Below are 57,671 nucleotides of genomic sequence, written 5' to 3'. Positions count from 1 at the left end.
GTCGTCCTGGGAGTTGGTCATCTCCTGGAAGTTCTGCTGCTCGACCTCCTCGGCCGTGCTGGTCGGCGGGAAGATCGTCTCCTCGGGCACGACGGCGACCGTGGGGTCGATCCACCCCCTGAGCGCCCTGAACAGATCGATCCTGTTGCCCGGGCCACCCTGGTAGGCGACGGTCACCAGGCTCAGCTTCCCGTCTGTCGGGTAGGTCTCCCGGCCCTCGATGCTGATCACCGGCTTGCCCTTGACGTCACCGATGGTGTTCTCCGTGGGCCCCGGACTCAGCACGACGTACGGCACGGGCAGCAGGGCGCCGACAACGCCGAGCAGAAGCGTGAGGAAGCCTGCCACCATCAATGTCAGCGCTCGTCGGGACATGGGAGGAAGCCTATTCCGTGTGACCGGTCAGAAGGCCGCACCCCCGCGCCGTCACCTTCCAGATTGTAAGGATCGCTCCTCAGCCGCAGCTTCCGACCCATTCGGTCGAGCCGTCGGCGAAGGCCTGGTTCTTCCAGATGGGAACCTCGGCCTTGAGGTCGTCGATCAGGCGCCGGGAGGCCTCGAACGCCTCGCTCCTGTGGGGAGCAGCGACCGCGACGATGACGGCGATGTCGCCCAGGTCGAGGTCACCGACCCGGTGCACGGCGGCCAGCGCGGTGATCGGGAAGTCGGCCACGATCTTCTCCGCGACCCGGCGCAGCTCCTCCTGCGCACTGGGGTGCGCGGAGTAGGACAGGCGGGTCACGGACTTGCCGTGGTCGTGGTCACGCACGGTGCCCACGAAGATCGCCGTGCCGCCCGCGGCGTGGTCGCCGATCGCGGAGAACACCTCGTCCACCGAGAGCGGTGTGTCGCGGATGCCGAGCAGGCGGATGACATTCACGGCTCAAAGGCTACCCGGCGGGCGGGGAGCTCCCCCGCTTCGGGCACGGGAGGCACGGCCGGGACGGCGACGGCCGGGGGCGTGCTCGGGACACGCCCCCGGGAGGGCTTCAGACGCGCCGCTTCTTGCGGGCGGCGCGGACGATCGCCGCCGTGCCGAGGACCGCGACGGTCGCACCGGCCGCGGTGAGCGTGGCCTCCTTGCCGGACAGCCGACGACCGACCACCGCGTGCCTGCCCTCGCGGAGTTCGAGCAGCTGTGTGAGGGCCGCTTCGTTGCTCCAGGCCGGTTTCCACCCGGCGTCGCGGAGCCCGGCGCAGTCGACGACCCAGGGATAGACCACGTAGTGCAGGTCGGTCGCGGGAGCCGGGGTGATACCGAGGCGGTGCAGGCGCTGGGCCGTACCGAACGTCAGTCCTGCGGGCAGTTCGAACCTGCGCAGACCGGAGAGCTCCTCCACCTGCTCCTGTTCGAGCCAGCCCTCACTGCCGACCGCCACGACGCCGGAGACGGAGCCGAGCGCGGCCAGCTCAAGGGCCGAGATCAGGTCGTCCACGTGGCAGAACTGCCAGCGGGGGCTGCAGCCCTTGACGCTGAGCAGCCTGGGGGCCTCGAAGTGGCGGGTGACCACGCTGTCGACGCCTGGGCCGACGACGGCCGCCGGGCGCAGCACGGTCACCTCAAGGCCGGGATGGCTGCGCAGTGATCTCCTGACCAGCGCCTCGATCTCCAGATGGTCGCCGACGATGCCGGTGTCCGGCTCGGCCGCGACCGCGGAGTCCTCTGGCAGTGGGACGGGGTTGTCCTGGGCGGCGCCGTACACCATGGCGCTGGTGACCAGCACGACGCGGCGCACCCGGGCGGCGGCCGAGGCGGTGAGCACCGTCTGTGCCGCGCGCAGGTTGTAGGCGCGCCGCTCGGCCGGGTCGGCGTCGAGCGCGTAGTCGCCCGCCAGATGGACGAGCACGTCGATGTCGGAGACCCGGTTCGCCAAGAGCGGATCTCTGACGTCGAGCACCCTCCAGGTGACGTCGGGTACGTCGCCGCGCTGCTCGTCGATGGCCACGACTCTGCGGAAATCCGCAGACGAGGCGACCTTCGAGAGGAAGGCACGGCCGATCCCCGAGGCCGCGCCGGTTACGGCGACGACCGGGAGCCGGGGGCGTTTCGAGGTAGGCACCAGGTCCTCACTTTGCACTGACCCACCATGCGACGGATAACGTGGCGGTTGTGGACTCCTCCATCCTGCACGAGGTAGAGCGGTGACTGACTTGCCAGGTCGGGAAAACGACCCCAACGAGAATCCGTTCGCCATGTTCGGCGACCCGGAGCAGATCGCGGCGGCCATGCGTCAGTTCGCCGACATGCTGTCCGCCCCGCAGAGCTCCGGTCCCGTCAACTGGGACATGGCGAAGAATATCGCCCGGCACGTCGTGGCCGCCGAAGGCGATCCGAGTGTCATGGAAGGCGAGCGGCGCCAGATCGTGGACGCGCTCAACCTCGCCGACCTGTGGCTGAACGAGGCGACCACGCTGCCCAGCGGGGTGAACAACCCGCAGGCGTGGAGCCGGTCCGAGTGGATCGAGAAGACCGTCCCGGTGTGGCGGCAGCTGTGTGATCCGGTCGCCGCCCGCATGGTCGAGACCATGAGCGGCACGCTCGGCGCGACGGGTCTGCCCGCCGAGGCTCAGGCGATGGCCGGGCCGCTGATGGGCATGATGAAGCAGATGGGCAGCATGCTGGTCGGCCAGCAGATCGGCCAGGCCCTCGGCTCTCTGGCCCGTGAGGTCGTCGGCTCCACCGACATCGGCCTTCCGCTGTCGGAGAACGCCGCCCTGCTGCCCGGCGGCATCGCCGCGTTCGGTCAGGGGCTTGAGACTCCCGTCGAGGAGATCCGGATCTATCTGGCGCTGCGCGAGGCCGCGCACCACCGGCTGTTCCAGCACGTGCCGTGGCTGCGGGTGCACCTGTTCGGCGCGGTCGAGGAGTACGCCAGGGGCATCACGGTCGACGTGTCCGCGCTGGAGGAGCAGTTGCGCGGCCTCGACGTCAACAACCCCGAGCAGCTCCAGCAGGTGCTGAGCGGCGGCAACCTGCTCAAGCCCGAGGAGACCGAGCGGCAGAAGGCCGCTCTGGCGCGCCTTGAGACCATGCTCGCGCTGGTCGAGGGCTGGGTCGGCACGGTCGTCGACGGTGCCGCCGAAGGCAAACTGCCCTCCTCGGCCGCCCTGGCCGAGACCGTACGGCGTCGCAGGGCGACCGGCGGTCCCGCTGAGCAGACCTTCGCCACGCTCGTCGGCCTGGAGCTGCGTCCGCGCCGTCTGCGTGAGGCGGCCGCCCTGTGGCAGGCCATCGAGCGCGACCGGGGCATCGACGGGCGGGACGCGGTGTGGAGCCATCCCGACCTGATGCCGACCGCGGATGATCTGGACAATCCCGAGGGTTTCGTCAGGGGCGAGCCCGAGCTGGACCTGTCCTCCCTTGAGGCGTCGCTCGGCGAGGCCCCGAAGGAGCCGGAAAAGGGGAACGACGACCCCCAGGACGGCGCCGCGTGAGCCTGCACGCGCACGCGCAGGAGGTTCTCGCGGCCTGGAAGGCGCCCACGGCCGATGAGGAGAGCCTGCGCAGGGAGTTCCTCGATCATGTGCGGGCCCATGAGGACGCGATGTGGCGGGAGTGCGTACCCGGCCATCTGACGGCCACGACCGCGGTGATCTCCCACGACGGCGAGCGGGTGTTGCTGACGCTGCACCCCAAGGCCGGGATGTGGCTGCCCATGGGCGGGCACTGTGAGCGCGGGGACGTCTCACTCGACGGCGTCGCGCTGCGGGAGGCGACCGAGGAGTCGGGCATCGCCGGTCTGCGCCTGCTTCCCGGTCCGCTCGCCCTCGACCGCCACAAGGTCTGGTGTCACCCCCCGCACAGCCACCATCTCGACGTGGAGTACGGCGCGGTCGCCCCCGCCGACGTGGAGGCCGTGATCAGCGAAGAGTCCCTCGACCTGCGGTGGTTTCCGATCGAGGAGATCCCCGAGCTCTCCGACGAGGCGACCCGTAGGCTCGCCAGGCGTGCCCGTGAGGTGATGCGCCAGATCTGAACCGGTTTATGTTCGGCTCACACGACCATCGATAATGTCGTCACATTGGGTGACCGATGAATCGAGGCGTAGTGAGCACGGACACAGCCGGTGGCGCGATTCTGACTCCGGTACGACGACGACGTTCGCCCCGGATTCCCAGCGCTCTGGTCTGGGCGGCGCTCACTCCTTTCGCGGCCTGGGCTGCGGCCAGGGTCACCGGTCTCGAACGTGGCTCACTCACCGCTCAGCTGATGACGGCCACGCCGTACGCGGCGGCCGGGTCGCTGTTACCTCTGTTCCTGGCCGCGGCGACCCGCCGCCGTGCCGCCACGGCTGTGGCGTTGGTCACCACGGCGGCGCTCGGGCTCAGTGTCCTGCCCCGCGCGTTCGCCTCGGCGCAGCCTCCCTCCGGAGCGCCGTTGCGGGTGCTCACACTCAACATGTTGTTCGGTCACGCCGATCCGGGCGCGGTGATGGACCTGGTCAGACGGCTGCGGCCGGACGTGCTGAGCGCTCAGGAGCTGACACCGGGGATGGTCGAGGAGCTCGACGCGGCCGGGCTGAAGGACGTCATGTCGCACCGCGTGCTGCAGACGGCCTGGAGCGCCAGCGGCAGCGGCCTTTTCTCCCGCTATCCGCTGGCCCCGCTGGAGAACCTGTTCCAGCCCATCGGGCACAACATGCCGGCCGCGGTGCTCAGCGTCCCGGGGGTGGGGAACATCGAGTTCGTCGACGTGCACACCTTCCCGCCGCTGGGCAGCCAGGTGCACGAGTGGAGCGCGGCGTTCGCCGCATTCCCCGACGCCTCCCCGGATCGGCTGCGGATCTTCGCCGGTGACTTCAACGCCAGCCTCGACCACGCCGCGATGCGCCGTTTCGTCAGCCGGGGCTACGCCGACTCGGCTGATCGGACCGGCCAGGGGCTGGTTCCGACCTGGCCGGTCAACAGCAGGATTCCGCCGGTCATCACCATCGACCATGTCGTGGTCGACCAGCGGATCGGAGTGCGGGAGGTGAGCATCCACACCGTCCCCGGCACCGATCACAGGGCGGTCTTCGCCGACCTCAGCCTGCCTTCGATCTGAGCCCGGTCTTCTCAGACCGACAGCAACGCCCGGGTGTTGTCCCAGCCCTCAAGGCCGGGGTCGAGCCTGTGGACGTCGGCGGGAGCGCGCAGACGGTGCCAGCCGGGGCCGGTCGCGACCCGCCAGGAGGCAGGGGCCAGCGTGCGCAGGGTCCTGACCGGCTCGGGGTCGTCGAAGCCGATCTCGGCCCAGTCGGGCCACGGTGTCCGTGTGGCGATCGCGACGACCCCGCCCTCGACGGCCGGGCAGACGGCCAGCCCCGCGCTGCCAAGCGCGCGGAAGAGCTTGCCGATCAGCAGCGGCGGCAGGTCAGGGGCGTCCCCGCTCAGCAGAACCACCTGGCCCGCGTACGGCGCGGCGGCCGAGACCACCTCGAACGCGGCCCTGACCAGGGGTGCTCCGGAAAGCTCGGGGATCTCAAGGACCGGGGTGCCCGGCCAGACGACCTCTTCCATCCCGGGCACGCTCGTCACGAGGACCGGGGTGACGAAGTCGAGGGTGCTGACGAGTTCGTAGGTGTCCTCGACGACGGCCGTCAGGAAGCTCCCGGGGTCGATCCCCGGTGGTGCCCCGGCCGACATCGACGATGTGACGACGACCGCGACCAGGCGGTCCTCCGTACGCTCTGAGGTCAACACTCCTCCGCGACGCCCGCCGCCATGGAGAACCCCTCAAGGAAGCCGCGTGCCCGTTCGGCCTTGGGGTAGTGGTCGACCAGCGCCCAGAAACGAGGTCCGTGGCTGGGCACGAGCAGGTGGACCAGCTCATGCATGATCACGTAGTCGACCACCCACGACGGCATGCCCCGGAGCCGTGTGGAGATCCTGATGGTGCCGTGATCCGGGGTGCACGAGCCCCAGCGGTGCTGCTGGTTGTCGACCCAGCGCACGCTCGACGGTCTTGCCCGCCCGTCGAGATAACGTGCCGAGAGCTCGCTCGCCCGCTCGAAGAGGTCGTCGTCGGAGGGGCGTCTTCGCTGCTCCTTGGCCGCCAGCCGGTCGAGCATCCGGCGCACCCATTGCTCCTCGTCGGTACTGCTCAGCCCGGCGGGGAGCAGCACGATCGTTTTCTCGCCGTCGCGGTACGCGGATACGGTCCGCCGACGACGAGAACTTCGACGGACCTCGACTGTCTCGGGGGGCACATATGAACGGTAGCCGAGAATCACGAATTCACACCAGAGGGCCGAACACGTTCTGGCTGGTCAATCCCTGTTCGTCGATTGTTCAGCAAGACCGATCGGTTATGGCTGGAGCCCGTGGAATTAACCGGACCGCCGATCCCCTCAGGAGCCGCCGAATCTCGGGGACCGTCGTTCCCGCTGCGCCGCCAACCCTTCGAGCAGGTCGTCAGAGGCCATGGTGACGGGTTGGGCGAGAGACTCCCAGCGCAACGCGGCGTCGAGGTCCGCGTGCCCACCGCCCGCAAGGGCCACCTTGGTGAGCCGGGTGGCGACGGGGGCGTTCGCCGCGGTCCTCGAAGCGATCTCCAGCACCTGCGTCATCAGCGTCTCTCGGGGAAACGCCCTGGTCACCAGCCCCGATGCCGCCGCCTCCGCGCCCAGCATGGTGCGGCCGGTGAGCAGCATCTCCCTGGCGACCCCGACCCCGGCGACCCTGGGCAACAGGTAGGTGGCCGCCATTCCCGGGTGCAGGCCGAGCGAGGTGAAGGGGGCCAGCAGCTTGGCCTCCTCCGCCGCGTAGACCAGGTCGCAGGCAAGGGCCAGGCACAGCCCGGCTCCGACGGCGGCGCCGTTGACCGCGGCGATGGTCGGTACCTCCAGGTCCGCCACGGACAGCCAGGTCCGATAGAAGCCCAGCATCCTGTCACGCAGGACGGGCACGCTCTCCGCTCCCCGGTCGGCGAGCCAGGACAGGTCTCCTCCCGAGCAGAACGCGCTGCCCTCCCCGGTGACGACCACGCATCGCACATCCTTGTCGCGACGCAGGTCGGAGACCGCCAGCCGCCACTGCTCCGTCATGCCGTCCGTCATCGAGTTACGCCGGTCGGGGCGGTTCAGGGTGAGCACCACGACGCCGTCGTCGCGCCTGTCGATCAAGAGCTCGTCCATGGCGGGAGCGTAGTACACCGGAAGTTATCCACAGGCGGCGGGAAACGTCTTCGCGATCTTTTGAGGGCGTGGCACTCTGACTGCCCCGGGACCACCGGGTGACCGGAAACTCACGCTCCGCGTCCACCCGGGGTCCTCCCCTTCTGGCCTTCGGGCTCCCTGAGGAGAGGCGGTCACATGAGACCACGTCTGAAGCCCGTTCTGCGTCGGGTCGCGCGCGACGAGCACACCCTGCAGTTCGGTCTGCGCCCCAGGCACGCGGTGGTGCTGACCGACCTGGAGCCCGAGGTTCGCCGCTGGGTCGAGAGCCTCGACGGCGTGCGCGACGTCGAAGGGGTGCTCGCCGGGGCGGACGAGGCAGGGCTCGGCAGGGAGAACGGCCGCGCCCTGCTCGACCTGCTGATCGACCAGGGGGTGGTCGACGACGCGGCGGCGCCACCCGGTCCGCTCCGTCTGCTCACCCTCGCCGAGCGAGACCTGCTCCAGCCCGATCTGGAGGCGCTCTCCCTCACCCCCGGCACGACGGACGGCGGCCTTGCCGTGCTGGAACGCAGGCGGGACGTCCAGGTGCGGGTGTACGGCGCGGGTCGTGTCGGCGCGCAGATCGCCGCCCTCCTCGCCGCCTCCGGGGTAGGCGGCCTGTGCGTTGTCGACTCCGGTACGGCCCGCGGCCGGGACGTCACACCGGGCGGCCTGACCTGGACGCAGGTGGGCAGAAGCAGGCAGGAGGGCGCGGTCGAGCTGGTGAAGCGGCTCGCACCCTCCATCACCGCGTGGACCGGTGATCGGGCCGCCCGGCTGGCCGACGGTGCCAGGGCACCTGACCTGGTGGTGCTCTCACCGGTCGACCCCCTCGACGACCTGCTGATCGACGAGCTCATGTCCCGACGGATCCCCCACCTGCTCGTGACCGCCTACGAGGACCTGGGGTCCATCGGTCCTCTGGTGCTGCCTGGACAGAGCACCTGTCTACGGTGTCTAGATTTGACGCGACGCGATCGTGACCCGGGATGGCCGGTCGTCAGTGCCCGTCCTGGCGGCTTGCCCGCGGGGGAGATCGGGTGTGGCGTGGTCATGTCGTCTCTTGTCGCGGCGGTGGCGACTGGGCACGCGCTCGCTTTCCTCGACGGGGAGGAGTCCGCTGTGACCAACGGCACAACGGATGTATTGCCTGACTGGCGATGGAAACGGCGATCCTGGAGTATTCATCCTCGATGTCGTTGCTTCCGAAACGAGTTGGGTTCGCCAACAATGGTCGCGTCGGCTGCTGACCGCGGCTGACAGACACCACACCGAAGGGAGGGAGCGGTGTCTCACCACGGGGGAAACGCCGCGAGCCAAGGTGAGTGACCTTCCGCGCCGCGCTGTCGCGCGATCCGCCAAGCTGGCGGCCCTGCCGATCGGATTCGCCGGCCGTACCGCCCTCGGACTGGGGAAGCGGATCGGGGGCAAGTCCGCGGAGATCGTCGCCCAGGAGATACAGGAACGCACCGCCGAGCAGATCTTCAAGGTTCTGGGAGAACTCAAGGGCGGGGCGATGAAACTCGGCCAGGCTCTGTCCATCTTCGAGGCGGCACTTCCCGCCGAGGTCGTCGGCCCCTACCGAGCGACCCTCACCAAACTCCAGGACGCCGCGCCACCGCTACCCGCCGCGACGGTGCATAAGGTACTCGTCGAGCAGTTGGGCGACGACTGGCGGGAGAACTTCCAGTCGTTCGAGGACCGTCCGACCGCCGCCGCGTCGATCGGGCAGGTGCACAAGGCCGTTTGGCACGACGGCAGAACGGTCGCCGTCAAGGTTCAGTATCCCGGCGCGGGCAAGGCACTGCTGTCCGACTTCAATCAGATCGCCAGGCTCGGCAAGCTCTTCGGGGTGCTGCTTCCCGGGCTCGACATCAAGTCCGTCCTCAGTGAGCTACGTGAGCGGATCGCCGAAGAGCTCGACTACCTGCGGGAGGCAGAGGCTCAGCACGCCTTCGCCCTGGAGTTCAAGGACGACCCCGACTTCTTGATTCCGGATGTCGTGGCGGCCAACGAGCAGGTTCTCGTCTCCGAGTGGGTCGAGGGTGTCCCGCTGTCACGGATCATCAGCGACGGCACCAAGCAGGAACGTGACCGTGCCGGTCTCCAACTGGTCCGATTCCTGTTCTGCTCGCCCGCGCGGGTCGGCATGCTCCACGCCGATCCACATCCGGGAAACTTCCGTGTCGTCGAGGACGGGCGGCTGTGCGTGCTCGACTTCGGCGCGGTCAACCGGCTGCCCGACGGCTACCCCCCGGCCTTCGGAAAGCTCACCCGGATCTTCAACAACGGCGACATGGAGACCGTGATTCAGGGGCTGCGCGACGAAGGGTTCATCCTTCCCCACATCGAGGTGGACGCCGAGGCGCTGCGAGCCTTCCTCGCCCCCTATGTCGAGCCGACCGCGGTCGAGGAGTTCACCTTCAGCCGCGAGTGGCTGCGGGAGCAGGCCGCCACGGTGACGGACCTGCGTCCGGGAAACGTGGCACGCCAGCTCAACCTGCCGGTGTCGTACGTCCTCATCCACCGTGTGCACGCGGCGGGGTTGGGCGTGCTCTGCCAGCTCGGTGCCACGGCCCCCTTCCGCGAGGAGGTGATCCGCTGGGTTCCCGGTTTCGTCGAGGAGGACCCCGAAGAGCAGGCGATCGCCGCGAGCTGACAGCTCCCCCTATTCCGAGTCCATTTCGTTCTGAAGCAGATCCCCATTCTTTCCGAGATCCGTTTCGAAGCCACACGTCATCCACGATGCCATGACCTCCGCGACGCTCCGAGACCCATGGAGCCCACCTGATCCCGGTAGCTCCTGACCGGTCTCGGCTGTCCTGGTGCTCTTTTTCTTCCTTGCACCTCAGCACCGTTCCTTTTGGTCATTCTTCTCCTCACCTGAGCCTTGGGGGATTGGCCGTACGGCCCGGGGGCGACATGGCCCGTTCAAGAAAGACTCGCCTGGTCAGGGGCGGTTTGACCGTACCTATGGAAGGGTTCGGCGTGCCCTGAAGAGTACGGCTGCACGAAAAGGGACACGCATCCGAAAGGGCCGAATATTCGAAAGATCAAACTTCTCGGAAGCGTCGGCTGCCTGTGGGATATCACAGGTTCGAAAGGACCGTGTATCCGAAAGATCTGCGCTTCCAGAAAGGCCTCCGCTCAAGGGACCATGTGTTTGGGGGAATCACGCGCTCGGGGGGTCACACGTTTGGGAGAAACACACGTTCGGGGAAGCCACATGCTCGGGGTCACATGTTTGGAGCGCGTGTTGGGGCGCGTGTTCGGAGAGGCCACACGTCCAGGAGAGCCACCTGTTCGAGAGCGTCGCGCGTTTTCGGGGCCTCGGTCGGGGTCCCTGCTGGGGGAGAACATGCGAAAGGGGTGACCCGGGGAAGGAGTCACCCCTTGGAAGTGGTTCTTGCCTGGAAGTGGCGCTCAGCCGGCGGCCCGTTCCCGGCCCGAATTTCTGGGCCTGGAATGCCTGGGCCTGGAATGTTCGGGCCCGACTGCTCGTCGCTGTTCACCGCTGCTCGTCGCTGTTCGCGACTGTGTTGCCGTTGATCGTCGCCGCTTGCTGTTGATCAACGGCGAGCGGCGACGCGCGGCGTGGATCCGTGCCGCGTGTCGCTTACCAGAGCCGAACTGAGTGGTGTTCACCGGCGTTCATCACCGTTGACCGGCGCTCATCGCCGACGAGCGCCGTTGATCAATGGTGATCAACGGCGATCGACGGCGATCGACGGTGGCCGGTGGCGATCAGACGAGGTGCAGGAGTACGTGCCGCAGCCGGGCCGAGGCGCGTTCCGCGTTCCGGCGGGCGCGCCTCAGGCGCAGTATGCCTGTCACGATGCGCTGCTCCTCCGCCTCCCGGTGAAGGGTTCGTATTCGGTCCCTCACCAGTTCTTCTTGCATAGGCAGCATGTCGAAACCGGCGGTGGCGCTGTTGGGGTAGGTCATCGGAAGTGGTCCTTTCGGGACATACGGTCTTTTTGGTTGATCAGGTTCCGCGCCGGTCAGGCGGCGACGGGGGTCTTGCGGGGACGGCCACGCGGGCGCTTCCTCGGGACGATGGCGCCCCTCAGGATGAGCTCGCCGCCCCAGACACCCCACGGCTCCTCGCGCTCAAGCGCGCGGGCCAGGCAGGCCTGCTGGATCGGGCAGCCTCCGCAGAGTGCCTTGGCGAACTCCACGTCCTCCGGAGACTCCGCGAACCAGAGGTCGGGGTCGGTACGACAGGGGATTGCGGCTTCGTCGATCAGGTCCATGATCGTCTGGGCCCCCATCTGCTTCACCTCTCAGTTAGGTGTTGGTCTTCGATTACCTCTAGGTGGGGGGACAGGAACAACGCGGACAAACAAGAAGGCCGCGAATCCTGGGTGCGGATCCGCGGCCTGAAGGCTCTTCTTCGGTCAGGTTATGACCGGAGGTTGCCTCCAGGAATACGGACCACGCCGTCCACCATTGCCGGTGTGCTTGGTCAGTGCGTAGCTGCCGCCCTCAGGAGCCAGAACGGCGCCTGCGCCTGCCGCCTTAAAGGCGGCCGGAGTGGCCGGTCGGCTGCCGAGAACTTGGGTACGGACAGTCGTGTCCTGCCGGAGCTGGGCCTCCCGCTGGACCTGGATCTCCTGTCGGAGTCTGGCCGCGGCACCATCGGCGAGGATGGCGCTCGTGCCGAACGACAGGGTCATGGCAGGGGTCATGAAGGTAAGCCCAGACTGGGACGGCATCAGAATGTTCTTCACAGCGGACTCACCTCCATTCGTGGATCGTCGGACAGGAGCGTCCGACTTGCTTGAGCATGACCCTAAACCCCGGCGACAGGGAGGGGCAACATATTTTCTACCTGCAGTTTTACCACTAACTCACACGGATCATGGCTTCCTGGACCACCGACACGGCCAGTTCCCCGGACCGGGTGAACATCTCCCCCTTCGCCAGGCCCCGGGCGGAGCTCGACCAGGGCGACTCCTGGGCGTACAGCATCCACTCGTCGACGCGGAAGGGGCGGTGGAACCACATGGCGTGGTCCAGCGAGGCTCCGGAGACGTTCGGGGTTCCCCAGGCCTGGCCGTGGGCCAGCAGCACGGTGTCCACCAGGGTGAAGTCCGAGGTGTAGGCGGCCAGCACCACGTGCAGCAGCGGGTCGTCGGGCAGCTCCGACTCGTAGCGGAACCAGACGTTCGTCGTGGAACGGCTCAGCGAGGGGTCCCGCAGGGCCTCCCAGGTAAGAGGTGTGGCGTAGCGGGCGTCGAGCGGACGCGGCCTGGCCAGCAGTTCCCGCCAGGGGGAGTCCTCGGGCATGTCCGCCAGGGCCTGCCGCATCCGCTCCGGGAAGGGCGCCAGTTCCTCGGGGCCGGGCACCTCGGGCATCGTCGTCGCCTGGTGCGCGAGGCCCGGCTCGTCGATGTGGAAGGAGGCCGACATGGTGAATATCGCCTTGCCGTGCTGGATGGCCACGACTCTGCGGGTGGTGAAGGAACGGCCGTCCCGGACGCGTTCCACGTTGTAGACGATCGGCACCGCCGGGTCGCCCGGCCTGATGAAGTAGGCGTGCAGCGAGTGGACGTGACGCTCCGGGGGGACGGTCCTGCCCGCCGCGACCAGCGCCTGGGCGGCGACCTGGCCGCCGAAGACCCGTTGGACGTCCTCGGCGGGGCTGCGTCCCCGGAAGATGTCCAACTCGATCTGCTCCAGGTCCAGCAGGTCGAGCAACTCCTTGAGAGCCTGGTTCACACGTCCTCCGTCCGGTCTGCGGCGGCACGGCAGAGAGCCAGCACCGCCTCGCCGTACCGGTCCATTTTGACGCGTCCTATCCCGGTTATAGAGAGCAGGTCCCTTTCTGTGGCCGGGGCTCGCTCCGCGATGGCCTGGAGGGTGACGTCGGTGAAGACCACGTAGACCGGAACCTTGGCCTCCCTGGCGGCCGAGGCGCGCCAGGCCTTGAGGCTCTCCAGCAGGGCCTCGTCGTAGTCGGCCGGGCAGGTGGCGCACCTGCCGAGCTTCTGCTCGGCGGCCGCGGCGAGGGTCCTGCCGCAGACACGGCAGTTGATCGGCGCGGCCACCTCACGACGCCCGGCGGACCTTCTTGAAGCCGAACCCTGGGACGCCCCTCCGGACACGAACGCGGCGAAGGCCGACGTCGCACGGCCGGACCCTCCGGAACGTCCTGTGAGGCCGTCGAGGAAGCGGGAGGGCCTCCTGGAGCGGTGCCCGCCGGGTGAGCGGGCCAACGCCCACGACAGCGCCAGGTGCTCTCTGGCCCGGGTGACGCCGACGTACAGCAGGCGGCGCTCCTCCTCGATCTGCTCCGGTGTCTTGGCGTAGACGATGGGCATCATGCCCTCGGTCATACCGACCAGGAAGACGGCGTCCCATTCGAGGCCCTTGGCGGCGTGCAGGGAGGCCAGTGTCACGCCGTCGACCGGCGGCGCGTGCTGTTCGCCCGCCCTGCGCTCCAGCTCCGCCACGAAGGCGGTCAGGTCGGCTCCTTCGGCGGCCATGTCCTCGGCGAGGTCGGCGAGGGCCCTGAGCGACTCCCACTTCTCCCGGGCCCCACCTCCGCCCGGCGGCACGGGGGTCAGGCCGATCCCGGCGAGGATGTCGCTGACGGTCGGGGCCAGTTCGTCGTCCCGCGCGGCCGAGCGGGCGGCGCCGCGCAGCAGGACGACGGCGTGGCGCACCTCCGGGCGTTCGAAGAAGCGGTCGGCCCCGCGCAGCAGGTAGGGCACGCCGACCGTGGTGAGGGCCTGCTCGTAGGCCTCCGACTGGGCGTTGACCCGGAAGAGCACGGCGATCTCGCGGGACGGGACACCGCCGTCGACGAGGGCTCGGATCGCGCGTGCCACCCCCGCGGCCTCGGCCTGCTCGTCGTCGTACTCGGTGAAGCCGGGTTCCGGACCGTCGGGGCGCTGGGCGACCAGCGTGAGCCGGTGCGGGCTCTTCGACCGGTCGATCAGCCTGTTGGCCAGGGAGACGACCTGGGGGGTCGAGCGGTAGTCACGGACCAGCTTGATCACGGCCGCCTCCGGATGCTCGACGGAGAAGCCGGTCAGATATCTGGGGGTCGCGCCGGTGAAGGAGTAGATCGTCTGGTTGGGGTCGCCGACCACGCACAGGTCGTCGCGTCCGCCGAGCCAGGTGTCGAGCAGGAGTTTCTGCAGCGGGTTGACGTCCTGGTACTCGTCGACGACGAAGTAGCGGTACTGCTGGCGGATCTGTGCCGCCACCTCACGGTGCTCGGTCATCACGGCGGCGGTGAGTTCGAGGATGGTCTCGAAGTCGACCAGGTGCCGTTCGCGGCGGAGCCGTTCGTAGGCGTCGAAGAGCCGGAAGACCTCCTCCGCGGGCACCGGCGGCGTACGGCCCGCCTTTCGCGCGGCCTCGGCGTAGTCCTCGGGGCCGATCTGGGTGGCCTTGGCCCACTCGATCTCGCCCGCGACGTCGCGCAGCTCGGCCCGGTCCGGGGCCCTTCTGACGAGTCGGAAGGCGTCGGCCAGCAGCGGCAGCTTCGACTCGATCACCTTGGGCGGGTCTCCGCCGATGACGCGCGGCCAGAAGTAGGTGAGCTGGCGCAGCGCGGCGGCGTGGAAGGTGCGGGCCTGCACCCCCGGGGCGCCGAGCGCGCGCAGCCGCTGCCTGAGCTCACCGGCGGCGCGTGTGGTGAATGTCACGGCCAGCACGCTCTGGGCGTCGACCACTCCGCTGCGCACCGCGTGGGCGACACGGTGGGTGATCGCCCGGGTCTTGCCGGTCCCCGCTCCGGCGAGCACGCAGACCGGTCCGCGTACCGCCTCGGCCACCGCCCGCTGTTCCGGATCCAGTCCCGCCAGGACGTCGTCTGTGACCACGGGGACTCCTTACACGGGTTGTACAGGCCAGCTGTGAACATCCTGGCAGTCGGTGGCCAAGCTCCGCCCATTCTGGCAACATGCCGCCGTCAACCTACGTCGTTCCAGAAGATGCGTAAAAAGGGCAGTTCCTCCACAATGAGGGGGGATTTTGGGGTCCGAGGGAAGGAAGAAACCTGTGAGAACCGCGGCGACCGTGAGCGCTCTCGCCCTGGCGGCGTTGGTGATCGGCCCCGTGGCGCTACAGACATCCTCCGCGGCGCACGCCTCCCCCGCCACGCTGGCGCACTACGGCGGCGCGTCCATCACCGCCTCGAAGGCGACCACCACGCGCAAGGCCAGGACGAAGCACTCCACCAAGGCGAAGCACTCCGCCAGGAAGGCCGATCCGAGCCCCGAGCCGTCCACGACCACCTCGGCGTCGGCCACCGCGACCTCGACCGCCAAGCCGACGCCCAGCCCGACGGCGAAACCGTCCGCCGGCGCGACCGCCAAGCCGAAGAAGCCGTCGGCCACCGCGACCCCGAGGGTCGCCTCGACCGACAACCCGCTGCTCGACGGCACCGTCATCAACACCGTCGCGTACGGCCCGCACCCCCGTCAGCGGATGGACGTCTGGCACCAGACCGACGGCCTCAAGCGGCCCGGTGTCTTCCTGATCCACGGCGGCTGGTGGTCGAGCGGCGACAAGAAGTACATGACCGCGATCACCACCAGCTACGCCGAGCAGGGTTACACGGTCTTCAACATCAACTACCGCCTGTCCGGCGACGCGGCCTGGCCCGCGCAGCGCACCGACGCGCTGGACGCCATCGCCACCGCCCGCAGGCACGCCGCCCTGTGGTCCTTCGACCCCAACAACTACGTGGTCGTCGGCTTCTCCGCGGGAGGGCACCTGGCCTCCGCCGTCGGCACCTACGGGGACGGGCTGCCCGGCCTGCGCGGGGTCGTCGGCATCTCACCGGTGACCTCGCCGATGCTGGCCTACGAGGACGGCGCGACCGACGTCTTCGACCTGAACAAGCGCAAGCTGCGTGAGTCGGCCATCCAGCTCGCCGGAGGCTGCGAACCCGTCAAGTGCCCGAAGATCTGGGCCAGCATGGAGGTCCCGAGGCACGCCAGCAAGGGCGACGTGCCGGAGCTGGCCGTACATTCCCAGGACGAGTTCGTGCCCGCCGAGCACAGTCTGCGGCTCAAGGAGCGGCTCAAGGCCGTCGGTGTGAGCATGACGGTGCTGACCGAGCCGGGAAGCGAGCACAGCACGCCGATGTACCGGCTTCCCGGGGTCGCCGAGACGGTCCAGGACTGGATCGCGGGCAAGCTCCTCTGACCGACGGAAATCCAGGCGACGGGAAGATGAACGGCTCTCACTTTGTTGCCACTGAGCGCTGAACATCTCACGAGGGGAAATCTCACGAAATGGCGCTGACGGTTTACACCGCCACCTGGTGCGGCCCATGCAAGCGGCTGAAGTCCCAGCTCACCCGCGAGGGGATCTCCTACCGGGAGATCGACATCGAGCAGAACCCCGACGCCGCGCAGTTCGTCGAGAGTGTCAACAACGGCAACCAGACCGTGCCGACCGTGCTCTTCGAGGACGGCACGTCCCTCACCAATCCCTCGGTGATCGAGGTCAAGGCCCGGTTGAACGCCTGATCACCAGTTTCCGGCAAGAGGCTCGCCGTACCAGGTCTCGATCAGCCTCCTGGCGATCGAGACCTCGGGCGGCGGAAGCACCTCGCCGCTGTCCAGCGCGGCCCGCAGTTCGGCGCGGCTGAACCAGCGGGCCTCGGAGATCTCTTCCTGGTCGACCGTGAACTCCGTCGTGACCGCCCGCGCGATGAAGCCGAGCATCAGGCTGCGCGGGAAGGGCCACGGCTGGCTGCCCAGGTAGCGGGGCTCGACGACGCGCACGCCGACCTCCTCGGCGACCTCCCTGGCCACCGCGTGCTCCAGTGACTCCCCCGGCTCGACGAAGCCCGCGAGCACCGAGAAACGGCCCTGGGGCCACTGCGGCCCCCTGGCCAGCAGGCACCGGTCCGCCTCGTCGTGCACGAGCATGATCACCGCGGGGTCGACCCGGGGGAAGTGCTGGCTGCCGTCCTCGGGACAGACCCGCACGTGCCCGCCGGAGCGCGTCTCGGTACGGCTCCCGCAGCGCGGGCAGAAGGCGTGGGTGGCGTGCCAGGCCTCAAGCGCGACCGCGTAGACCAGCAGCCCGGCGTCCAGGTCCCCCAGCAGCGAGCCGACCTGCCGCAGCCCGGCGACGACGTCCGCCCCCTCCTCGATGGCCGAGAGCGCGACGGCGGAGACGATCCGCCCGGGAAGCGCGGCGGGCCCGTCGGCCGGGAGCGATCCCGAGACGGCGAAGTAGGCGATCCCCTCGGCGTCCAGGCCGAGCAGGTAGCGCTCCCCCTGCGGCGCCTCGTCCGTGGGCAGCAGGACGAGATCGACCCCGTCTCCGTGCCGCCTGACCAGCGCCCGCCCGTCGTCGACCACGACGACCCGGGTCGCGCCGTCGGCCCACGCGCGTTCGAGCCACTCGGCGTCACCGCGTAGCGCGGCGGAGCGGTCGATCGCGCTGCGCGCGAGAAGCAGCGGCCCCAGCAGTCCTTCTTGGGTGGTGATGTCCACGTTCTTCCCCGTCTCCCAGATCGACTGGCATCCTACGACGCTCGCCGTGGACGGCTTTCCGGGGAGCGGCAAGCCGGGCATATGCGGTGAATATCCAGTCAGCCGAGCGACATGATCTCTGTACGGCTAGGATGCGGCGAGTTAGGTTAGGCTTACCTGATTCCGGGGGTCCCATGCGGCTGTACCTCACCGCGCTCAAGCCGACCGACTCGGTCACCGACGGATTCCTGCCCGCGGCACGCGCGCTGGGCTGCGACGTCACCGTTCTGACCGACAGACCGGAGCACCATCGGGACTCGGGGACCGAGGTGCTCGGCTGCGACGTCCGTGACGCCCGCGCGGTGATCGACACCGTCTCCGGCCACCACACGCCCGGCGCGATCTTCTCCAACTCCGACCACCTGCAGGCCGAGACGGCCCTGGCCGCGGCCTACTTCGGCCTGCCCGGCAAGGACTGGCGGGCCTGCGTCACCGCGAAGAACAAGGCCCTCACCCGCGCGCGCCTGGCGGAGGCGGGCGTCGAGACCGTCCGTTCGGTACGGCTCGCCCCCGGCGACCCCGTACCCCGGGACGTGCCGTTTCCCGCGGTCGTCAAACCGCGCGAGGGCGTCGCCAGTGAGGACGTCGTCCTGGTGCGGGACGACCGTGAGCTCGAAGAGGCCCTGCACGCGATCGGCGCCAGACGGCCCGGTGAGGCGCTGGTCGTCGAGGAGTACCTCGAAGGCCCACTGCACACGCTGGAGACGCTCGGCGACGGGAGCGGGACACGGGTGCTCGGCGGCTTCAGGACGACGCTCGGGCCGTTGCCGTACTTCGTCGAGGAACGACTCGACTGGGAGCCTCCACCCGCGGCAGGCCATGTGCTGCGGGCGCTGGACGCGCTCGGCGTGGGCTTCGGGGCCTGTCACACCGAATACGTGATGACGCAGGCGGGGCCCAGGATCATCGAGGTCAACTACCGCGTGATCGGCGACCACTGTGACCTCCTGCTCGGCAACCTGCTCGGCGTTCCGCTGTTCGAGAGGATCCTCGGCGTCCACCTGGGCCTGCCGGCCGGGGACCTGGGCGGTGCCCGGGAGCACGGGACCGCGCTGAGCGTGGTCGCGGAGCGGGCCGGGACCGTCGTCTCCGCTCCGGGAGTGGTCGCCCCCGCCCCCGGCGCCCGGGTCAGGCTCTGGCACCGGCCGCTGCGCGCCGTCGGCGACCGGATCGAACCGACCAACACCAACCGTGACTATCTGGGGGTCGTCCGCGCGATCGGGCCCGACCGGGTGAGCGTCGACGCCGCCCTGACGGCCTTCGCGGCGGACAGACCGTGGGTGATCGCGTGACCGCGCGGGAACGGTACCTCGCCGCGCGTGTCCTGGACGCGCTGCTGCGCGAGGACTACGGCGGCCTGGCCGGGCGGATCACCGGGAACAGGGGCGGCGTCACCCTGGCCCTGGCCGGTGGGCGCGGGGTGCGCCTGGTGCCGGGGTCGCTCTTCCAGGACTTCGTGGTCGCCCCCGAGGAGACGCTCGGCCTGCGCGAGGTCCTGCTGACCCTCGGGGAGGTCGCCCCGCCGGAGGACGGCCCGGGGATCGAGGCGTTCGCCCAGGAGTGCGAGCAGGCGCTGCGCGCCCTGGAGCTGCACGCCGCCCACCGGGAGCGGGTGCTCGGCCTGCTGGCCGCCGCCGGGCCCGGGGAGCGGCTGGACGCCGTACGGTACGAGACGCTGGCCGCCTTCGTCGACCATCCGGTCTATCCGACGGCGCGGTGCAGGAACGGGCTGTCCGACGACGAGCTGACGGCCTACGCGCCGGAGTTCGCGCCCTCCTTCGAGCTGCGCTGGGCGGCCGTGCCCCGGGAACGGGCGCGCGGCGCGGCCATGCCGTACGCGCCGGGCTTCGCGGAGGTGGGGCTGCCGTCGTCCCTGGCGCGCACACATGTGCTCTTCCCCGTGCACCCGCTCACCGTTCCCGTGGTCGAGGAGATCCCGTGGGCGGTCGTGGGGGCGCGGCCGTACCTGGAGGTCAGGCCGACGCTGTCGACGCGCACGGTCGCGCTCGACGCGGGCACGCACGTGAAGCTGCCGCTGCCGACCAGCACGCTGGGACTGCGCAACCGGCGCTCCATCAAACCGGGCACGCTCGCCGACGGCGCCAGGGCGGAGCTGCTGCTGCGGCTGCTGCCGCACCCGGGGGTGCTGCTGGCCGACGAGCAGACCTACGGCCACGCGGACCACGAGTATCTCGGCTGGCTCCTGCGCCGCCTGCCGCCCGGCGAGATCGTCCCGGTGGCCGCGCTGCCCGCGCCGACCCCCCGGGGCGTGCCCGTCGTGGAGGAGCTGGCCGGACGGTGGTACGGCGGGGACGTCACGGCGCTGCTCGGCGCCTACCTCAGGCTGCTGTTCGGCTTCCAGGTGCGGCTCTTCGTCCGGTACGGCACCGCCCTGGAGGCCCACCAGCAGAACCTGGCCCTGGTGCTGGGGAACGGTCCGGCCAGGCTGCTGGTCAAGGACAACGACGGGTTGCTGACCTCACCGGACCGGCTGCTGGCCGAGGGCGTCGCGGTGCCGGACTTCACCGACGAGCGGATGCTGACCGACGACCCGCACGCGCTCGCCGACGTGTTCGTGACGATCACGCTGCACCTGGCCGCGGCGGCGGTCGCCTTCTGCGCGCTGCCGCCGGCGCGGGCCTGCCTGCTGGTCCGCGACACGCTCGGGGAGGCGCTCGCCGAGTACGGCGACGACCCGATGGCCCGGCTGCTGCGGGCCAGGACCCTTGAGGCGGCCAGGCTCGTCGGCAAGTCGATGGTCGTCGCCGGGACCCTGGTCGACAAGGCGCGTACCGGGGCCCGTGACGTGAACAAGTTCTACGGCACCAGCGGGCCCAACTACCTGCGCCACCCTCCTGCGGCCATCCAGAACATGACGATGCGAAGGATTCCATGACCGGCCTCGCGCTCGACCCCTGCTCCGCGGCCGTCTCCCCCGCGGCCGTCGCCGAGGAGGCGACGCTCGCCGCGCTGCTGCGCTGCTGCGTCAGGGAGGTCGCCGGGCCTCGCGGACAGGTCTGGCACGCCGAGCCGTACGTGCTGCTGCGGGTCGGCGGCACCGTGCTGCGGGCCAGGACGCACGGCGGGCTCGCGCTGCGCTTGGCGGGCCGCCCTGACTGGCTCGACGGGGGCGCCTGGCGCCCGCTCGACGCCGACCGGCTCGTCGGGCTCGTGGAGAGCGAGCTGGGCGGGACGAACGAGGAGTTCGCCGCCCAGGTCGGCGCGAGCAGGCGGGCCATGGCGGCGCTGCTCGCGGCCAGGCGGAGCGGGCGGGAACCGGCCGACCCGTGGCTGGCCTCCGAGCAGCGGCTGGTCTTCGGGCACCCGTTCCATCCGAGTCCCAAGGCCCACGACGGGGCGGGCTGGCTGCGCTACGCGCCCGAGGCGCACGCGAGCTTCCCGCTCCGGCTGCTCGGGGTCCGCGACGACGTGCTGGCCGAGGCGGGTGAGACCGGGCGGCTCGACGAGCTCGGCCCGGCGCCCGAGGGGTACACGATCCTGCCCGCGCACCCGTGGCAGCTCGACCTGCTCGCCGACGACCTCGCCGTGCCGCTGGCCGACGGCCGCCTGGTCGACCTGGGGTACGGCTCCCGCCCTGCGGTTCCCACCTCCTCGGTCCGTACGGTCTACGACCCCGGGATCGACCGGTGCCTGAAGTTCAGCCTGGATGTGCGGATCACCAACTGCGTCAGGAAGAACGCGTGGTACGAACTGGCCGGAGCGGTCGAGCTGACCCGGCGCCTCGGGCCGGTCTTCGACGACCTGGCCGCCTCCTTCCCCGGGACGCGCTGGCTGAGCGAGCCCGGCTACCGCTCGGCGAACCTGGGCACCCGGCTGTTCGAAGGGCTCGGTGTGATCATCCGTACCAGCCCGTGGTCGGTGTGCAGGCCGGGGGTGACCCCGCTGCTGAGTGGCGCGCTGGCCGTGCCCGGATCCGGGCCCGCCGACCCGGCCGGTTGGTGGCGGGCCTATGTCGAGTGCGTCGCGCTCCCGGTGCTTGAGGCCTACCTGGAGCACGGCGTGGTGCTCGAACCGCACCTGCAGAACGTGCTGGTCGGCGTGGACGCGTCGGGGTCGCCGGTCGAGGCGGTCTTCCGCGACCTGGAGGGGACCAAGCTCGTGGCGGGCAGGCACGACCTGTCCGGACTGCCCTCGCGGGTCGCCGAGGCGCTCACCTACGATTCCGGGCCGGGGTGGGACCGGGTGGTCTACTGCCTGATGGTCAACCATCTGTCCGAGATCGCCGCCTCTCTGGCGGGCGACGGCCCGGTGCGGGAGCTGTGGGCGGTCGCCGGGGAGGTGCTGGCCGGATACGCGGGCTCCAGGGGGTGGCCGCGTCCGCTGGCGGACCTGCTGGCCGGGGCGCCGCTGCCGGCCAAGGCCAACCTCTCGGTGCGGTGGGCGCGCTCGGCCGACCGCCGGGCCGGGTACGTCCCGGTCGCCAACCCATTGGCGATGCTCTCCTAGAGCTCTCCTGGCCCCTCCTGGCCCCTCCTGGGCCCTCCTGGCTTCCGTCCGGCTCACATGCCCGGCGCCGGTTTCCTCCGGTAGCCGGGCTTTTCTCTGGGTGATTTATCACGCCATCCACACATATCTCTCCTACTGAGCGACAACCGCGACCATCCAAGAAATATGGATAAAATCCACCTTCCATATGACACAAGAAGCCGAAATAAGCGGCAGAACACACCAGTCAATTCTTTGATCTTCGTTAATAAACCAAAAGCATCACTGTAACGATCACCGGGTACTTCACCCCTGCCGCCATCAGGCGGATCATGTATCCGAAATCATCAACGACATGGAATGCGATGACTTCTAGTGGTACCGGACGGGCTTCCACCGTCGACTCCAGCAGGTACGTACGGGGATTGATCACCACGGCGGCGACAATCGGTACTTTCCTCGCGCTTGCCTCCCAGTCGCTGGCGAACGCCGCGACCCCTGGCTCGGAAAGCGCCCTGCAGGGCAAGCCCGCGGGCCTCGCCACGCGCGGTGAGACTTTCCATATCGGCAGCCTCTCCTCCAGATGGTGTGGGTGCTGGAGAAGGCATTGCAGGTGCCACAACGGCCGTAACGGCCACAATGGCCGTAACGGCCGGGATGGCCACAATGGCCGGGATGGACGCGACGGTAAGACAGGGCCCCGAGGCCCTCAGGGACCGCAGGGTGTCCCCGGAACCCCGGGTGGGCCCCCCGGACCTCCCGGGCCTGCCGGGCCTGCCGGACCTCCCGGGCCTCCCGGGCCTCCTGGACCTCCCGGGCCCGCTGGAGCCGCCGGTCCTGCCGGCCCCGCAGGCCCCGCAGGCCCTGCCGGTCGCGAGGCCGGACCGCGGGGTCCCGCAGGCCCTGCCGGAGCCACTGGTCCCGCAGGCCCTGCCGGTCCCGCAGGTCCCGCAGGACCCACAGGTCTCACTGGTCCTGAAGGACCCGCAGGTCCCACAGGGCCTGAAGGGCCCGCAGGACCTGCAGGCCCCACAGGCCTCACTGGTCCTGAAGGACCCGCAGGACCCGAAGGACCCGAAGGACCCGAAGGACCCACAGGACCTGAAGGGCCCACAGGACCTGAAGGGCCCACAGGCCTCACTGGTCCTGAAGGACCCGCAGGACCCGAAGGACCCGAAGGACCCAGAGGACCCGCAGGACCCAGAGGACCCGAGGGGCCCGAGGGACCTCCTGGGTGTCATGTACCTGAGAAGCCTCGGTGTCATGGGCCCCACAAGCCCCATGAGCCCCGCAAGCCCTGCGAGCCCTACAATCCCTGCGAGCCCCACAAGCCCGGCTGGACCGCAGGGCCCAGCGGAGTCGGCTGGACCGCAGGACCCAGCGGGGCAGGCTGGACCGCGGGCCCCAGCGGAGTCGCCTGGACCGCAGGGCCCAGCAGGGTCGGCTGAACCGCTGCCCGCTCCCACCGCCTGTCCATCCGGGCAACCGCACCCCGCTCAGTGACGAGGTGGTGCCCTGACGGGTCCGGCCCCCTTCAGGGGGCGAGGAGACGAACCGGATGCCGTGCCCGACCCATCGGGCGCGGCATCCGCGTTTCCCCGGCCGGGCCGTACTCAGTCGTCGAGGTAGCGCAGGATCGCCAGCACCCTGCGGTTGTAGCCGGGGTCGCGCGGCAGGCCGAGTTTGTCCGTGATCGCGTTGATGTGCTTCTCCACGGTGCTCAGTGACACGTGCAGGCGTCCGGCGATCGCCGCGTTGACGAAGCCCTGCGCCAGGAGGCCGAGCACCTCGCGCTCGCGCCCGCTCAGGCCGTCCAGCGGGTCGGTGCGGGTGGTTCGGGCGAGCAGCTGGCGCACCACCTCCGGGTCGAAGACCGTCCCGCCCGCGTGCACCCGCTCCAGCGACTCCAGGAAGTCGGCGACCTCGGAGACACGGTCCTTGAGCAGGTATCCGACCCGTCCCCCCGCCCCGGAGAGAAGGGTCGCGGCGTAGGTCTTCTCCACGTACTGCGACAGCAGCAGGACACCGACCTCGGGCCTGCGCCCACGGATCTCCAGGGCCGCGCGCACCCCCTCGTCGGTGTGGGTCGGCGGCATCCGCACGTCGATCACGGCCACGTCGGGGCGGTGCCGTTCGACGGCGTCGAGCAGCGCCCGCGCGTCGCCGACGGCCGCGACCACCTCGTGCCCGGCCTCGTCGAGCAGCCGGACCAGGCCCTCGCGGAGCAGTACCGAGTCGTCGGCCAGGATCAGCCGCACGGCACGTCCCTCGGCAGCGTCGCGACGACCCTGGTCGGCCCGCCGGGCGGGCTGTGGACGTCGAAGGTGCCGTCGAGCGCCAGGACCCGCCTGGCCAGGCCGGACAGTCCGCCGCCCGAGGGGTCGGCGCCACCCGCTCCGTCGTCTGAGATCGTCACGCTCACCGTCCGTTCGTCCTCGGCCACGACGACCAGGATTTCACGCGCGTCCGCGTGCTTGACGGCGTTGGTGATCGCCTCCCTGGCGACGAAGTACAGGGCCGTCTCGATCGCGGAGGCAGGGCGCCCGGCCAGCCCGTAGTGCACGGTGACCGGCACCTGCGACCGTTCCGCGACGCCGGCGAGCGCGGCGCGCAGGCCGAGTTCGTCCAGGGCGGTCGGGTAGATCCGCCAGGCCACGCTGCGCAGTTCGTCGAGCAGGCGGCGAGACTCGGCGTAGGCCTCCTCGACCAGCGCCGCGGTCCTGGCCTGGTCGGGATTGCCCCGGGCCCGGCCGAGCAGCATGGCCAGCGCGACGCCCCGCTGTTGCACGCCGTCGTGCAGGTCGCGCTCGATCCTGCGCCGTTCGTCGTCCACGGCCCTGACGACGCCCGAGCGGGTCGCGGTCAGTTCGGCGATGCGCCTGCGCATCAACTCCCGCGTGCCGGGACCGAGGAAGTGGTCGGCCAGGCGCCGTTCCACAGCCCCCGCGGCGAGAAGCCAGAGCACGGTCAGGGCCAGCACGACCGTCCCTCCGGCGAGGCCGAGCACCCCGTCGCTGGTCACCAGCCGCACCCCCGGCAGGTGCACCGGTACGGCCCGCGCCCTGTCCCCGGCCAGGTTCCACAGGCCGCCGAAGAGGAACAGCCCGCCGAGGAACAGCCCGGCGGCGCTGCCGTACCCGGCGAGGAGGCCGAAGAGGGCGCGGACGGCGAGATAGCGACGGCCGTCCCGCCGGGGGTGCCCGGTCGTCTCGTGGTCGAACCAGGCGGCCAGCCTCGCCCGTTCGAGGGCGGTCAGCCGGTTCAGGATCCGCTCGACGCCGGGCCGTACGGCGGGCACCGGGTGGACGAGCGCCGCCGCGCACAGGAAGAGCAGTTCGACGAGGCCCAGCACGGCGCCCGCGAGCACCCCGACCAGGGCGCGGGTGATCCGGTTACCTGACACGGGCGCGCAGTCTATGCGTCCCTGCGGCGCAGTACGGCATAGCCGGCGACCGTGGCGGCCGCCGTCCAGACCAGCAGCCACACCAGCCCCTGCGTGGCCGGGTAGGGCACCGGGCCGCCCATCGGGGTGTCCGAGCTGCCCATGAAGGCCAGGCCAGCGAACAGCGGCATGCGCAGCGAGGCTTCGAAGCCGATCGAGGTGCCCGTCATCACCAGCAGCAGCGGTGCGCCCATCAGCAGCATGAACGCCGTGGTCAGGGTGCCCGCCGCGCTGCGCGTCGCGACTCCCACGCCCAGCGTCGTCACCGAGACCAGGGCGAGGAAGACGCCCACGCCCAGCAGGTCGGGGACGACCTCGGCGGGCGGCGCCGTCACCCGGCCGCCGAACACCTCCGCGGACAACACCAGGTGGACCACCGCCGTCGCCACACCTGCGGCGACCACCCCGGCGACGAACGTCACCGGCGCCAGTACCAGCGCCTTGGCGGCGAGCACCCGGCCCCGGATCGGCGTCGCCTGCAACGTGGTCCTGATGCCTCCCGAGGCGTACTCGGGGGTGATCGTCAGCATCGCCAGCGCGACCAGGCCGAACTGGGCGAACGCCGTCGCCGAGGTCACCGGATCGCTGGCGGACAGAGTGCCGGCCAGGTCCCGGCGCACCATCTCCGTCGCCGTCCCGCCGCCGATCGCCAGCGAGCCGAGCACCATGAGCGCCGTGGTGCAGGCCAGGCACCACCAGGTCGAGCGGACCGAGCGCAGCTTCACCCACTCGCCGCCGATCGCCTGAAACAGCTCTCTCACCGACGTGTTCACGCCCGCCCCTTCCGTGCGCCGTACTCGACGCTGTCGGCCGTCAGTTCCTGGTAGGCCTGTTCCAGGGAGGCCTCGCGGTGGCGTAGTTCGTGCAGCCTGATGCCCGCCTCGTGCGCCAGGTCGCCGACGCGCTCCGCCGTGGCTCCGGTGACGACCAGCTCGTTCTCCCCCGGCCGTTCCCAGTGCAGGCCCGCGGCGCCGAGCCGTACGGCCAGGTCGTCCGTGTGCGGGGTGCGGACGACCACCGCGCCCAGCGAGCCGCGCGCGATGATCTCGGCCAGCGGCGCGTCCGCGATCAGCCGTCCCCTGCCGATCACCACGAGGTGGTCGGCGGTGAGCTGCATCTCGCTCATCAGGTGACTGGAGACGAAGACCGTCCTGCCCTCGTCGGCCAGGGAGCGCATCAGGTCGCGCACCCAGCGCACACCGTCGGGGTCGAGGCCGTTGACGGGTTCGTCGAACATGAGCACCTCGGGGTCGCCGAGCAGGGCGCCCGCGATGCCGAGCCGCTGGCTCATGCCCAGCGAGAGCGCGCCCGCCCGCCTGCGCGCCGCCTGCCCGAGCCCGACCGTCTCCAGGACCTCCGTGACCCGGCGGCGCGGGATGCCGTTGCTGCGGGCCAGTGCCGTCAGGTGCGCCCGGCCGCTGCGCCCGGGGTGCAGGGCGCGCGCGTCCAGCAGCGCGCCGACCGTCCGCAGCGGGTTCCTGATCCGGTGGTACGGCAGGCCGCCGATGAGCGCCGTGCCCGAGGTCGGGTGGTCGAGTCCGAGGATCAGGCGCATTGTCGTGGATTTCCCCGCCCCGTTCGGGCCGAGGAACCCGGTGACCGCGCCCTGCCTGACCTCAAGGGACAGGTCGTCGATCACCGTCCGATCGCCGTACCGTTTGCGCAGGCCGTTGAGTCTGATCATGCCCGCAACGCTAGGCGGGCCCCGGGGTGGTGACCATGGAGGCGATCCTCCGACCTCGATGGCGGAAACCCGTAACCGCGTGACCGTGCGGGCCGTCCGGGGAGGGGCGGACGGCCCGCACGGATCCCGGTCAGACCTGGTTGAGGTACCAGATCTCGTTGCCCGCGATGACTCCGGCGCCGGAGTCGTTGTTACCGGTGATCGTCTGCTGGTCGAGGGTCGTCCCGCTGCCGGACGGCGCGTCGAGCACCTTGGCGCTGTAGCGGTTGACCAGGTAGAACGTGCCGTCGGCGACCCTCTGCAGGGTCCACTGCTGGCTGGTCCCGCTGCCGCAGGTCGCCTGCCTGATCTGGGTGCCGTTGGTCGTGCTCGCCGTGACGAGGTCGAGGCACTTGGCGCTGTTGACGTTCACCAGCTTCCAGTAGGAGCCGCTGGCCTGGAGGGTCCAGCGCTGGCTGGTCGCCCCGGAGGGCGCGTTGTGCGTGACCAGCGCGCCGGAGGCGGTCGAACCGCCGGCGGGCTCGACGTTGTCGTGGCTGGCGAACCCGTTCAGGTAGTAGGAGGTGCCGTTGACCGGGGAGGCGTCGGTGACCTGGTTGAACACCCACTGCTGGTTGGCCGCGCCGGTGTAGGTCTGCTGCGTGACGGCCGCCGGGTAGGCGCCGCCCGCGGTCAGCGCCAGCCCGGAGAGCCAGTCGAAGATCGCGTAGGTGTTCGTGCCGGTCTGCAGGTAGGCGAAGCGCATGCCGTCCTGGCCGTTGCAGTAGTACTGCAGCAGCGTCGTGCCGGGCGTGGTGCCGCTGTAGGCGCTGTCGGCGCACAGGCGACTGCCGACGTTGATGAACTGCAGTCCGGTGTTGTAGCTCATCAGCCACTTCTGGCTGGGGGTGTCCACCCGGGTGCGCTGGCTCAGCTCGGTCAGCGCCGTGGTCGCGCCGCCGATGGGTTCGAGCGCGCCCCCTGTCGAGGCGTTCGTTATGACGTAGGTGTTGCCCACCTTGGGATGGGGGTCGCTGTCGGCCGTCGAACCCGCGATGAGGTAGGCGCTGTCGGCCACGTTCCAGTGCGTGGCCAGGTAGCTCCCGGCGGTCGGGACCGCGTTGTAGTAGTCGTCCCGGTTGCAGTCGGGCAGCCGGTAGTCGTTCCACTGCAGGCAGCTCCAGGTGGGCGTGCCGCCGTAGCACATGATGTCCCACTGGTCGAGGCAGTGCCAGGAGCCGTCCGAGTGGGCCGCGCTGAGCTGCACGGCGCCGAAGCTGTGCCCCAGTTCGTGGGCGATGGCGTTCGCCCCGAAGCAGTTGGGGCTGGCGTCGACCCGGGAGAAGGCGAGGCCGTTGTTGAGGTTGGTCGACCCGGTGGTCAGGTCGTCGTTCTTGATGTCGGAGACACCGCAGATCACCGTGGCCTCGGTGAGCATGAGGTAGTGCCGGTCGTTGCTGTTGTAGCCGAGGGCCTGCAGGGCGGTCTTTCCGGCGTCGAAGGTGGCCAGCGAACCGGCGGGCACCACCACGTTGCGCACGACGGGGACGCAGCCGCCGCTGACCGCCGTGGTGACGTACCGGATGTGCCTGCTGCGGTTGGAGGTCGCGGCGGCGTCGTTGAACTGGTCGTCGGCGTTGGCCAGCCAGGCCCGGAACATGGGCAGGAGCTGCGCGTAGCGGTCCGGCATCGTCGCCTCGCGCACGTACAGGGTCTCGACGCGCTTGCCGCTGGTGCCGTCACCGTCGCAGGCGACCAGCTGGGGGCTGACCCGTGCGGTCTCCTCCTGCTTCTCGGCGTTCTTCCCGGTGTCCTTGACGGCCTTGGGGCCGACGCGCTCACCGAGCCTGGCGCCGGGGAAGACGTCGGAGGTGACACTGGACTGGCCGCCGTCCGGCGGGGCGGCCGACGCCGCGGGGGGTGAGGCGACCAGGCCGACCACGGCGAGTATCGACGCGGCGGCCAAGGAGAGGTTTCGCCTGAGCTGCATTCCGATGAACTCCGATCGGTACGGATACACCCGCACAGGGCGATTCATCGGCAATGATCACATTTCAAATATTAAAAGCGACCCCCTTGTAAGATTTATCACACCATATTGACGCGAGGCCTTCCAGGTGTTCTCACATTCAAGGTGAACACGTGCGGTAATACCGGTGAACACCACAACCCCATTACGTCCCCGTACATTCAGGGAATGCGCCGCGACGGAGCGTGCGCACCCCTCCGCCCCACGTGACGTCGGGCTTCGACCGGCACCCCACACCCTTCTCATCGGGAAAGACCCAAGGACAGGAAAGCCGAACATTTCCCTCCCTGGAGGGAAACCCGGGGAATCGGCCGGGAGAATCAGGGGAGGATTTCCAGCCGGACGCCGGGAATGTCGTCGTAGAGGTGAGGGGCCGGGGTTATGACGCGCCAGCCGCCTCTGGACTCGGCCAGCAGTACGGCATGGGCCGCGGCGAGAACGGCCACGAGGTCGGTTCCCGTGACGGGGCCCGGGGTGTGCCGTTCCAGGTTGGCCGCGATCCTCGGGCCGAGCCCCGCGGCGTGCGCGACGTCGGCGGCCGTCAGGCTCCCCACCGTCACCACCGGCACCCCGAGCAGGGCCTCGGCCTGCTCGGGCCGCAGGGCCGTCACACACTGCGCGGCGGCCGCGGGCAGCAGGAGTGTGGTGTTGCGCAGCACGGACTGACGGACGATCTCACGCCCGTAGTTGCTCCTGACGTCGAGCAGATGGCAGACCGCGTCGAGATCGAGGACGTGGCCGGTCAGACCGTCGTCCTCCGGGGTCACCCGGCCTCCCGCACGTCCGGGGTCACGCGACCTCCCGTGCGGAGCCGAACAGGCGGTTGGCGCGCTCCCGGTCGGCGTCGGTGATGTCGTCCTGCCAGCCGGGACCCCACAGCCGTTCCAGGGCCGCCATGCCCTCCCTGATGCGACGCTGCTCCCGCAGTGCCTCGGCGATGTAGCCGGAGGCGTTGCCCGAGCGCTGCGCCTCGTCGGCGAGGTCGTCGGGCAGGGAGATCGTGATCCGCTTGGTCATACCGAGGAGGGTAATCGCGTCATACTCCCCCCGTCCACGAAAGGGCGATCATCCGCGTGGCCGGTCACGCGGAGGCAACGGGTCAGTCGACCCGGGGAGATTCCGTACGGCTCCGCTTGAGCTCGAAGAAGCCCGGGGTCGCCGAGACCAGCAGCACACCGTCCCAGAGCCCGCCCGCCGCCTCACCACGCGGCACCGGGCTGACCACCGGCCCGAAGAAGGCGTTGACCCGCCCGTCGGGGCCGGGGACGTGGATGGCCGGGGTGCCCAGGTCCTCACCGATCGGGTCGAGACCGGCCCGGTGGCTCAGCAGGAGGGCCTCGTCGTGGTCGGTGCTCTCCGCCGCCTCGGCGAGTCCCGGGTCGAGGCCGAGTTCGGCCAGCGCGTCGCCGTACAGGCCGGGACCGATCGGGACCTTCCCATGGTGGATCCGGTCGCCGAAGGCGGTGTAGAGGTCACGCAGGACGGGCGTGCCGTACTTCTGCTCGGCGGCGACGAGCACCCGGACCGGGCCGAGCGTGTCGGTGAGCCAGTGCCGGTACCACTCCTCCAGGCCCTGCCTGCCCTCGTTGAGCAGCCACAGGCTCATCACGTGGAAGCGGACCTCCACGTCACGGACGCGTTCGACCTCCAGCAGCCAGCGTGAGGTGTTCCACGCCCAGGGGCACTTCGGGTCGAACCACATGTCGGCGACGGTCAAGACATAACTCCTCGGCTGTTTCCCCGTTGGTCGAGTCCATCCAACGGCCTCGATTGGCTCCCCAGAAGGGCCAATTCCCCGGAAACTGAAAGAGCCAATGTAGGGTCTCCGCGTGGACCCGCACGTCAGCCTGGACGGCCCCGGCGACCTGGCCTCCCGCATCTACCGGCAGCTCCGCGAGGCGATCCTGGACGGCAGGCTCCGTCCCGGGGAGCGGCTGCCGCCCTCGCGGGAGCTGGCCCGCCGCCTCGGCGTCTCGCGCAACACGGCCTGCACGGCCTACGAACGGCTGACGGCCGAGGGCTTCCTCCTCCCCCGCGTCGGCGCGGGCACCTTCGTCGCCGAACCCACCACACCCGCCGGAGCCGTACGGCGTGGCGCCCCGCAGGGCCGTGGGGTGCGTCCCCGCCCCTTCTGGGACGATCTCCCCGACACCGCGGAAAGCCCCGAACCCCCTCGCTACGACTTCCGGGTCGGCAGACCCGACGGTGACCTCTTCCCCCTCGCCACCTGGCGCCGCCTTCTCGCCGCCGAACTACGCGCCTCGACGGTCAGAACCTCCGGGTACGGCGAGCCAGCGGGCCACCCCGCCCTCCGGGAGGCCGTGGCCCGCCACGTCGGCCTGTCCCGTTCGGTGCGCGCCGACGCCGGGGACGTCGTCGTCACCCAGGGCGCGCAGCAGGCCCTCGACCTCGTCGGCCGAATCCTCATCGAGCCGGGTGACCGGGTGGCCGTTGAGGAGCCGGGCTATCCCCCGGCACGGCTGCTGTTCGCCTCCCTCGGCGCCCGGGTCAGCGGGGTGCCCGTGGACGACGAAGGACTCGACGTGGACGCGCTCCCGTCCGGCACCCGGCTGGTCTACGTCACCCCGTCGCACCAGTTCCCGCTGGGCACGCCGATGTCCCCGGCGCGGAGGGCCGCGCTGCTCGGCTGGGCCGCGCGCCACGACGCCGTGATCGTCGAGGACGACTACGACAGCGAGTTCCGCTTCGGTCAGCGTCCTCTCGACCCGCTGCAGAGCCTCGACCGGGACGGCCGGGTCGTCTACGTGGGCACGTTCTCCAAGACGCTGCTGCCGATGCTGCGGCTCGGCTTCCTGGTCGCCCCGGCCTCGTTGCGCCCGGCGCTGCGCGCGGCCAGGCGGCTGACCGACTGGCAGGGCGACCACGCCGCGCAGGCCGCGCTCGCCCGGTTCATCGACTCGGGCGAACTGTCCCGGCACGTCCGCAAGGCGACCCGCGTCTACGCGGACCGCCGCGAACGCGTCCTCACGGCGCTGCGCGGGGACCTCAGCGACTGGTTCGAGCCTGTGCCGTCGGCCGCGGGTCTGCACCTGTGCGCCAGGCTCAGGCCCGATGTGCCCGTCGATCTCGGCCGGATGTCGGCGGAGGCGCGCGCGTCGGGCGTCGCCGTCGAAAGTCTGGAGGCGTACTGCGCCGAGGACCGGTCACGCTCCGGGCTGGTGCTCGGCTACGGCTCCATCCGCGCCGAGCGCGTCACCGAGGGGCTGCGGTTCCTCACCCACCACCTGGCCACGCAAGTCCGAAAAACGCACCGTGAGCTTGACAGGGTTCTAAATTACGATTTTCCGGCGTAGCCCCTCGGCATGTGATCCTCGATCACGGCTCATAGAGTTTGCGCGCCCCCGAGGCGTTTTCCCCGAGACAGTCATCCGGATTGACCAGCTTGCACAGCCCCAGGGACAGGCAACCGCATCCGATACATCCGGCGAGCCGGTCGCGGAGCCACTCAAGACGCTGGATTCGGCCGTTCAGGTCTTTTTGGTAGCATTCCGAAAGCTTGGCCCAGTCTTCCCGTGTCGGCGTACGCCCCTCGGGAAGGAGGGACAGGTAGAAGCCGATCTCCGCAAGAGAGGTCCCCAGCTGCTGGGACGCACGGATAAAGGCCACCCTGCGAAGGGTGTCACGTGAGTAACGTCGCTGATTGCCCGCCGTACGGCGACTGACTATGAGCTGCTTGCGTTCGTAGAAGCGCAAGGTCGAGGTGGCCACACCACTACGCCTGGACAATTCCCCGACCGTCAGCTCCACGGCTCGACGATATCCCATATAAATGGGGACAACCATTATTCCGTTCATTGCGTGAGCGGCTCTTACGTTCCTCCACCCGACTCCGTAAGAGTCCTGGCGACGGAGTGGGTCACCACCGGACGCGGTGAGATCTCCAGGAATCCCCGCTGACCAGAACGACACCCGGACTTGCCCTCCCGGGGAGGACGCAGGCGACGCCTCGTTTTTGGACCTGCCCACCGTGGTCATGCCCCTCCCGCCCGGACAGCTGGGAGAACACGATCTCCGGCACGGAGGTCGAGGCGTTGGCGTGACCTGACACGTCAGCTGTTCAACCGATCGCGGGGACCGACTCGATGAGGGCGACCAGGCCGCGTTCGTCGAGGAGGTCGGCGGGCCGTACGGTCTCGTTGAGCCGCACGTAGTGGAAGGCCGCGCTCACCCGGCCGAGCGGGACCTCCGCCAGGTGCGCCCAGGCCAGCCGATAGGCCGCCAGCTGTACGGCCGCCGCGACCTCGGCCTTCTTCCCCTTCGGTCGTCTGCCGGTCTTCCAGTCGACGACCTCGTAACCGCCGTCCGGTGTCTCGAAGACCGCGTCCATCCGGCCCCTGACCAGCCGGTCGGCGATCATGGTCTCGAACGGGACCTCGACGTCAAGCGGCTCCCTGTCCGCCCACTCGCTCTCCTCGAACCGCTCGCGCAGCTCGGCCAGCTGGATGTCTGCGGCCTCGTCGGCCTCGCCCGTCTCGTCGGCCGAACCGGGCAGGTCGAGCTCGTCGATCAGCCGCTGCTGGCCCCAGCGGGATTCGAGCCAGCTGTGGAAGGAGGTGCCCCTGCGGGCCAGCGGGGCGGGCTTCCTCGGCACGGGACGGCGGATCTGCCGGGCCAGGGCCTTGGGGTCGGAGGCGAGCGTGACCAGCGAGGACACGGTCAGGTGGGTGGGCAGCTCGACCCGGCCGGGACCGCGCCGCCGGTTCAGCTCACGTTCCCTGAGCAACAGCTCGATGTCGCGTTCCCAGGCCCTGGCCCGCTCCCTGTCCCACCCGCGCAACGCCGGGGAGACCCGGTCGGGGACGTCGTCACAGGGTTCGGGGAGAGGCCGGCCCGCCGGGCCGAGGTCCCCGTTGAGATCCTCGTAGGGATCGTCGTAGGGGTCGTCGGGGAAGGGCACCTCGTCGTCCTCGACGACGAACACCTCCTCTACCGGGACGACCTCCGGCTCCTCGGATTCCTCCGACAGCGCCGCCAGCGCCGCACTGACCATGTCCGCGCCGTCCCGTACGGCCTCGTACCGTGCCCCGGCCGGGGTGACGGGCCACCTGGACTCGGCGGGCTCGGCCAGCAGCGGGTTGGTCTCCCCCTCCTCAAGGGGCGGTGCCCAGACCTCGGCCCGCCCGCACGTGTCGCGGACCTCGACCAGGAAGTCGGACGGGTCGAGGGGCTTCGACCCGCCGCCCCAACGGTAGCCGGAGGCGATCAGCAGGTAGTGGGCACGGGTGACGGCGACGTAGGCCAGACGGCGTTCCTCAAGGAGCTCCCGCTCCCGGCAGCGCTCGTCGAAGTCGCCGATCTCCTCCTTGGACAGGCCGCCGAGTCTGGGCAGGTCGGAGGCGTCGCCCCGCAGCGGGTACGGCAGTTTGCGCGCGTTCTCCGTCCACCTGGGGCTGACGGTCGGCCTGGCCGGGAAGACCGTGCCGACGGTGAGCGTCCCGCCCTTCGACAACGCCTGGGACATCCCCGGCACGATCACGACCGGCCATTCGAGGCCCTTCGAGGCGTGGACCGTCATCAGCTTGACGCTGTTGCTCTCTCCGACCCGGCCCGCGTCGAGGCCGTTCTCCTCCTCGTCCGCGGCCTTCAGGAACGCCAGGAACGCCCCCAGCGTCGGGTCCTCGGAGTCTCCGGCGAAGCGGGAGGCGGCGTCGAGGAAGGCGTCCAGGTCGGCGCGGGCCGCGAAGACACCGGCGGAGCCCCTGGCCGCGACCTCGATGTCCAGGCCGAGCCTGCGTTCGATCTCGGCGACCAGGTCGGGCAGCGGCTGCCCGGTGTGGGCGCGCAGGACCCGCAGCTCCTGGGCCATGGCCACCAGGCGGACCCGGGCGAGCGGGGAGAACGCCTCCTGCCACTCGGGGCGTTCCGGCAGCTCGTCGAGGGCGTCGACCAGACTGCCCCGCTCCTCGGCCATGTCCGCGACGACCTGGTCGAGGGGGTCGGCGACGCCGCCGGGCCCGTCCTCACGGGTCTCCCGGCTCAGCTCACGCGCCCGGTCGCCCAGTTCCTTCAGGTCGGCGGGACCGATCCGCCAGCGTGGTCCGGACAGCAGCCTGACCAGGGCGTCCCCGGCCGTCGGGTCGTAGATCACCCGCAGCGTCGCCACGATGTCCGCCACCTCGGGCACGGTCAGCAGCCCGCCGAGACCGACCACCTCGACCGGGATGCCCCGCGCCTCAAGGGCCCTGCGCAGCGTGGGAAACTGCGACCGTTTGCGGGCCAGGATCGCCACGTCGTGGGGTTGCAGGCACTGCGGCCCGCCCCAGGCGCTCTGCTTGGCCCGTTTGCGTTCGCCGTCGCCCCAGGGCAGCCCGTCGGGGGCGCTCTCGCCGCCCAGCAGACCGGAGATCTTCGCCGCGATCCACTCCGCCTCGTCCTCAGCGGTCCCGTGGAAGGCGGTCACGACCCGGCCCCGCTCGATCCGGTTGCCGCCGGGCACCAGCACCGGCACCTCACGGGCTTCGAGCCGCAGCGGGATCTGCACCCTGGCCGCCACGTCGAGTACGGCGTCGCCGTTGCGGAAGCTGACCGAAAGGCGGCGGACCGGGGCGGGCTCCCCCGAGGCCGTCCTGAAGTCGCGGGGGAAGCGGGTGAGGTTGCCCGAGGAGGCCCCGCGCCAGCCGTAGATCGACTGGCAGGGGTCGCCGACCGCCGTCACCGGGTGCCCGTTCCCGAACAGCGAGCGCAGCAGGACCAGCTGGGCGTGGCTGGTGTCCTGGTACTCGTCGAGCAGGACGACGGCGAACCTGCCCCGCTCGGCCTCCCCGACCTCGGGGTGCCGTTCGGCGATCCTGGCCGCGAGCGCCATCTGGTCGCCGTGGTCGACGACCTCGCGGCGGCGCTTGAGCCGTTCGTAGGCCTCGACCAGCGGAAGCAGCTGCTCCCTGGCCCGCTGCGTGGCCAGTGGCCTGCGCTGGAGCTGGGTGGGCGTGCCGGGCAGTCTGCCGTACCGCTCGGCCAGCCAGGCGCCGATCTCCCGCACCTCCTGCGGGGTGCGCAGGTGCTCGGCCATCTCCCCGGCGAGGTCGAGCACCGCCCGCGTGACGGTCGCCGGACCCCACTCGATCTGCTCCATCGGGCCGTCGTAGCCGCTGACCACCCGTCCGGCGAGCTGCCACGCGACGGCCGGGCTGATCAGGCGCATGGTGGGTTCGAGCGCCTCCCGCAGGGCGTGCTCGGTGACCAGCCTGGCCGCGTAGGCGTGGTAGGTGGAGATCGTCGGCTCGCCCTGCAACAGCTCGGCGGGCACCTGCTCGGCCGCGACCAGCCCGTTGAGCCGCTCACGCACCCGTACGGCCAGCTCCCCGGCGGCCTTCCTGGTGAAGGTCAGGCCGAGCACCTGCTCGGGGCGGACCAGGCCGTTGGCGACCAGCCACACGACCCGTCCCGCCATGGTCTCGCTCTTGCCGGAACCCGCCCCGGCGACCACGACCATCGGTTCGAGACCTGCCTCGATGACCTCGGCCTGCTCCGGCGTCGGCGGGAGGATGCCCAGCTTGGCCGCGAGCTGAACCGGGCTCAGCACACCTGGTCTCCGTTCTTGCTGACCGGGCAGCTCGCCCGCACGACACAAGTGCGGCAGCCGTCGTTGACCTTCGCCTGGAAGACCGGGCCGGACATCCCGGCCGCCACGGTGTCCACCATGTCACGTGCCCAGCCCGGGTCGGTGTCGTCGGCCAGCGGGATCTGGGCCTGCTCCTTGGCGGCGTTCCTCGTCGCCGCGTCTCCGACCTGCACCAGGGCAGCGCCGCCGGGCTCGGTCATCCCGTGCCGTTCGAACGCGCCGAGCAGCGTGGCGAGCTGGTAGACCCCGAGCTGGGGGTGGCGTTCGAGGTCGGCCTCCTTGGGGCCGTGCTTGCCGGTCTTGATGTCGATGATCACGGCCCTGCCCTCGCCGTCCCGCTCGACCCGGTCGACCCGCCCCTTGATCTGCACGCCCTCGGAGACCGTCGCGACGAACGACTCCTCAAGGGCGACCAGCTCCCGGGGGTTGTCCCGCTGCCAGCGCAGGAACCGGGAGACCATCTCCTCGGCGACGCCGCGCTGCTTGCGGTTGTACCAGGCGCCGCCGAAGTCCAGCTCGTGCCAGACGTCGTCGAGCCGTTTGCCGAGCGTCTCCTCGGTCCCCTCGCCGGTCGCCGCGAGCACCGCCAGGGCGTGGATGACCGTGCCGAGGCCCCTGGCGACGTCGGTGCCGCCCGCGCCGACCGAGGTCTCCAGCAGCCAGCGCAGCCCGCACTTGGTGAAGTTCTCCACCGCGGACGGCGAGACGCGCACGATGTCGTCCGGCCAGCGCAGCGGACGCTCGTCGGAGATCTCCGTCAGGGCGTACCACTCGTTGGGGTGCGCGCCGGGCACCCCGGCGGCGGCGAGCCTGGCCAGGTGCTCGGCGGCGGCCCGGCGCAGCGCCTCGGGCCGTGTCGGGTCGGAGACGGCCGAACGCAGGTCCGCGACCAGCGCGGACATGCTCAGCCAGCGGGAGCGCTCGTCCACGACCGTCTCCCCCGTCTCGCCGGGGGCGAGCTCGGCCAGGAACCTGGAGGGCCGCTCGTCGGCGTCGTCCCCCCCGACGGCCGTGACGACCAGCTTCCTCCTCGCCCTGGTGGCCGCCACGTAGAACAGGCGCCGCTCCTCGGCCAGCATCTGCGAGGCCAGCGCCGCCGAGACGGCCGCGGGGTTCTCGTGCTCGGAACCGGCCGCCTTGGCGACCATCTCGTCGGTGCCCAGCACCGACCCCCGCAGCCGCAGGTCGGGCCAGGCCCCCTCCTGCACCCCGGCGACGACCACGACGTCCCATTCGAGGCCCTTGGAACGGTGGGCGGTCATGATGCGCACCGCCTCGCTGTCGGGGGCGCGCTCGGCCAGGGAGTCTCCGGGGATCTCCCGCGCGATGAGGTCCTCGACGAACACCTCGACACCGGCGTGCGGCAACCGGTCCACGAAGCCCGCCGCGTAGTCGAACAGCGCCACGACCGCGTCGAGGTCACGGTCGGCCATCGTGCCCCTGAACCCGCCGGACAGGCTTGTCTCGGTCCACCGTCCGGCCAGCTCGGTGGCGCTCCAGACGCCCCACAGGACGTCCTCGGCGGTGCCGCCGCGCCGTACGACCTCCGCGGCGCCCGCGATGAGCCTGGCGAGCCGTTCGGCGGGGAGCGCGACGTGCGGCTCGATCCTGACCAGCTCCCGCTCGTCCTTCAGCGCGGCCACCAGCAGCTCGCCCGAGGAACGGGGCTCGGCCGCAGGGGCCGGGTCGTCGAGGTCGTGCTCCTCCGGACTGGTCACGGCCTCGTGCTCGGCGACGCGCAGGGCCCTGCGCAGCCGCCGTACCCCGATCATGTCGGTGCCGCCGAGCGCGCCGGTCAGCAGTTCCTCCGCCATCGCCTCGTCGAGGATCTCCGGGTCGAGCGCGACCTGGATCAGCCTGATCAGCGGGCGCACCCCCGGCTCCTGGAACAGCGGCAGCTCACCCGCGCCGACCGCGACCGGCACTCCGGCCGCGACCAGCGCCCGGCGCAGCAACGGCAGCTGACGGGTCGCCGAACGCACCAGCACCGCCATCCGTGACCACGGTACGCCGTCGAGCAGGTGGGCCCTGCGCAGCGTGTCGGCCACCAGCGCCGCCTCCTGCGCCTCGCCGTCGGCCACCACGACGTGGACCTCGCCCGGCTCCACGTCCGGCAGCGGCCTCAGGTCGCGGTGCCCGGCGCCGCCCGGCGGAACCGGCAGGCGGGCCGTCACCCGCCGCGATGCCTTCAGCAGCTCGGCGCCGCTGCGGCGGCAGACCCGCAACGCGATGACGGGGGCCCTCCCGCCGTCCTTCCTCCTGAAGCGGTCGGGGAACTCCATGATCCCGCGCACGTCCGCGCCCCGGAACCCGTAGATCGACTGGTCGGGGTCACCCACCACGACCAGGTCACGCCCTTCCCCCGCGAGCTGCCCGAGCAGGAACTCCTGGGAGGGGTCGGCGTCCTGGTACTCGTCGACGAAGACGACGTCGTAGGCGGAACGTTCGCGCTGCCGTACCTCGGGGTCGGTCAGCAGCGCCCCCGCGGCCCGGATCAGGTCGGCGTAGTCGAGCACCGGCTCCAGGTCGAGGTCGAACCGCGCCTGGTAACGGCCCGCGAACCGGCCCGCGGCCACCCAGTCGGCTCGGCCGTGCGCCCGGCCGAGCGCGACCACGTCCTCACCGTCCAGGCCGCGTTCGGCGGCACGGGCCATGAAGTCGCGCAGTTCCTGGGCGAACCCCCTGGTCCTGAGCGCCTCCCGCATGTCCTGCGGCCACAGCGGGGCACCGTCCTCAAGCTCGCCGTGGAGCAGGCGGCGGATCTCCAGCAGCTGCTCGGGCGCGGTCAGCACCCGGGGCGCGACGTTCCCGGCGAGTACGGCCTCGCGCCGCAGCAACGCGTAGGCGTAACTGTGGAAGGTGAGCGCCAGCGGCGTCCTGGTCGTACGGCGCACGCGCGCCGTGATGCGCTCGCGCAGCTCCTCGGCGGCCTTGCGGCTGTAGGTGAGGACGAGCACCCGTTCCGGGTCCGTCCCCCTGCGTTCGATCCGGTCGACGACGCTCTCCACGATCGTGGTCGTCTTGCCGGTCCCCGGCCCGGCCAGGACCAGCAGCGGGCCGCTCTCATGCGTGACAGCCGCCCGCTGGTGCTCGTCGAGCACGGGGGCAACAGCCCTCCCGGCGCCCACACGACGCACCAACCGCCAGCCCTGACCACTCACAACTCGTCATTCCACCAGATCCCGGACGATGATCGTGCCGACTCCGCCCCTCCGGCCCCTCTTGTAGGACGCCGAAGCGGACCGGGTCACGCGGAGTTCGACCTGGCCATCGCCCCCGGCGGACGCCAGACCTCCTGGCCTGTGCCCCCCGGTCCTGCTCCTTCATCCCGGCCTCACGCCGGTGACCGGCCTTCTCCCACAGGGCACCGACCGGGACGGCCGGCGTCCGACCTCGGAAGGAGCCGGTCCCACCGAGAGGGCATGGGGTGGTCGCTCTCCGAGCGGCTCGCCGTACGGCCCCTTCGCATGGGTCCGCCGACATGTGGTCGGCGTTATCGATCAGGCGTCCGGTTCCAGGGTTGTGACAGTCAGGAAGTGCCGGGTGTGGAAGAGGCCGCCACCAGTGGATCACGAGTCTCGACGTCCACACCCGCCGCGGCTCACCCTGTCCTGCCCGATGCGTTCGACGATCGCTGCTACCCGCTCAGCGCCTCGCGCAAGACGGAGGGGGCTTCACCGAGGTGCTTGCGGACGGTTCGGGTCAGGTGAGCGTGGTCGGCGAAGCCGTAGCGGGCGGCGAGATCCGCGAGGCAGTCGCCACCGGCGGTCAGATCGTTGAGGACGGCGCGGACGCGTAGGTCGTTCCGGTAGCCGGTGATGGTGCGGCCGGTGACGGTATGGAAGATCTTGCTCAGGTGCTTGGGGGACGCGCCGACCATTCGGGCGAGATCTTCGAGGTTCGTCGTGAGATAACCGGCGTTGAGGGCTTCCTGGACGGCCAACGCCAGCCGACGATGCACCACACGTGTGGCCATCGAAGTGCCGGCGGAGGCTTTCCACGCCGGCCGGGACGGGGTCAGCGCGTCGAAGAGCAGGTAGAGCCGTTCCTCGGCTTCGAGGCGGTCGGTTCCCCGCAGAAGGGCTCTTAGCAGCTTCCGATGGCGAAGATCGGCTTGCGCGCTGACATGGAGGGTCCAGTCGTGACGCAACGGGCCGCTGAAGCGATCGGCGAAGCTGCCCGGCTCGAAGAGGATCGCCGTGTACACCCAGTCCCGGCCCAGGGGCTCGGCGAACCTCTCCTCTGTGCCGGCGACATTGACGTATCCGGTGACGGGGTCGAGATAGGACGCCATGCCTTCGGCGTCGCGGACGAAGCCGCTGGCCTGGAAGAGGACGACTGCGTCCGTCTCGTCGGGTGAAAACCCTGACCACTCCGTGGGAGGACCGCCGTCGCCACGGGCGCGCTCGATTCTGATGCCGATGTCGGGCGCGTGCATCAAGTTGTCCCTGGACATGGCCGAAGCATTACACGTCATCGGGTAGGAGTAAACACCCATGTCAATTAATACCATTCGAAACAGTCAATGCATGGAGCGATTTCCGCATCCGGCGATTCCCTCCACGACGAAAAGACCTTCGATCGCAGATATCAAGAAAAGCTCTCGGCATTCACCCCTGCAAATCAACCATGCTTTTCGGACCCGATGACCGTCCCGGCGGGCTTCGAGAAGCCGCGTACCGATGTTCAAGCGCGAGCGGGTTCGAGCGGAAAAGATGGTGGCACAGGGGCTCCAGCCGGGCGGCCCGAGCAGAAGGAAGGCCACGACATGGCGGTACACGTAGCCCTGGTCGTCTTCTGAGCGTCCACAGTCCCGAACGAGGCCGTCCATCCCATGAGCGGCCCGGCGGGCGCGGCCACGCCGACCTTTTCAGGCCCCGGATGTCACCGATCCAGGAATGGAGAGTGAGGCATTCGCGCCCCGCCCTCGATCAACGGATCCTCACAACGGAAGGGAAGAACATGTTCAGCCTCATCAAGTCGACGAACCCGACCCCGGGCCGAATGGTCGCGCCTTCGGTGACCGCGGTTGCGGCCAACTGCTGGTCGTAGGCGGGGCCTGGTCGGACCGGCTCAGGCAGCAGTACAAGCGCGATCCGGAAGCAGCCACGGGACCCGGCTCCTGCGCGAACCGGCATATCGCCCGTCCAAACCGTGAACGGTCGTGTTCCGCGCCTGTACCGGCGGCTCGGAGTCGTTCTGCTGCACCGCACCCCTCGCGCCGTCGCCGACCTCGTCCGCACCGCGACACGCCTCTAGTGCTCTGACCGGGAAGGTTCGCCGGGGTGGGCGTCCGGGCGGTTGGATGCACGGTGATGTCCGCGCCGACTGCTGGGGGTGTGGTGGCAGAACCTGTCCATGTACGCAGACTGACCGACCAGGAGGGTCAGAAGCTGCAGCAGATCGTGCGCCGCGGCAGCACCAGTTCGGTGCGCTACCGGCGCGCGATGATGCTGCTGGCGTCGGCCGGTGGGAATCGGGTGCCGGTGATCGCGAAACTGGTGCAGGCCGATGAGGACAGGGTGCGGGATGTGATCCACCGGTTCAACGAGATCGGGCTGGCCTGCTTGGACCCTCGGTGGGCGGGAGGCCGTCCCCGCCTGTTGAGCCCTGACGATGAGGACTTCGTCGTACAGACGGCCACCACCCGCCCGACCAGGCTCGGCCAGCCCTTCACCCGCTGGTCCATCCGCAAACTCGTCGCCTACCTGCGGAGAGTGCACGGCCGTGTCATCCGGATCGGCCGCGAGGCGTTACGGTGCTTGCTCGCCCGCCGCGGCGTCACCTTCCAGCGGACCAAGACATGGAAGGGCATCCGCTGGGGCGGACGCGCCCTCGCCGCCGCGGCCTGAAGACTCCGACGCCCCTCACTGGGTCAGAGGACTATCCGGCGTAGGGGTTGCCGCCGAGCCAGGTGGTGCCGTCGATCAGTTCGCGTGCCGCGTCCAAGTGACCGCTGTGGCAGGCGACCTCGGTGAGCACATGGATGAGGATGCGGCGTACGTCGGGCAGCCGCCAGGCCGGCCAGATGTCCACGGGCCACACGGCGGGCTCCTGCTCCAGGTTGGCGGCGGCGAGCACGACGTCTGCGCGTGCGATGGCCGCCCGGTAGTCGGCGAAGACCTCCTCGGCGCTCATCCCCTCGGGCACGTGCCAGTGCGCCTCAGCGCCTGCCGCGAGCTGTCCGGCCACATCCGGCTCGCCCGCGATCACTCCGGGGAACCAGAAGCGTTCGACATCCACGGTGAGGTGGCGCAGCAACGCCAGGCAGCTCCAGCCGCTGGGCAACACCGACCGCCGCAGATCCTCCTCCGAGAGCCCTTCAAGGATCCCGAGGACGTGCGCGCGCTGGCGGTCCAGGGCGCCCTTGAGCGCGTCGAGTTCAGCGTTCACCGAACGGCGCCCTGCGCCGGGATCTTGCTGAGCCGGAACGCCGCCCCCCACGGCCTCGCCAGTCGTACTTGTCATCCGCGCGCCTCCGCCAACCGCAGAACATGGTTTGACTCCGGCTTGGACGCTACACCGGGGGTACGACAACCCCTGGCCGATCGGCGCCACGTCGTTCTGCACCCGCCCACCCGGCAAACCTTCCCGGTCACGGCACTAGCCGCCCGATCCGGGGTTCTCCCGCCGGTCACAGCGACATCGCCTTCCGGTCGGCGACCGGCGGCAAGAACCGCTCATGCCGGATCGACGACGTTCAGCCGTGACCGCCTACAACGACAAGGCACCTACCCGAAGAACGCCCGTGAGCCTCGTGGGATGGAGCCCTTTTGGGCACTTTTCTCACCTGGGAACGGCCCTCGGTAGGGTCGTCGGCATGCGAATCATCAAGGGTGCGGGTGAGTGGGCGCAGCCGGCCGGTGGGGCCGCCAACGACTGGGTCGAGCAGCTCAAGGTGCCTGATCTGTCCGTCGGGACGTACTGCATCCCGGCGGGCGGGGTCGACACCCAGAGCCCGCACACCGAGGACGAGATCTACGTGGTGACCTCGGGCCGGGCCAGGATCGTGACGCCGGACGGCGAGGCGGAGGTCGGCCCGGGCGCCGTGATCTTCGTCCCGGCGGGCGAGGAACACCGCTTCGTCGACGTCACCGAGGACCTGGCCCTACTGGTCGTCTTCGGCCCGGCCTACGGCTCACGCGCGGTTCCCCAGTCCTGACGACCGGCTCGCGCGAGGTGGCCGATCGGTTGTGCGAGCGCGCGGGCTTCGACGGCCGGGTGCCGGACGGCCCTCAGGAGTGATTCCGAAGGTCCGCCCGGCCGCGGAGGTTACTCGACGAATTCGGTGATGTGGTCCCGGATCCAGGTGGTGAACGGGCGGGCCGGGTGGCCGGTGACCCGTTCGACGGTGTCGCTGAGCGGAGTCGGGCGGCCGTCGTTGGCGTGCCAGTAGTCGAGCAGGGCGTCGGCGTAGGACGCGGGGATGTAGGCCGCCACTTCCCGCCTCCATTCCTCGGAGGTGACGTGGTTGACGGTGATCGGGCGGCCGACGGCCTCGGAGAGCCGGTCGATCTGCTCGCTGAAGGTGAGGGTCCGCGGGCCGGTCAGGTGGAGGTTTCCGCCCTGGTGGTGGGGGTCGGTGAGCACGGTGAAGGCCACCTCGGCGATGTCCCGTTCGTGGATGGGGTCGGTGTAGGAGCCCGGGTAGGGCAGGTTCACCGGCTGCCCCGCCTTGATCGCCCACGCCCAGGCGCTCGCGTTGCCGGCGAAGGAGCCGGGGCGCAGGAGCGTGGTGGTCAGCGGCGAGTTCAGCAGGGCGGTCTCGACGTCGAGATGGGAGGCGGCCAGCGGGTTGTCGGCCGCGCCGGGGTCGAGGACGCTGGCTGAGGACAGCAGCGCCACGTGCTTGACGCCCGCCGTGGTGGCGGCGCCGACGAACTCGTCGATGTGTGACGCCTCGGCGTACAGGAAGACCGCGCTGACACCGTGGAGAGCGGCAGGGAAGGTGGCCGGGTCGCCGAGGTCGCAGGTGGCGGTCGCGACGCCGTCGGGGACGCGGAGTTCGCCGGGAACGCGGGAGGCGACGCGTACGGGGTGGCCTGCCTGGTGCAGCAGGGCGGTCAGCTGGGTGGCGACCGCGCCGCGGCCTCCGGTGACGAGAATCATGAAAGTGTTCCTTCGGATGGTGTGGTCAGGGTTCGGGCCGGTGGAGAGACACCGGCCCAGCGTCAGAAGGGCCTGCGAGGCTCGGTGGCGGCGGGCCCCGCGCCGGAGCGGACATGGACCGAGGCACGGATCGAGACGGCGCCGTCGAAGAACGGGGTCGTCCTCAGACCCGCCGGCGATCGTCGGGGAGCCGGACTCCTTCAGGATGGTGAAGGAGGGCCACGAGCAGGAGGACCGCGCGTACGCGCGAGGGGAAGGTTGCGGGCATGGCTGAGCACGCTCTCCACTGAGAGATCCAGACAGCCTTGCTGAGGCTGCCGTGCCGGCCGGATGTCCCGACGCGCTCACCGAGGAGCGCTGCACCTTACGAGCGGGAACGTACCACAAATCACGACATCCACGATCACCGGTACGCCTCAAGGGACCCGGGAGTAGCCTCTGCCGAGGATGTGAACGACCCGTAAGGCGGCGGAGGGACGAGATGGGCGCGGACGATCGGATCGAGCGGGCCGGGGTGTTGTACGAGCGGGCGGTCTTCGGGGGTGACGCCGACGCCGTGGCGGCGGCCGATCGGGAGTTGGACGCGGTCGAGGCCGATCTCTCCCTCGCCCGGGGGCGGGTCGCGCACGCGCGGTTCCTGGCCGACGGGCGCCGGGAGGCGTACGAACCAGGTCTGTTCGAACGCGCCGCCGAGCTCTACCGGAGCCTCGGGGACGTACGCGGCGAGGCGGAGGCCCTGTTCTGGATCGGGTGTTTCCACCAGGTCGTACGGAACGACGACACCGCCGCGGTTCCCGTGCTGGAACAGTCCCACCGGCGGGCGGTGCGTGCCGGTGACGCCCTGACCGCGTCCTACGCCCTCCGGCACCTGGGTATCGCGGAGCACCGGGCGGGCCGGCTGGGAGCGGCAAGGGAGCGCCTGGAGGAGTCGACGCGGCTCCGCCGTGAGGCCGGGTTCCTTCCGGGTGTCGCCGCCAACCTGGTCGGGCTCGCCTATGTCACGGCCGGGGAGGGTCGCCGCGACGAGGCGCTGAGGCTTCTCGACGAGGCGGGTTCCATCGCCGGGTCGTCCCGGGCCGACGGCGTGCTGCGTCAGGTCCAGGAGGCGCGGTCCCGCCTGTGACCTGGGACGAGGGTCAGGTGAAGATGTGGTCCACGAGGCGGGGGGTGGCCTTGCCGTCGTCTCGGGGGGTGTAGGTGTTGCGGAAGTGCTCGTAGCGTTCGGCGTGGGCGGCGGCCACGGTGTCGATGGTCCTGAGGGCCTCGATGACGTCGGCGCCGTTGGTCAGCAGCGGCCCCGGGGCCTCGGCGGCGAGGTCGAGGTACAGGCCGCGCTTGGTCGAGTAGCGCTGCAGGTCGTAGGTGAAGAAGAGCATGGGCCTGCCGGTGGCCGCGAAGTCGAACATGACGGACGAGTAGTCAGTGATCAACACATCCGCCACCAGCAATAAGTCCGTTACATCCGGATAAGCGGTGACGTCGCGGCCAAGCCCTTCGGGGATGTTGGGCGCCGCCTGCATCGAGTGCGCCCTGATCAGGAACTCGTGTCCCGGGCCGAGCGCCTTGTGCGCCCGCGCCAGGTCCAGCTTGAGCGAGGAGTTCTTGCGGTCGTAGTCGCGGAAGGTCGGCGCGTACAACACCACCCTGACCCCGTCGGCGACGCCGAGCCTGCGGCGCACCCGGGCGGCCAGTTCGTCCCGCTCGGGCGAGGAGAGCACGTCGTTGCGGGGATAGCCGCACTCCAGGACCTCCCCGTGGTAGCCGAACGCCTTGCGCAGGATCGGGGTCGCCCAGGGGCTCTGCGAGACCAGCAGGTCCCAGCCGCGCACCTCGGCGGCCTGCCGGTGCCAGGCGGCGGGCTTCGGGTCACGGGACATGTGGGGCAGGTCGTTGCCCAGGCGCTTGAGCGGGCTGCCGTGCCAGGTCTGCACGACCATCTGGTCGTCGCGGGCCCGGAACCAGGGCGGCAGGAAACCGTTGGTGACGACGTACCGGGAGCGTGCCAGCACGGCGTAGTGCTCCCGGCTGCCCGCCCTGACCACCGTCGGCCGGATGCCCGAGCCGAACCCCAGCTCCGCCGAACCGGGCGGGGTGAAGGCGCCGTCCTTGACGATCCAGACGTGCGCGCGGTCGTCGCCGCGCCGTACGCGCTCCTCGTAGATGGCGCGGACGTTGCCCTCGTACTGGCGGCCGTCGTAGGCGACGTAGACGGTGGCCTCGTCCAGCTCACGACGCCGCTGGTCGGGATAGAAGGAGCGCTGCAGGGCGTACAGGCCCCCGGCGCCCTTCTCGTCGTCGGGGATGTCCTCGGCGACGATCAGCACGGGCACGTCGAACCTGGTGGACAACAGGCGGTAGGCCCTGCCGTCGCGGACCCTCGGCTCCTCGTCGAGGGTGTCCAGCGCGGCGTGGTCCACGCGGAGGGGGACGACCTCACCCGAGGGGTCGCGGGTGGTCATGCTCCAGCTTCCGCTCCCCATCGCGACGGCCTCGCCGAACTTCGGCATGGCCGAGGGCGTCAGCCGTACGGCGAAGCGGTCGTCGGCGCGCTCCATCGGCACGGTGTGGACCGTCCCGCCACGGTGCCTGAGCGTCAGCTCGGCGGCCCCCGAACCGGGGTAGGAGCCCTCGATGGTGAGCGTGCCCTCCTCGTCCCAGGTGGCGGAGGAGATGACGGGGCGGATGCGGTGCGCGGCGACGCTGACGCGGTCGCGCCGGTCGCGCAGTACGGTGATCTCCCGGTCGCCGACGACCAGCCGGATCTCCCTGGCCTGGCCGATCATGACGGGTGCGGCGGGGTCGCCCTTCGGCTCGATCCAGAGCCTGCCGCCGTCGCGCTCCTGCAGCAGCGAGGGTACGGCCAGCGGCACGACGACCTGGGTACCTCCCTCGACGGGGGTGAACTCGGCGGACATCCGGTGGCCGTCGAGCCGGGCCTGTCCCCTGGTGTGCTCCCCGCCGGGCAGGAAGACCGTCAGTTCGAGGCGGTCGCCGTCGAGGCGGATTCCGGTCAGCTCGGCCCTGGTCGGTTGCAGGGCGATCTGCAGCGCGCGGTCGGAGGTCCAGACAGGACGGATCCACCAGCCGCCGGGGAGCTCGAACCCGGCCGGACGCTCGGTGCGACCGTTCGAGGGGCCGCGGAGCAGGCCGGTGGCTCGGGCGCCACGGCTCCAGATGGCGATCTCGGCCCGCCAGGTGGTGGTGTCGGGCACGGTCTCCCTGCGGCGCAGGGTCCGCCTGACGCCGTTCACCAGGGAGCGCAGGGCGCCGCGCCAGCGCAGCGGCCAGGCGGGCATCTCGGCGACGAAGCCGGACCAGTCGTAGTTGCAGCCGGGCTCACGGGCCCCGTGGGTGGCCTCGGGGCGCAGGACCCTGCGGGTGCGCAGCCGTACGGGAGGCAGCCAGCGGGGGCCCCGCAGCACGACGAAGGCCCGGTTGAAGCGGGGGCTGCGGACGGAGAGCCCGGCGAGGTAGGCGTGCCCGGTGACGCGCAGCCGACCACCGGTCCAGGAGACGTCCTCGATGTGCGTCATCGGGATCAGGTCGGCCGCGCGCAGCCGGTACATGGCCTCGGGCAGCTCGTCCTGCAGGGGCAGGTTGGCGTACCAGCGCAGGCGTCTGCGGACCCGCCGGGAGGGCTCGGCCGCCGCGGTGGTGAGGCTCTGCAGCGCGTCGCCCTCGGCGAGGTCGTCGATCGTACGGTGCTCGACGAGGTGGAAGGCGAGCCTCCTGGCGACCGGGAGGTCACGCTTGACCTTGGGGTCGACACCCGTGATGTAGGGCTTGAAGAGCGTGACGAACTCGCGGCGGCGGGCGGCGCCGCGTTTGACCGCGAGATCCAGGCGGCTGCCGAGCGGACCGGAGAGGACTCCGGCGTCGAAGCGGCGGCGTTGCGCGGGTGTCAGTCCCTCGGCTGTCACGGCCGAGAGGATCGATTCGAGCGGTTCTCCCCGGTCACAGAGATCTTGGACAACCCGAAGACGGTCGGCGACGGAGTCGCCACCTGTTCGGGCGGGCGTGACGCCTGTGGCCATGAAGGGGGCACCGCCTTTCGGACAGAGCGCTGTCCTAGGCAATGTTAGTGGGCCACGAAGAAGCCGGTTACGTCGTGATTTCTGGTAGACCGTCCCAGCGTGCGAAACGCATGTCGGCGCGCTCGCCCCGCATGGGTGTGCCCTCCTCGCGCCACCTGGCCAGGCAGCGCGCCTCGTGCCCGGGAGCCGGGGTCCCGTCGGCGTGCACGACACGCCACCACGGCACGCCGCCGCCCCAGGTGGACATGACCCTGCCGACCTGACGGGGGCCACCCTCGCCGAGGTATTCGGCGATGTCGCCGTAGGCCATCACCCTGCCGGCGGGGATGCGCTCGACCAGGTCGAGCACGCGCTCGGCGTAGGGGGTCGGGTGGCCTACTGACTCCATACGGAGGGTCCGGCCGCGAGAATCTCGTCGATCTTCCCGAACTCGTAGGCCGTCGAGCCGTTCAGCTGCTCGACGAGGCCGTCACGGATCGCGTACTGCTCGCCGTCCTCACCGACCAGGCGGGCGCCGAGCAGCGCGGAGACCCTGGCGAGCTGAGCCACCTGCCAGTCGGAGCCCGGCGCGCCCGAGAGCTTGCCGTCCCAGACGGCCACCGCGTGGACCCCGTCGCCGTGGCGGGCCAGGACCTCACCCTTCTCCTGCGAACCGCGGAACTCGAACCCCGCTCGCCCCAGCACGTTCGCGAGCTCCGCGAAGGCGAGAGGCGCCGGGCGCTCCACGCGCAACTCGTACCCCATGATGCGCGACATTAGCGAATGTTCGACGTTCGCCGGACCGTGAGAAGCCGCATGGAGCCGTCCGCGTCCGAACGGTGTCCAAAAAGACTTCGAACCGAATCAAAGCCCGTCCCATATATGACGTTATATGGCATTTATCCGGAACGCCGGGTGAGTGTCACCACGGTCCAGCAGAACGCGAGCAGGCCGACGGCCAGGCCGGTGCCGTACACCCAGAGCCTGAGGGCGTCGGGGCCGGGCCTGGCGGGCTCCTCGGTCGGGAGGCCCGCCCCGAAGTGACGCTCCCCCTCGTCCGGTGGCGTGCCCGCCGAGGCGCGCAGCAACTCCCCCGCCCTGGCCAGGGCGGCGCCCGCGTCGACCACACCGAAACCGACATGGTCGTCGTATCCGGCGATCGGCGCGGAGGTGGCGGTCGAACTCAACGCTCGCGCCACCAAATAAGGCGGGATATCTGGATATTTCGCTTTTATCAGTGCGGCGACTCCGGCGACCAGCGCCGCCGCCGAACTGGTCCCGTCCGAGGGGCGGTACCCCCCGCCGGGAACGACCACGGGCACCTCGACGCCCGGCGCGGAGACCAGGACCGACAGGTTGTCGCTGCTGAACCCGGCGGGCTCGCTCCGCTCGTTCACCGCGCCCACGCCGATGACCCCGGAGTAGCCCGCGGGGAAGCTCCAGAAGGAGGTGTCCTTCTTGACCGCGTAGGGGGTCTCCCCGTCGTTGCCGGCCGCCGCGACCAGCACGACCCCCTTCGCCAGGGCGTAGGAGACGGCCTCACGCTCGCTCTTCTGCGGGCCGTACGCCCCCAGGGACATGCTGATGACCTTGGCGCCGTGGTCGGCCGCGTAGCGGATGGCGCGGGCGACCGGGCTGTTCGTCCCGGTGCGCCGGTCCTGCTCGGGGAGCGGGGGGGCGCTCTGCTCGCTGTCACGCAGGATCAGCGGCAGGGACAGGACGCGCGCCTCGGGGGCGATCCCCAGCAGGCCGCCCTCGCCCCGGCCTCCCCCCGCGATGAGCGAGGCCATCGCGGTGCCGTGCCAGATCTCCTTCGCGTCGTCCCCGACCGGCCCGGCCGAACCCATCTCGGGCCCGACGGTCACCCTGCCGCGCAGCTCCGGGACCTGGGCGTCCACGTCGCTGTCGACCAGCGCGACGGTCACCCCGGCCCCCTTGGTGATCTTCCACGCCTGCTCGACGTTCATCTTCTCCAGCACCCAGCGCTGGTCCCGGCGCACGTCGTCGGCGACCGCCGGGGCGCAGACCCCCAGACAGAGCGTGATCAGGGCTCCCGCGGCCCCCAGCCGCCTCAGCACACGTTCCCCTGGGTGCACTGGGGTACGGCGCTCGGCTCGTCTCCCAGGGCACGGGCGATGCGTCCCGCGATGGACTGGGCGGTCGGCCACAGCTCGCTGTGCAGGATCTCCTCGGGCGGAACGGCCTCACGCGTACGGCCGTCGGCGTATCCGGCCGTGGAGAGGACGACGTACGGCCCGGCCGCGATCCAGGAGTTGTGCTGGCGCTGCGCGGCGCCGAACAGCTCACCCGCCGTACCGGGGAAGGCGACGGGGCGCACCCCGACCCGGTCGTCCACGGGCAGTTGCCCGGTCGCGGCGATCCGGCGCTCCTCGCTGCCGAGTACGGCCACGCCGACCGTGACCACGAAGGTCGAGGTCTGGTCCACGTAGGTCGCCCGCAGCAGGGTCAGGCAGCCGTGCTCGGAGAGCACCGAGCCGACCGGGGCGTCAAGGCCCGCTCCGCAGGAGGTCTCCGGGGCCAGCCCGATCCGTCTGGCGTACTGCTGCGCGCGGCCGAGGGCGACGTACTGCAGCTCGGTGGGGAAGATCAGGTCGGCCGACCAGGTGTGCCAGCGGGCCGCGATGTCCTCCTGGATGTAGCGGGCCTGCTCGGCGGGGGTCAGCGGGCGGGCCCTGGTCTCGCGGAGGACGCCGACCGCGCCCGCGAGCACGTCGCTCACGGCGATGGCCAGGATGACGCCCATCAGGATCAGGAAGATCACCCGCAGGCGCATGCCCTCTTCGAGGCTCGCCGCCTCGACGCGCTCAAGCGCGGGACGGCGGTGCCAGCCGTTCTCCCGGCGCCCCGCGGCGGGCCAGGTCCGGACCCTGGCACGTCGCGGCGCGCCGGGGGCACCGGGAGCGCCGCCTGCGGTGGTCCTGCCGGGACGGGAGCCCCGGGGCACCCGGGAACCGCTCGGAGGCCAGCCCGTGGCACGGCCCCCGGCGCGCCCACCGGTGTGTCCACCGGCGGACGGAGCCTGGGAGCCGCCCGTGTGCGGTCCCGAGGCCTCCAGGTGCCGTTCAGGCTCCTGGGACCGCCCGGGCTTCGACATAGTTCGATGCTACGTCGCGCGCCCCCGCCGCCCTATCGCCGGAGTGTGTTTGGCGGGTCGCACCCTGCCGTCCCCGGCACCCCTCAGGGCGGTGCGGGAGCCGTACGGGCCCGGCGGACGGCGAATCCGGCCGTCACCAGGCAGGCGGTCGCGCAGAGCGCGGCGGCCGCGGCGACCCCGCCGTTGAGGGCGATCCCGCGCCGGTCACGCCGGATCACCTGGACCGGCCCGGCCGCCGCGCCCATCGGCAGGGCGGGATCGTGGACGCCGTCCCCTCCCGCGGTCAGGGTGTGGCGGGAGATCCTCGCGGCCTCGGCCAGCGCGCGGGGGGCGTTGACCACGCCGAAGCCCATGCCGGTGTCGTAGCCTCCGCTGGGCCGCCTGGTCGCCCCCTTGGTCAGGGCCTGCGCGACCAACGCGGGCGACATTTTCGGATATTTCGCTTTTATCAGGGCGGCGACTCCGGAGACCAACGCGGTCGCCTGGGAGGTTCCCCGGCCGATCCAGTATTCGTTGCCCGGCCCCGCGCCGAGGATGTCCACCCCGGGCGCCGCCACCACGACCGAGGGGTTCCAGTTGGAGAAGGAGGCCCGGCGCAGCCTGCGGTCGGCCGCCGCGACCGAGACCACCCCGGGGAAGGCCGCCGGATAGGAGTAGGGGGCGTAGCCGGTCGCCTCCGGCCTGCCCGCTCCCTCGTTGCCCGCCGCGGCGACGAGTACGACCCCCCTGGAGATCGCGTAGCGGACCGCCGCCCGCTCCTCCCTGGTCGCCAGTTCCTTCGAGATCGACATGTTGATCACGTCGGCGCCGTGGTCGACGGCGTACCTGATGCCCTTGGCCACCACGTTCTCGAACCGCTCGGCGGTGTTGAAGGTGCGAAAGCCCGGCTCCTCGTCCTCCAGGATCACCCGCACGGACAGGATCCTCGCCTTGGGCGCGACGCCGATCACCCCGCTGCCCCCGCCGGGACCGTGCCCGTGCCCGGCGATGAGCGAGGCCATGTAGGTGCCGTGCAGCCGTGAGGGGGCCACTCCCCGTGGGTTGGCGCCCACGGTGAAGTCCCTGCCCTCGGTGACGGAACCCGCCAGGTCGCGGTGGACGGGATCGACCCCCGAGTCCAGCACCGCGACCAGCGCGCCCGCCCCCTTGGAGACGCGCCAGGCGTCGGCCAGGTCCAGGGTCCGCAGCACCTGCCGCTGGTTGCCCCGCACCTCGTCGGCCCACCCGGCCGGTACGGCGGGCACCAGCCAGAGCCCGGTCAGCGCGAGCGCCGCAACCGCCCGCCGTATCCTCAGCACCGCCACCGTCCAGCAGACTCGGAGCCGCAGTCGGGGCGTTCCGGCGTCGCGAGCCCGGCGAGGATCCGGTCGGCGATGTCCCCGGTGAAGGCGAAGATCGTCGGCCGCTGCTCCCCCACGGCCTTGCCCGGCCTGCCGTCCACCTGGCCGACCGTGGTCATCACCACGTACGGCCCCGCCTGCCGTACCAGGCCGCGCTGCCTGCCGACGGCGGTGAAGCGGTCGGTGACCGTACCGGGGAAGCCGAGGGCCAGCAGGCCCGGGGAGGGGCGGCCGGTCCTGGGCAGCGCGGCCTTGGCCCTCGCCGCCTCCCGCTCCCCCGCGAACGCCACGACGCCGACGGTGACGACGACTCCCTGGAGCGCGTCGATGTAGGTGGCGCGCAGCACCCCCCGGCATCCCGTACGACGCAGCGCCTCACGCAGCCCGGGGTCGACGGCCCGGTCGCAGCGGGTCTCCGGGGAGATGCCCACCCGGTGCGCCTGCTCCCTGCCACCCTGTTCGGCGGCGTAACCGACGGTCTCGGGGAAGATCCGCCCGGCGGGCCAGGCCCGCCAGCGGCCCGCGGTCTCGGCGGCGACGGCGCGGTCGAGCTCCGCCCTGGAAGGGCCCCTGGTCAGCTCGGTCACCGCGGCGCCCGCCGTGACCGCCGCCACGGCCGCGCAGGCCAGCGCCAGCGTGGACGCCATGATCAGCGTCATCCACGCGCGCCTGCGCTGACCTGGGACTTCGTTCACATTCTCGACCTTAAACCGGCCTCTAGGGATCTCACCCGCTCTATCCCCAAATAACGGACGCCTCATGACAACGGATGTCCGTGACAACACACGCCCCACGGAGCTAGGCTCCGCGGGGCGTGAGGTACGGCCGTGACTAGTAGGTCGGCAGGCTGGGGTCCACAGACTTGATCCAGCTCAGCACACCACCGCCGACGTGGACGGCGTCGGAGAAACCGGCGTTCTTGACGATCGCCAGCACCTCGGCCGAACGCGCGCCGGACTTGCAGTGCAGCACGATGCGCTTGTCCTGCGGGAGCCGCTCCAGCGCGGAGCCGTTGGTGAACTCACCCTTGGGGATGAGCACGGCGCCGGGGATGGAGACGATCTCGTACTCGTTCGGCTCGCGGACGTCGATCACGTAGATGTTCTCGTCCGCGTCCTGCATGGCCTTGAGGTCGGTCGCGGTGATCGTGGAGCCGGAGGCCGCGTCCTGGGCCTCCTGGGAGACCGCGCCGCAGAACGCCTCGTAGTCGTCCAGGAGCTGGGTGACCGTCGGGTTCTTGCCGCAGAGCACGCACTCGGGGTCCTTGCGAACCTTGACCGAGCGGTAGGTCATCTCCAGGGCGTCGTAGATCATCAGACGGCCGACCAGGGGCTCGCCGATGCCCGCGAGGAGCTTGATGGCCTCGTTGACCTGGATGGAGCCGATCGAGGCGCACAGCACGCCGAGCACGCCGCCCTCGGCGCACGAGGGCACCATGCCGGGGGGCGGGGGCTCGGGGTAGAGGCAGCGGTAGCAGGGACCGTGCTCGGCCCAGAACACGCTGGCCTGCCCGTCGAAGCGGTAGATCGAGCCCCAGACGTACGGCTTGCCGAGCAGGACGGCCGCGTCGTTCACCATGTAGCGGGTGGCGAAGTTGTCGGTGCCGTCCACGATCAGGTCGTAGCCGGAGAAGATCTCCATGATGTTGTCGGTGGTCAGCGCCACGTTGTGGACGATCACGTCGATCAGGGGGTTGATCTCCCTGACGCTGGCCGCGGCGCTCTCGGCCTTCAGCCTGCCGATGTCGGACTGGCCGTGGATGACCTGGCGCTGGAGGTTGGACTCGTCGACGACGTCGAAGTCGACGACGCCGAGGGTGCCCACGCCCGCGGCGGCGAGGTACAGCAGAGTGGGAGATCCCAGGCCGCCCGCGCCCACACAGAGCACCTTGGCGTTCTTCAGGCGCTTCTGCCCTGCCATACCCACGTCGGGGATGATCAGATGGCGCGAGTAGCGACGCACCTCATCGACGGTCAGCTCGGCTGCCGGCTCTACCAAGGGTGGCAACGACACAGTTCTACTCCCGTTTCAGGGGGTTTTGACGATACGGCTGGCACAGCACGCACCATTCACAACCTAACCGGATGCTCCTGTCATTCCCCAATCGGGACAGGTGTGGACTCGGAGATGAGCCTGCGGGCCTCACGGGCGACCCTGCCGGGCACCTCCATCTGCGCCACGTGTCCGGCGTCGGGCAGCAGCACCAGCCTGACGTGCGGGAAGGCCCGGCCCGCGCGGACGGCCATGCGAGGGTGCACCAGCCGGTCGCGCCTGCCGTGGATGACCAGCGTGGGCGCGGCCACCAGGGCCGCCTGACGCCACAGGTTCTCCTCACCCCGCCTGAAGTACTCGGCGACGATCCCCCTGGCGTAGCCCGTCAGGACACCCGCCGAGTACGGCAGGCCGTCCCTGCGCCGCAGTTCCTCGGCCGCCTCCTTCAGCCGGTCGGGGTGGAGCCGACCGAAGTCGGCGTAGCACATGGACATCGTCATCGTGATCCTGCGCTCCGCGGGCAGCATGCGCATCCGGCCCACGGCCCACTCCCCGACCTTCGGCACACTCGACAGGGCCACACGTGCCGGGCCGTACCGGGGCAGCAGGTCGGGCAGGGCCGGGGAGACGAGGGTGAGCGAGCGGACCAGGTCGGGCCTGGTCGCGGCGACGCGCACCGAGACCGCCCCGCCGAGGGAGTTGCCGAACAGGTGGACCGGGGTGTCGGAGACGCGCTCGATCAGCGCGATGACGGCCCGGGCGTGGGCGGCGACGGAGTAGTCGCCGCCCGGCGGCTCCGGTGAGTGCCCGGCGCCGGGCAGGTCCAGCGCGTATCCCCTGACCACGTCGGACAACTCACCCATCAGGTCGGTCCAGTTGGTCGCCGAGCCCGCCAGGCCGTGCACGTAGACGGCGCTCTCCTTGGGCCCCGGCGGGGTCGAGCGCACGTGGACACGTCCGTCCCATCCGTTCTCCGCCAGGTCGACCAGCTCTCCGGGCCAGCTCGGAATCGGCTCGCTTCCCACGACTTCCCCCCTCGTTCGCCTTCCGTTTCGACGATAGCTCCCCGCCGTACAGCGTGGGCACAAAAGCGACATTAAAGACTTATCGCATCAAAACAATTAATAAGAGTCCAACGCCGTCAATAGAGAGATAAGGAGACAGTAAAAGCCACCGATCGCCGTTTGGTAGGCGAGATGCACGGAAATACAAGACTGCGAAGGATGACCGATTAACAGTCATCCGGGGCATTTTCCGACCAGTGTGGAAAATGCCCAAAGAGTGGGGGCAACCGATCCTTTCAAGGGGGAAACGAAATGCCCAAGTTCAAGAGCATTCTCACGGGACTCGCGCTCAGCACCGCCCTGTCGGGCGGGCTCGTCGCGATGAGTGCCGCGACCTCGACCGCCGAGGCCTCCGTGGTTCCGGCCTTCCAGACCAGCGTCGGCTTCACCACCGGCGGCTGCGGATGGGGCTGGGGCCGTCGCTGGGGTGGCTGGGGCCACCGCGGCTGGGGCTGCGGCTGGAGGCGTCACCACCACCGTAGGCTCGTCATCATCAACACCAACAACGTCGGCGCCGGCGGTGGCGGCGGCGGTGGCGGTGGCGCTGCCCGCAACGCCAACGACAACGACAACGACAACGACAGGCGCGGGCTGCTCGGGGCACGCTAACCCCGCAGACGGCTGACCGCCGGGCCGGCGCGCCACGTGAACGTGACACGAGGCCGAGTCACGTGACCGGGCGCGACCGGCTCCGGCGGCCGCCGAAACTCCCGCCCACGGCGAATGGGTGTGGTGTCCGCCTTCTCCTCCGAATACGCGGGGAAATGACGCGGACATCCGGGAGTGAACCAATCGATTCGCCTTTCAGATAGACGCGAAGCACGGTTCTTCGTGGAGACCGGCGAGGGCCCCGGGGATTCTCGAATCTCCGGGGTCCTCATCGCGCCCGCCTTTCCGCTGGGCGTTCTCACGCGAGGCTCACGCCGTGCCCCGTGTCTCCTCACCGGACGCCGCAGGGCGCCTCCGCCCGCCTTCCCCGGGGGCGGGACGCCTCCGCTTGGCGGCCTCGACACTGGCCCGCAGCGCGGCCATCAGATCGGCCGTCGGGCCCGGCTCCGGCGGCGGGCCCACGGAGACGACCTCCCTGCCCGCGACCTTCGCCTCGATGACCTCCTGCAGCGCCCTGCGGTAGGCGTCGTGGTGGCGCGAGGGGTCGAAGTCGGCCGTCATGCTCTCGACCAGCGACTCGGCCATCCGCAGCTCCTGCGGCCTGACCTCGGGCTCCTCCTCCA

50 protein-coding genes and 1 pseudogene (2 of these 51 running past the window's edge) are annotated in these 57,671 nt (G+C 70.5%); 15 read left to right on the top strand and 36 right to left on the bottom strand.

Annotation, left to right across the window (positions count from 1 at the left end; genetic code table 11):
• The 3 genes from ABZ470_RS25630 to ABZ470_RS25620 all read right to left on the bottom strand — a co-directional run.
• A protein-coding gene (locus ABZ470_RS25630; protein WP_352016214.1) for a PDZ domain-containing protein crosses the window boundary here: on the bottom strand, window positions 1–375 show its beginning. Its footprint begins 672 nt before the window's first position; the window shows 375 of its 1,047 coding nt (coding positions 1–375); its start codon is at window positions 373–375; the stop codon falls past the left edge of the window.
• 79 nt (window positions 376–454) lie between these two features.
• Window positions 455–880, bottom strand: a complete 426-nt coding sequence (locus ABZ470_RS25625) for a molybdenum cofactor biosynthesis protein MoaE (protein WP_352016215.1) — start codon at window positions 878–880, stop codon at window positions 455–457.
• A 109-nt stretch (window positions 881–989) separates the two neighbouring features.
• Window positions 990–2,063 (bottom strand): NAD-dependent epimerase/dehydratase family protein, encoded by a 1,074-nt coding sequence (locus ABZ470_RS25620; protein ID WP_352016272.1) that lies wholly within the window; start codon window positions 2,061–2,063, stop codon window positions 990–992.
• Window positions 2,064–2,193: 130 nt separating this feature from the next.
• Here ABZ470_RS25620 and ABZ470_RS25615 point away from each other — a divergent pair, with 130 nt between their 5' ends.
• The 3 genes from ABZ470_RS25615 to ABZ470_RS25605 all read left to right on the top strand — a co-directional run bounded on the left by ABZ470_RS25615 (window position 2,194) and on the right by ABZ470_RS25605 (window position 5,044).
• Window positions 2,194–3,435 (top strand): zinc-dependent metalloprotease, encoded by a 1,242-nt coding sequence (locus tag ABZ470_RS25615; protein WP_362914331.1) that lies wholly within the window; start codon window positions 2,194–2,196, stop codon window positions 3,433–3,435.
• Window positions 3,432–3,977 (top strand): NUDIX domain-containing protein, encoded by a 546-nt coding sequence (locus tag ABZ470_RS25610; protein WP_352016217.1) that lies wholly within the window; start codon window positions 3,432–3,434, stop codon window positions 3,975–3,977. The genes ABZ470_RS25615 and ABZ470_RS25610 overlap by 4 nt, the downstream gene beginning before the upstream one ends.
• Before the next feature lie 71 nt (window positions 3,978–4,048).
• A complete protein-coding gene (locus ABZ470_RS25605) occupies window positions 4,049–5,044 on the top strand; it encodes an endonuclease/exonuclease/phosphatase family protein (protein WP_352016218.1) in 996 nt (331 codons plus the stop codon).
• Window positions 5,045–5,055: 11 nt separating this feature from the next.
• Here ABZ470_RS25605 and ABZ470_RS25600 read toward each other — a convergent pair whose 3' ends face one another.
• The 3 genes from ABZ470_RS25600 to ABZ470_RS25590 form a co-directional block, all read right to left on the bottom strand.
• Window positions 5,056–5,679 carry a DUF2064 domain-containing protein gene (locus tag ABZ470_RS25600; protein ID WP_362914319.1) on the bottom strand — a complete coding sequence of 208 codons (624 nt, stop codon included), beginning with the start codon at window positions 5,677–5,679 and terminating at the stop codon, window positions 5,056–5,058.
• Window positions 5,676–6,188, bottom strand: coding sequence for a M48 family metallopeptidase (locus ABZ470_RS25595; protein ID WP_352016220.1), 513 nt, complete (start codon window positions 6,186–6,188; stop codon window positions 5,676–5,678). Before ABZ470_RS25595 ends, ABZ470_RS25600 begins: the two co-directional genes overlap by 4 nt.
• A gap of 141 nt (window positions 6,189–6,329) precedes the next feature.
• Entirely contained in the window at window positions 6,330–7,115 is a 786-nt protein-coding gene (locus ABZ470_RS25590; protein ID WP_352016221.1) for an enoyl-CoA hydratase/isomerase family protein, read from the bottom strand.
• A 177-nt stretch (window positions 7,116–7,292) separates the two neighbouring features.
• Between ABZ470_RS25590 and ABZ470_RS25585 the strand changes: the two genes are divergently transcribed.
• Together ABZ470_RS25585 and ABZ470_RS25580 are read left to right on the top strand one after the other, a co-directional pair.
• Entirely contained in the window at window positions 7,293–8,396 is a 1,104-nt protein-coding gene (locus ABZ470_RS25585; RefSeq protein WP_352016222.1) for a ThiF family adenylyltransferase, read from the top strand.
• A 61-nt stretch (window positions 8,397–8,457) separates the two neighbouring features.
• A complete protein-coding gene (locus tag ABZ470_RS25580) occupies window positions 8,458–9,795 on the top strand; it encodes an AarF/UbiB family protein (protein ID WP_362914316.1) in 1,338 nt (445 codons plus the stop codon).
• Window positions 9,796–11,137: 1,342 nt separating this feature from the next.
• Here ABZ470_RS25580 and ABZ470_RS25575 read toward each other — a convergent pair.
• From ABZ470_RS25575 to ABZ470_RS25560, 4 genes are all read right to left on the bottom strand, one after another.
• On the bottom strand, window positions 11,138–11,407 hold the full coding sequence (locus ABZ470_RS25575; RefSeq protein WP_184718892.1) for a WhiB family transcriptional regulator: 270 nt from the start codon (window positions 11,405–11,407) through the stop codon (window positions 11,138–11,140).
• A gap of 126 nt (window positions 11,408–11,533) precedes the next feature.
• The gene (locus tag ABZ470_RS25570; protein WP_362914314.1) at window positions 11,534–11,866 is read right to left on the bottom strand and encodes a hypothetical protein; all 333 of its coding nucleotides are present in this window, start codon (window positions 11,864–11,866) and stop codon (window positions 11,534–11,536) included.
• A gap of 115 nt (window positions 11,867–11,981) precedes the next feature.
• Window positions 11,982–12,857, bottom strand: a complete 876-nt coding sequence (gene tesB, locus ABZ470_RS25565) for an acyl-CoA thioesterase II (RefSeq protein WP_352016225.1) — start codon at window positions 12,855–12,857, stop codon at window positions 11,982–11,984.
• The gene (locus tag ABZ470_RS25560) at window positions 12,854–14,971 is read right to left on the bottom strand and encodes an ATP-dependent DNA helicase UvrD2 (protein ID WP_362914312.1); all 2,118 of its coding nucleotides are present in this window, start codon (window positions 14,969–14,971) and stop codon (window positions 12,854–12,856) included. The genes tesB and ABZ470_RS25560 overlap by 4 nt, the downstream gene beginning before the upstream one ends.
• A gap of 178 nt (window positions 14,972–15,149) precedes the next feature.
• Between ABZ470_RS25560 and ABZ470_RS25555 the strand changes: the two genes are divergently transcribed.
• Both ABZ470_RS25555 and ABZ470_RS25550 read left to right on the top strand, forming a co-directional pair.
• Window positions 15,150–16,301 (top strand): alpha/beta hydrolase, encoded by a 1,152-nt coding sequence (locus tag ABZ470_RS25555; RefSeq protein WP_352016227.1) that lies wholly within the window; start codon window positions 15,150–15,152, stop codon window positions 16,299–16,301.
• An 89-nt stretch (window positions 16,302–16,390) separates the two neighbouring features.
• On the top strand, window positions 16,391–16,627 hold the full coding sequence (locus ABZ470_RS25550) for a mycoredoxin (RefSeq protein WP_184718882.1): 237 nt from the start codon (window positions 16,391–16,393) through the stop codon (window positions 16,625–16,627).
• Here the strand turns inward: ABZ470_RS25550 and nudC are convergent, their stop codons facing one another.
• Complete coding sequence (nudC, locus tag ABZ470_RS25545) at window positions 16,628–17,605, bottom strand: NAD(+) diphosphatase (protein WP_352016273.1); 978 nt, start codon at window positions 17,603–17,605, stop codon at window positions 16,628–16,630.
• Window positions 17,606–17,778: 173 nt separating this feature from the next.
• Between nudC and ABZ470_RS25540 the strand changes: the two genes are divergently transcribed.
• Genes ABZ470_RS25540 through ABZ470_RS25530 form a run of 3 tightly spaced genes read left to right on the top strand, consistent with a single transcriptional unit; the run spans window position 17,779 to window position 22,111 of the window.
• A complete protein-coding gene (locus ABZ470_RS25540) occupies window positions 17,779–18,936 on the top strand; it encodes an ATP-grasp domain-containing protein (protein ID WP_362914310.1) in 1,158 nt (385 codons plus the stop codon).
• Complete coding sequence (locus tag ABZ470_RS25535) at window positions 18,921–20,540, top strand: IucA/IucC family protein (RefSeq protein ID WP_362914308.1); 1,620 nt, start codon at window positions 18,921–18,923, stop codon at window positions 20,538–20,540. The genes ABZ470_RS25540 and ABZ470_RS25535 overlap by 16 nt, the downstream gene beginning before the upstream one ends.
• A complete protein-coding gene (locus tag ABZ470_RS25530; protein WP_362914306.1) occupies window positions 20,537–22,111 on the top strand; it encodes an IucA/IucC family protein in 1,575 nt (524 codons plus the stop codon). Before ABZ470_RS25535 ends, ABZ470_RS25530 begins: the two co-directional genes overlap by 4 nt.
• A 244-nt stretch (window positions 22,112–22,355) precedes the next feature.
• Here ABZ470_RS25530 and ABZ470_RS25525 read toward each other — a convergent pair whose 3' ends face one another.
• The 9 genes from ABZ470_RS25525 to ABZ470_RS25485 all read right to left on the bottom strand — a co-directional run bounded on the left by ABZ470_RS25525 (window position 22,356) and on the right by ABZ470_RS25485 (window position 30,926).
• The gene (locus ABZ470_RS25525; RefSeq protein ID WP_362914304.1) at window positions 22,356–22,526 is read right to left on the bottom strand and encodes a hypothetical protein; all 171 of its coding nucleotides are present in this window, start codon (window positions 22,524–22,526) and stop codon (window positions 22,356–22,358) included.
• A 1,177-nt stretch (window positions 22,527–23,703) separates the two neighbouring features.
• Window positions 23,704–24,348 carry a response regulator transcription factor gene (locus tag ABZ470_RS25520; RefSeq protein ID WP_352016232.1) on the bottom strand — a complete coding sequence of 215 codons (645 nt, stop codon included), beginning with the start codon at window positions 24,346–24,348 and terminating at the stop codon, window positions 23,704–23,706.
• A complete protein-coding gene (locus tag ABZ470_RS25515; protein ID WP_362914301.1) occupies window positions 24,339–25,493 on the bottom strand; it encodes a histidine kinase in 1,155 nt (384 codons plus the stop codon). Before ABZ470_RS25515 ends, ABZ470_RS25520 begins: the two co-directional genes overlap by 10 nt.
• Before the next feature lie 11 nt (window positions 25,494–25,504).
• Window positions 25,505–26,305 carry an ABC transporter permease gene (locus tag ABZ470_RS25510; RefSeq protein WP_362914299.1) on the bottom strand — a complete coding sequence of 267 codons (801 nt, stop codon included), beginning with the start codon at window positions 26,303–26,305 and terminating at the stop codon, window positions 25,505–25,507.
• On the bottom strand, window positions 26,302–27,216 hold the full coding sequence (locus ABZ470_RS25505; protein WP_362914297.1) for an ATP-binding cassette domain-containing protein: 915 nt from the start codon (window positions 27,214–27,216) through the stop codon (window positions 26,302–26,304). The genes ABZ470_RS25510 and ABZ470_RS25505 overlap by 4 nt, the downstream gene beginning before the upstream one ends.
• Before the next feature lie 130 nt (window positions 27,217–27,346).
• Complete coding sequence (locus tag ABZ470_RS25500) at window positions 27,347–29,185, bottom strand: RICIN domain-containing protein (protein WP_352016236.1); 1,839 nt, start codon at window positions 29,183–29,185, stop codon at window positions 27,347–27,349.
• A 359-nt stretch (window positions 29,186–29,544) separates the two neighbouring features.
• Window positions 29,545–29,991: a hypothetical protein gene (locus tag ABZ470_RS25495; protein WP_362914295.1), complete on the bottom strand. Its 447-nt coding sequence runs from the start codon at window positions 29,989–29,991 to the stop codon at window positions 29,545–29,547.
• A gap of 22 nt (window positions 29,992–30,013) precedes the next feature.
• Window positions 30,014–30,241, bottom strand: coding sequence for a hypothetical protein (locus ABZ470_RS25490; protein WP_352016238.1), 228 nt, complete (start codon window positions 30,239–30,241; stop codon window positions 30,014–30,016).
• 82 nt (window positions 30,242–30,323) lie between these two features.
• A complete protein-coding gene (locus tag ABZ470_RS25485) occupies window positions 30,324–30,926 on the bottom strand; it encodes a DsbA family protein (protein WP_362914329.1) in 603 nt (200 codons plus the stop codon).
• Window positions 30,927–31,053: 127 nt separating this feature from the next.
• Between ABZ470_RS25485 and ABZ470_RS25480 the strand changes: the two genes are divergently transcribed.
• Window positions 31,054–32,538, top strand: coding sequence for a PLP-dependent aminotransferase family protein (locus tag ABZ470_RS25480; protein WP_362914293.1), 1,485 nt, complete (start codon window positions 31,054–31,056; stop codon window positions 32,536–32,538).
• A gap of 22 nt (window positions 32,539–32,560) precedes the next feature.
• Here ABZ470_RS25480 and soxR read toward each other — a convergent pair whose 3' ends face one another.
• From soxR to ABZ470_RS25460, 4 genes are all read right to left on the bottom strand, one after another.
• Complete coding sequence (gene soxR / locus ABZ470_RS25475; RefSeq protein ID WP_352016275.1) at window positions 32,561–33,010, bottom strand: redox-sensitive transcriptional activator SoxR; 450 nt, start codon at window positions 33,008–33,010, stop codon at window positions 32,561–32,563.
• A gap of 292 nt (window positions 33,011–33,302) precedes the next feature.
• Window positions 33,303–36,767 (bottom strand): ATP-dependent DNA helicase, encoded by a 3,465-nt coding sequence (locus tag ABZ470_RS25470; protein WP_362914291.1) that lies wholly within the window; start codon window positions 36,765–36,767, stop codon window positions 33,303–33,305.
• Window positions 36,761–39,907 (bottom strand): ATP-dependent DNA helicase, encoded by a 3,147-nt coding sequence (locus ABZ470_RS25465; RefSeq protein WP_362914289.1) that lies wholly within the window; start codon window positions 39,905–39,907, stop codon window positions 36,761–36,763. Before ABZ470_RS25465 ends, ABZ470_RS25470 begins: the two co-directional genes overlap by 7 nt.
• Window positions 39,908–40,443: 536 nt before the next feature.
• Window positions 40,444–41,262, bottom strand: a complete 819-nt coding sequence (locus tag ABZ470_RS25460) for a helix-turn-helix transcriptional regulator (RefSeq protein WP_362914287.1) — start codon at window positions 41,260–41,262, stop codon at window positions 40,444–40,446.
• An 886-nt stretch (window positions 41,263–42,148) separates the two neighbouring features.
• Between ABZ470_RS25460 and ABZ470_RS25455 the strand changes: the two are divergent.
• Window positions 42,149–42,616: pseudogene (locus ABZ470_RS25455) on the top strand (helix-turn-helix domain-containing protein); the annotation flags it as partial.
• 73 nt (window positions 42,617–42,689) lie between these two features.
• Here ABZ470_RS25455 and ABZ470_RS25450 read toward each other — a convergent pair.
• On the bottom strand, window positions 42,690–43,199 hold the full coding sequence (locus ABZ470_RS25450) for a DinB family protein (RefSeq protein WP_352015423.1): 510 nt from the start codon (window positions 43,197–43,199) through the stop codon (window positions 42,690–42,692).
• Window positions 43,200–43,626: 427 nt separating this feature from the next.
• Here ABZ470_RS25450 and ABZ470_RS25445 point away from each other — a divergent pair, with 427 nt between their 5' ends.
• Window positions 43,627–43,968, top strand: a complete 342-nt coding sequence (locus ABZ470_RS25445; RefSeq protein ID WP_362914285.1) for a cupin domain-containing protein — start codon at window positions 43,627–43,629, stop codon at window positions 43,966–43,968.
• Window positions 43,969–44,078: 110 nt separating this feature from the next.
• Here the strand turns inward: ABZ470_RS25445 and ABZ470_RS25440 are convergent, their stop codons facing one another.
• Window positions 44,079–44,915 carry an NAD(P)H-binding protein gene (locus ABZ470_RS25440; RefSeq protein ID WP_362914283.1) on the bottom strand — a complete coding sequence of 279 codons (837 nt, stop codon included), beginning with the start codon at window positions 44,913–44,915 and terminating at the stop codon, window positions 44,079–44,081.
• Between the two features lie 481 nt (window positions 44,916–45,396).
• Between ABZ470_RS25440 and ABZ470_RS25435 the strand changes: the two genes are divergently transcribed.
• The gene (locus ABZ470_RS25435; protein WP_362914281.1) at window positions 45,397–46,038 is read left to right on the top strand and encodes a hypothetical protein; all 642 of its coding nucleotides are present in this window, start codon (window positions 45,397–45,399) and stop codon (window positions 46,036–46,038) included.
• Window positions 46,039–46,051: 13 nt separating this feature from the next.
• On the opposite strand, the gene ABZ470_RS25430 is transcribed toward ABZ470_RS25435, so the two are convergent.
• From ABZ470_RS25430 to ABZ470_RS25390, 9 genes are all read right to left on the bottom strand, one after another.
• The gene (locus ABZ470_RS25430) at window positions 46,052–48,835 is read right to left on the bottom strand and encodes a CDP-glycerol glycerophosphotransferase family protein (RefSeq protein ID WP_362914279.1); all 2,784 of its coding nucleotides are present in this window, start codon (window positions 48,833–48,835) and stop codon (window positions 46,052–46,054) included.
• A 181-nt stretch (window positions 48,836–49,016) separates the two neighbouring features.
• Window positions 49,017–49,337 carry an MGMT family protein gene (locus ABZ470_RS25425; RefSeq protein WP_352016250.1) on the bottom strand — a complete coding sequence of 107 codons (321 nt, stop codon included), beginning with the start codon at window positions 49,335–49,337 and terminating at the stop codon, window positions 49,017–49,019.
• Window positions 49,325–49,705, bottom strand: a complete 381-nt coding sequence (locus ABZ470_RS25420) for a hypothetical protein (RefSeq protein ID WP_352016251.1) — start codon at window positions 49,703–49,705, stop codon at window positions 49,325–49,327. The genes ABZ470_RS25425 and ABZ470_RS25420 overlap by 13 nt, the downstream gene beginning before the upstream one ends.
• 122 nt (window positions 49,706–49,827) lie before the next feature.
• Window positions 49,828–51,006, bottom strand: coding sequence for a S8 family serine peptidase (locus tag ABZ470_RS25415; RefSeq protein ID WP_362914277.1), 1,179 nt, complete (start codon window positions 51,004–51,006; stop codon window positions 49,828–49,830).
• Complete coding sequence (locus ABZ470_RS25410; protein WP_362914275.1) at window positions 51,000–52,043, bottom strand: hypothetical protein; 1,044 nt, start codon at window positions 52,041–52,043, stop codon at window positions 51,000–51,002. The genes ABZ470_RS25415 and ABZ470_RS25410 overlap by 7 nt, the downstream gene beginning before the upstream one ends.
• A gap of 83 nt (window positions 52,044–52,126) precedes the next feature.
• Window positions 52,127–53,341, bottom strand: coding sequence for a S8 family serine peptidase (locus ABZ470_RS25405; protein ID WP_362914273.1), 1,215 nt, complete (start codon window positions 53,339–53,341; stop codon window positions 52,127–52,129).
• Window positions 53,335–54,078 (bottom strand): hypothetical protein, encoded by a 744-nt coding sequence (locus tag ABZ470_RS25400; RefSeq protein ID WP_352016255.1) that lies wholly within the window; start codon window positions 54,076–54,078, stop codon window positions 53,335–53,337. Before ABZ470_RS25400 ends, ABZ470_RS25405 begins: the two co-directional genes overlap by 7 nt.
• Before the next feature lie 136 nt (window positions 54,079–54,214).
• Complete coding sequence (moeZ, locus tag ABZ470_RS25395; RefSeq protein WP_352016256.1) at window positions 54,215–55,396, bottom strand: adenylyltransferase/sulfurtransferase MoeZ; 1,182 nt, start codon at window positions 55,394–55,396, stop codon at window positions 54,215–54,217.
• 80 nt (window positions 55,397–55,476) lie between these two features.
• Window positions 55,477–56,400 (bottom strand): alpha/beta hydrolase, encoded by a 924-nt coding sequence (locus ABZ470_RS25390; protein ID WP_362914271.1) that lies wholly within the window; start codon window positions 56,398–56,400, stop codon window positions 55,477–55,479.
• Between the two features lie 291 nt (window positions 56,401–56,691).
• On the opposite strand from ABZ470_RS25390, the gene ABZ470_RS25385 reads away from it, so the two are divergent.
• On the top strand, window positions 56,692–57,048 hold the full coding sequence (locus tag ABZ470_RS25385; protein WP_362914269.1) for a hypothetical protein: 357 nt from the start codon (window positions 56,692–56,694) through the stop codon (window positions 57,046–57,048).
• Between the two features lie 309 nt (window positions 57,049–57,357).
• Here the strand turns inward: ABZ470_RS25385 and ABZ470_RS25380 are convergent, their stop codons facing one another.
• Window positions 57,358–57,671: the 3' portion of a Ku protein gene (locus ABZ470_RS25380; RefSeq protein ID WP_352016259.1), read on the bottom strand. 529 nt of this gene lie beyond the right edge of the window; only the last 314 of its 843 coding nucleotides appear in the window; the start codon falls outside the window, past its right edge; the stop codon is at window positions 57,358–57,360.

Source organism: Streptosporangium sp. NPDC020072 (assembly GCF_040631445.1).
In the GTDB taxonomy this organism is placed as follows: domain Bacteria; phylum Actinomycetota; class Actinomycetes; order Streptosporangiales; family Streptosporangiaceae; genus Streptosporangium.
Note: the sequence above shows the minus strand (reverse complement) of the source record. Positions and strands in the feature narration are given on the sequence as shown.

What these genes read in the sequence shown, in the direction of transcription:
- ABZ470_RS25615 (WP_362914331.1), top strand. Translation starts at nt 2,194, where the DNA reads ATGTTCGGCGACCCGGAGCAGATCGCGGCGGCCATGCGTCAGTTCGCC.
- ABZ470_RS25590 (WP_352016221.1), bottom strand. Translation starts at nt 7,115, where the DNA reads ATGGACGAGCTCTTGATCGACAGGCGCGACGACGGCGTCGTGGTGCTC.
- ABZ470_RS25585 (WP_352016222.1), top strand. Translation starts at nt 7,293, where the DNA reads ATGAGACCACGTCTGAAGCCCGTTCTGCGTCGGGTCGCGCGCGACGAG.
- ABZ470_RS25575 (WP_184718892.1), bottom strand. Translation starts at nt 11,407, where the DNA reads ATGGGGGCCCAGACGATCATGGACCTGATCGACGAAGCCGCAATCCCC.
- ABZ470_RS25550 (WP_184718882.1), top strand. Translation starts at nt 16,391, where the DNA reads ATGGCGCTGACGGTTTACACCGCCACCTGGTGCGGCCCATGCAAGCGG.
- ABZ470_RS25540 (WP_362914310.1), top strand. Translation starts at nt 17,779, where the DNA reads ATGCGGCTGTACCTCACCGCGCTCAAGCCGACCGACTCGGTCACCGAC.
- ABZ470_RS25530 (WP_362914306.1), top strand. Translation starts at nt 20,537, where the DNA reads ATGACCGGCCTCGCGCTCGACCCCTGCTCCGCGGCCGTCTCCCCCGCG.
- ABZ470_RS25505 (WP_362914297.1), bottom strand. Translation starts at nt 27,216, where the DNA reads ATGATCAGACTCAACGGCCTGCGCAAACGGTACGGCGATCGGACGGTG.
- ABZ470_RS25500 (WP_352016236.1), bottom strand. Translation starts at nt 29,185, where the DNA reads ATGCAGCTCAGGCGAAACCTCTCCTTGGCCGCCGCGTCGATACTCGCC.
- ABZ470_RS25490 (WP_352016238.1), bottom strand. Translation starts at nt 30,241, where the DNA reads ATGACCAAGCGGATCACGATCTCCCTGCCCGACGACCTCGCCGACGAG.
- ABZ470_RS25485 (WP_362914329.1), bottom strand. Translation starts at nt 30,926, where the DNA reads ATGTGGTTCGACCCGAAGTGCCCCTGGGCGTGGAACACCTCACGCTGG.
- soxR (WP_352016275.1), bottom strand. Translation starts at nt 33,010, where the DNA reads ATGGGATATCGTCGAGCCGTGGAGCTGACGGTCGGGGAATTGTCCAGG.
- ABZ470_RS25460 (WP_362914287.1), bottom strand. Translation starts at nt 41,262, where the DNA reads ATGTCCAGGGACAACTTGATGCACGCGCCCGACATCGGCATCAGAATC.
- ABZ470_RS25445 (WP_362914285.1), top strand. Translation starts at nt 43,627, where the DNA reads ATGCGAATCATCAAGGGTGCGGGTGAGTGGGCGCAGCCGGCCGGTGGG.
- ABZ470_RS25440 (WP_362914283.1), bottom strand. Translation starts at nt 44,915, where the DNA reads ATGATTCTCGTCACCGGAGGCCGCGGCGCGGTCGCCACCCAGCTGACC.
- ABZ470_RS25435 (WP_362914281.1), top strand. Translation starts at nt 45,397, where the DNA reads ATGGGCGCGGACGATCGGATCGAGCGGGCCGGGGTGTTGTACGAGCGG.
- ABZ470_RS25425 (WP_352016250.1), bottom strand. Translation starts at nt 49,337, where the DNA reads ATGGAGTCAGTAGGCCACCCGACCCCCTACGCCGAGCGCGTGCTCGAC.
- ABZ470_RS25420 (WP_352016251.1), bottom strand. Translation starts at nt 49,705, where the DNA reads ATGTCGCGCATCATGGGGTACGAGTTGCGCGTGGAGCGCCCGGCGCCT.
- ABZ470_RS25410 (WP_362914275.1), bottom strand. Translation starts at nt 52,043, where the DNA reads ATGTCGAAGCCCGGGCGGTCCCAGGAGCCTGAACGGCACCTGGAGGCC.
- ABZ470_RS25385 (WP_362914269.1), top strand. Translation starts at nt 56,692, where the DNA reads ATGCCCAAGTTCAAGAGCATTCTCACGGGACTCGCGCTCAGCACCGCC.